The 56,197-nt window shown below is 64.8% G+C and carries 54 protein-coding genes and 6 pseudogenes (2 of these 60 only partly in view); 47 read left to right on the top strand and 13 right to left on the bottom strand.

The window, feature by feature from the left end:
* Positions 1-391, bottom strand: the 5' end (the start) of a protein-coding gene (locus ACIPRI_RS05355) for an autotransporter outer membrane beta-barrel domain-containing protein (protein ID WP_446620333.1). Its footprint begins 3,491 nt before the window's first position; 391 of the gene's 3,882 nt are visible here — the first part of the coding sequence; the start codon lies at positions 389-391; its stop codon lies off the left edge, out of view.
* A gap of 283 nt (positions 392-674) precedes the next feature.
* A complete protein-coding gene (locus ACIPRI_RS05350; protein WP_446620332.1) occupies positions 675-2,261 on the bottom strand; it encodes an arylsulfatase in 1,587 nt (528 codons plus the stop codon).
* Positions 2,262-2,407: 146 nt separating this feature from the next.
* Between ACIPRI_RS05350 and ACIPRI_RS05345 the strand changes: the two genes are divergently transcribed.
* Complete coding sequence (locus ACIPRI_RS05345; RefSeq protein ID WP_446620331.1) at positions 2,408-2,818, top strand: hypothetical protein; 411 nt, start codon at positions 2,408-2,410, stop codon at positions 2,816-2,818.
* A 32-nt stretch (positions 2,819-2,850) separates the two neighbouring features.
* Positions 2,851-3,831 (top strand): AraC family transcriptional regulator, encoded by a 981-nt coding sequence (locus ACIPRI_RS05340; RefSeq protein ID WP_446620330.1) that lies wholly within the window; start codon positions 2,851-2,853, stop codon positions 3,829-3,831.
* On the opposite strand, the gene ACIPRI_RS05335 is transcribed toward ACIPRI_RS05340, so the two are convergent.
* A complete protein-coding gene (locus ACIPRI_RS05335; protein WP_446620329.1) occupies positions 3,803-4,165 on the bottom strand; it encodes a LysR substrate-binding domain-containing protein in 363 nt (120 codons plus the stop codon). The two genes, ACIPRI_RS05340 and ACIPRI_RS05335, sit on opposite strands and share 29 nt — an antisense overlap.
* Before the next feature lie 221 nt (positions 4,166-4,386).
* On the opposite strand from ACIPRI_RS05335, the pseudogene ACIPRI_RS05330 reads away from it, so the two are divergent.
* From ACIPRI_RS05330 to ACIPRI_RS05320, 3 pseudogenes are all read left to right on the top strand, one after another.
* A pseudogene (locus tag ACIPRI_RS05330) lies at positions 4,387-4,623 on the top strand (CoA transferase); the annotation flags it as partial.
* Positions 4,583-4,993: pseudogene (locus tag ACIPRI_RS05325) on the top strand (CoA transferase); the annotation flags it as partial. The pseudogenes ACIPRI_RS05330 and ACIPRI_RS05325, both read left to right, overlap by 41 nt.
* Before the next feature lie 112 nt (positions 4,994-5,105).
* A pseudogene (locus ACIPRI_RS05320) lies at positions 5,106-5,345 on the top strand (IS6 family transposase); the annotation flags it as partial.
* Positions 5,346-5,412: 67 nt separating this feature from the next.
* Here the strand turns inward: ACIPRI_RS05320 and ACIPRI_RS05315 are convergent.
* A complete protein-coding gene (locus ACIPRI_RS05315) occupies positions 5,413-6,438 on the bottom strand; it encodes an AraC family transcriptional regulator ligand-binding domain-containing protein (protein ID WP_446620328.1) in 1,026 nt (341 codons plus the stop codon).
* Positions 6,439-6,553: 115 nt separating this feature from the next.
* Here ACIPRI_RS05315 and ACIPRI_RS05310 point away from each other — a divergent pair, with 115 nt between their 5' ends.
* The 14 genes and pseudogenes from ACIPRI_RS05310 to ACIPRI_RS05245 all read left to right on the top strand — a co-directional run.
* The gene (locus ACIPRI_RS05310) at positions 6,554-8,113 is read left to right on the top strand and encodes a long-chain-fatty-acid--CoA ligase (RefSeq protein WP_446620327.1); all 1,560 of its coding nucleotides are present in this window, start codon (positions 6,554-6,556) and stop codon (positions 8,111-8,113) included.
* A 50-nt stretch (positions 8,114-8,163) separates the two neighbouring features.
* A complete protein-coding gene (locus tag ACIPRI_RS05305; protein ID WP_446620326.1) occupies positions 8,164-9,348 on the top strand; it encodes a lipid-transfer protein in 1,185 nt (394 codons plus the stop codon).
* 15 nt (positions 9,349-9,363) lie between these two features.
* Positions 9,364-9,804 carry a MaoC family dehydratase N-terminal domain-containing protein gene (locus ACIPRI_RS05300; protein WP_446620325.1) on the top strand — a complete coding sequence of 147 codons (441 nt, stop codon included), beginning with the start codon at positions 9,364-9,366 and terminating at the stop codon, positions 9,802-9,804.
* Between the two features lie 13 nt (positions 9,805-9,817).
* Complete coding sequence (locus ACIPRI_RS05295; RefSeq protein ID WP_446620324.1) at positions 9,818-10,237, top strand: MaoC/PaaZ C-terminal domain-containing protein; 420 nt, start codon at positions 9,818-9,820, stop codon at positions 10,235-10,237.
* Between the two features lie 28 nt (positions 10,238-10,265).
* The gene (locus tag ACIPRI_RS05290) at positions 10,266-11,096 is read left to right on the top strand and encodes an SDR family NAD(P)-dependent oxidoreductase (RefSeq protein WP_446620323.1); all 831 of its coding nucleotides are present in this window, start codon (positions 10,266-10,268) and stop codon (positions 11,094-11,096) included.
* Between the two features lie 3 nt (positions 11,097-11,099).
* Entirely contained in the window at positions 11,100-12,251 is a 1,152-nt protein-coding gene (locus tag ACIPRI_RS05285; protein ID WP_446620322.1) for an acyl-CoA dehydrogenase family protein, read from the top strand.
* Positions 12,248-13,285 carry a CaiB/BaiF CoA transferase family protein gene (locus ACIPRI_RS05280; protein WP_446620321.1) on the top strand — a complete coding sequence of 346 codons (1,038 nt, stop codon included), beginning with the start codon at positions 12,248-12,250 and terminating at the stop codon, positions 13,283-13,285. The genes ACIPRI_RS05285 and ACIPRI_RS05280 overlap by 4 nt, the downstream gene beginning before the upstream one ends.
* Positions 13,286-13,301: 16 nt before the next feature.
* A complete protein-coding gene (locus ACIPRI_RS05275; RefSeq protein WP_446620320.1) occupies positions 13,302-14,222 on the top strand; it encodes an alpha/beta hydrolase in 921 nt (306 codons plus the stop codon).
* Positions 14,223-14,422: 200 nt separating this feature from the next.
* Positions 14,423-16,036, top strand: coding sequence for a GMC family oxidoreductase (locus ACIPRI_RS05270; RefSeq protein ID WP_446620319.1), 1,614 nt, complete (start codon positions 14,423-14,425; stop codon positions 16,034-16,036).
* Between the two features lie 71 nt (positions 16,037-16,107).
* Positions 16,108-18,084, top strand: coding sequence for an alkyl/aryl-sulfatase (locus tag ACIPRI_RS05265; protein WP_446620318.1), 1,977 nt, complete (start codon positions 16,108-16,110; stop codon positions 18,082-18,084).
* Between the two features lie 78 nt (positions 18,085-18,162).
* Positions 18,163-19,746, top strand: a complete 1,584-nt coding sequence (locus ACIPRI_RS05260; protein WP_446620317.1) for a wax ester/triacylglycerol synthase family O-acyltransferase — start codon at positions 18,163-18,165, stop codon at positions 19,744-19,746.
* 10 nt (positions 19,747-19,756) lie between these two features.
* Complete coding sequence (locus tag ACIPRI_RS05255; protein WP_446620316.1) at positions 19,757-21,202, top strand: coniferyl aldehyde dehydrogenase; 1,446 nt, start codon at positions 19,757-19,759, stop codon at positions 21,200-21,202.
* A gap of 45 nt (positions 21,203-21,247) precedes the next feature.
* Positions 21,248-22,708, top strand: coding sequence for a wax ester/triacylglycerol synthase domain-containing protein (locus ACIPRI_RS05250; RefSeq protein WP_446620315.1), 1,461 nt, complete (start codon positions 21,248-21,250; stop codon positions 22,706-22,708).
* A pseudogene (locus tag ACIPRI_RS05245) lies at positions 22,693-22,808 on the top strand (electron transfer flavoprotein subunit beta/FixA family protein); the annotation flags it as partial. The gene ACIPRI_RS05250 and the pseudogene ACIPRI_RS05245, both read left to right, overlap by 16 nt.
* Before the next feature lie 60 nt (positions 22,809-22,868).
* Here the strand turns inward: ACIPRI_RS05245 and ACIPRI_RS05240 are convergent.
* Positions 22,869-22,976 (bottom strand): annotated as a pseudogene (locus ACIPRI_RS05240) (IS630 family transposase); the annotation flags it as partial.
* 13 nt (positions 22,977-22,989) lie between these two features.
* Between ACIPRI_RS05240 and ACIPRI_RS05235 the strand changes: the two are divergent.
* Both ACIPRI_RS05235 and ACIPRI_RS05230 read left to right on the top strand, forming a co-directional pair.
* A pseudogene (locus ACIPRI_RS05235) lies at positions 22,990-23,173 on the top strand (polyhydroxyalkanoate depolymerase); the annotation flags it as partial.
* A gap of 39 nt (positions 23,174-23,212) precedes the next feature.
* Complete coding sequence (locus ACIPRI_RS05230) at positions 23,213-24,355, top strand: ABC transporter substrate-binding protein (protein WP_446620389.1); 1,143 nt, start codon at positions 23,213-23,215, stop codon at positions 24,353-24,355.
* A gap of 1,100 nt (positions 24,356-25,455) precedes the next feature.
* Here ACIPRI_RS05230 and ACIPRI_RS05225 read toward each other — a convergent pair.
* Genes ACIPRI_RS05225 through ACIPRI_RS05210 form a run of 4 tightly spaced genes read right to left on the bottom strand, consistent with a single transcriptional unit; the run spans position 25,456 to position 29,351 of the window.
* Entirely contained in the window at positions 25,456-25,905 is a 450-nt protein-coding gene (locus tag ACIPRI_RS05225; protein ID WP_446620314.1) for a RidA family protein, read from the bottom strand.
* Positions 25,902-27,098, bottom strand: coding sequence for an amino acid aminotransferase (locus tag ACIPRI_RS05220; protein WP_446620388.1), 1,197 nt, complete (start codon positions 27,096-27,098; stop codon positions 25,902-25,904). The genes ACIPRI_RS05225 and ACIPRI_RS05220 overlap by 4 nt, the downstream gene beginning before the upstream one ends.
* A gap of 58 nt (positions 27,099-27,156) precedes the next feature.
* Entirely contained in the window at positions 27,157-28,284 is a 1,128-nt protein-coding gene (locus ACIPRI_RS05215) for a M14 family metallopeptidase (protein ID WP_446620313.1), read from the bottom strand.
* A 17-nt stretch (positions 28,285-28,301) separates the two neighbouring features.
* The gene (locus ACIPRI_RS05210; protein WP_446620312.1) at positions 28,302-29,351 is read right to left on the bottom strand and encodes a tripartite tricarboxylate transporter substrate-binding protein; all 1,050 of its coding nucleotides are present in this window, start codon (positions 29,349-29,351) and stop codon (positions 28,302-28,304) included.
* A gap of 134 nt (positions 29,352-29,485) precedes the next feature.
* Between ACIPRI_RS05210 and ACIPRI_RS05205 the strand changes: the two genes are divergently transcribed.
* Entirely contained in the window at positions 29,486-30,394 is a 909-nt protein-coding gene (locus ACIPRI_RS05205) for a LysR family transcriptional regulator (RefSeq protein WP_446620311.1), read from the top strand.
* A 264-nt stretch (positions 30,395-30,658) separates the two neighbouring features.
* Positions 30,659-30,988: a response regulator transcription factor gene (locus ACIPRI_RS05200; RefSeq protein WP_446620310.1), complete on the top strand. Its 330-nt coding sequence runs from the start codon at positions 30,659-30,661 to the stop codon at positions 30,986-30,988.
* Positions 30,989-31,271: 283 nt separating this feature from the next.
* Here the strand turns inward: ACIPRI_RS05200 and ACIPRI_RS05195 are convergent, their stop codons facing one another.
* The 4 genes from ACIPRI_RS05195 to ACIPRI_RS05180 form a co-directional block, all read right to left on the bottom strand.
* Positions 31,272-31,892, bottom strand: a complete 621-nt coding sequence (locus ACIPRI_RS05195) for a LuxR C-terminal-related transcriptional regulator (RefSeq protein WP_446620309.1) — start codon at positions 31,890-31,892, stop codon at positions 31,272-31,274.
* A gap of 47 nt (positions 31,893-31,939) precedes the next feature.
* Entirely contained in the window at positions 31,940-33,400 is a 1,461-nt protein-coding gene (locus ACIPRI_RS05190) for a carotenoid oxygenase family protein (protein WP_446620308.1), read from the bottom strand.
* On the bottom strand, positions 33,397-34,851 hold the full coding sequence (locus tag ACIPRI_RS05185) for a sensor histidine kinase (protein ID WP_446620307.1): 1,455 nt from the start codon (positions 34,849-34,851) through the stop codon (positions 33,397-33,399). The genes ACIPRI_RS05190 and ACIPRI_RS05185 overlap by 4 nt, the downstream gene beginning before the upstream one ends.
* A 351-nt stretch (positions 34,852-35,202) precedes the next feature.
* Entirely contained in the window at positions 35,203-35,514 is a 312-nt protein-coding gene (locus ACIPRI_RS05180) for a hypothetical protein (protein ID WP_446620306.1), read from the bottom strand.
* A 319-nt stretch (positions 35,515-35,833) separates the two neighbouring features.
* Between ACIPRI_RS05180 and ACIPRI_RS05175 the strand changes: the two genes are divergently transcribed.
* The 24 genes from ACIPRI_RS05175 to ACIPRI_RS05060 all read left to right on the top strand — a co-directional run.
* A complete protein-coding gene (locus ACIPRI_RS05175) occupies positions 35,834-36,163 on the top strand; it encodes a hypothetical protein (protein WP_446620305.1) in 330 nt (109 codons plus the stop codon).
* A gap of 448 nt (positions 36,164-36,611) precedes the next feature.
* A complete protein-coding gene (locus ACIPRI_RS05170) occupies positions 36,612-37,358 on the top strand; it encodes a hypothetical protein (protein ID WP_446620304.1) in 747 nt (248 codons plus the stop codon).
* A 122-nt stretch (positions 37,359-37,480) separates the two neighbouring features.
* Entirely contained in the window at positions 37,481-37,699 is a 219-nt protein-coding gene (locus ACIPRI_RS05165; protein WP_446620303.1) for an AlpA family transcriptional regulator, read from the top strand.
* A gap of 31 nt (positions 37,700-37,730) precedes the next feature.
* Positions 37,731-38,609 (top strand): ParA family protein, encoded by an 879-nt coding sequence (locus ACIPRI_RS05160; RefSeq protein WP_446620302.1) that lies wholly within the window; start codon positions 37,731-37,733, stop codon positions 38,607-38,609.
* Entirely contained in the window at positions 38,593-38,841 is a 249-nt protein-coding gene (locus ACIPRI_RS05155) for a type II toxin-antitoxin system HicA family toxin (protein WP_446620301.1), read from the top strand. Before ACIPRI_RS05160 ends, ACIPRI_RS05155 begins: the two co-directional genes overlap by 17 nt.
* Positions 38,834-40,528 (top strand): ParB family protein, encoded by a 1,695-nt coding sequence (locus ACIPRI_RS05150; RefSeq protein ID WP_446620300.1) that lies wholly within the window; start codon positions 38,834-38,836, stop codon positions 40,526-40,528. Before ACIPRI_RS05155 ends, ACIPRI_RS05150 begins: the two co-directional genes overlap by 8 nt.
* 14 nt (positions 40,529-40,542) lie before the next feature.
* Positions 40,543-41,103 carry a DUF2857 domain-containing protein gene (locus tag ACIPRI_RS05145; RefSeq protein ID WP_446620299.1) on the top strand — a complete coding sequence of 187 codons (561 nt, stop codon included), beginning with the start codon at positions 40,543-40,545 and terminating at the stop codon, positions 41,101-41,103.
* A gap of 3 nt (positions 41,104-41,106) precedes the next feature.
* Positions 41,107-42,318: an STY4528 family pathogenicity island replication protein gene (locus ACIPRI_RS05140; protein WP_446620298.1), complete on the top strand. Its 1,212-nt coding sequence runs from the start codon at positions 41,107-41,109 to the stop codon at positions 42,316-42,318.
* A gap of 131 nt (positions 42,319-42,449) precedes the next feature.
* Complete coding sequence (locus tag ACIPRI_RS05135; protein WP_446620297.1) at positions 42,450-43,040, top strand: hypothetical protein; 591 nt, start codon at positions 42,450-42,452, stop codon at positions 43,038-43,040.
* A gap of 60 nt (positions 43,041-43,100) precedes the next feature.
* Positions 43,101-44,060 carry an IS5 family transposase gene (locus ACIPRI_RS05130; protein WP_446620296.1) on the top strand — a complete coding sequence of 320 codons (960 nt, stop codon included), beginning with the start codon at positions 43,101-43,103 and terminating at the stop codon, positions 44,058-44,060.
* Between the two features lie 129 nt (positions 44,061-44,189).
* Positions 44,190-44,435 (top strand): OST-HTH/LOTUS domain-containing protein, encoded by a 246-nt coding sequence (locus ACIPRI_RS05125; RefSeq protein ID WP_446620295.1) that lies wholly within the window; start codon positions 44,190-44,192, stop codon positions 44,433-44,435.
* Between the two features lie 218 nt (positions 44,436-44,653).
* Positions 44,654-45,442, top strand: coding sequence for a PFL_4669 family integrating conjugative element protein (locus ACIPRI_RS05120; protein WP_446620294.1), 789 nt, complete (start codon positions 44,654-44,656; stop codon positions 45,440-45,442).
* On the top strand, positions 45,439-46,014 hold the full coding sequence (locus ACIPRI_RS05115; RefSeq protein WP_446620293.1) for a DUF3158 family protein: 576 nt from the start codon (positions 45,439-45,441) through the stop codon (positions 46,012-46,014). Before ACIPRI_RS05120 ends, ACIPRI_RS05115 begins: the two co-directional genes overlap by 4 nt.
* Positions 46,011-46,394, top strand: coding sequence for a single-stranded DNA-binding protein (locus ACIPRI_RS05110; RefSeq protein ID WP_446620292.1), 384 nt, complete (start codon positions 46,011-46,013; stop codon positions 46,392-46,394). The genes ACIPRI_RS05115 and ACIPRI_RS05110 overlap by 4 nt, the downstream gene beginning before the upstream one ends.
* 307 nt (positions 46,395-46,701) lie before the next feature.
* Complete coding sequence (locus ACIPRI_RS05105) at positions 46,702-48,714, top strand: DNA topoisomerase III (protein ID WP_446620291.1); 2,013 nt, start codon at positions 46,702-46,704, stop codon at positions 48,712-48,714.
* A 779-nt stretch (positions 48,715-49,493) separates the two neighbouring features.
* The gene (locus tag ACIPRI_RS05100) at positions 49,494-49,745 is read left to right on the top strand and encodes a hypothetical protein (protein ID WP_446620290.1); all 252 of its coding nucleotides are present in this window, start codon (positions 49,494-49,496) and stop codon (positions 49,743-49,745) included.
* Between the two features lie 35 nt (positions 49,746-49,780).
* Positions 49,781-50,173 carry a hypothetical protein gene (locus tag ACIPRI_RS05095; RefSeq protein WP_446620289.1) on the top strand — a complete coding sequence of 131 codons (393 nt, stop codon included), beginning with the start codon at positions 49,781-49,783 and terminating at the stop codon, positions 50,171-50,173.
* 216 nt (positions 50,174-50,389) lie between these two features.
* Entirely contained in the window at positions 50,390-51,187 is a 798-nt protein-coding gene (locus ACIPRI_RS05090) for a GTPase (protein ID WP_446620288.1), read from the top strand.
* Positions 51,188-51,700: 513 nt separating this feature from the next.
* Complete coding sequence (locus tag ACIPRI_RS05085) at positions 51,701-52,270, top strand: STY4534 family ICE replication protein (RefSeq protein WP_446620287.1); 570 nt, start codon at positions 51,701-51,703, stop codon at positions 52,268-52,270.
* Positions 52,271-52,320: 50 nt separating this feature from the next.
* Complete coding sequence (locus tag ACIPRI_RS05080) at positions 52,321-52,926, top strand: DUF3275 family protein (RefSeq protein ID WP_446620286.1); 606 nt, start codon at positions 52,321-52,323, stop codon at positions 52,924-52,926.
* 175 nt (positions 52,927-53,101) lie between these two features.
* A complete protein-coding gene (locus ACIPRI_RS05075; RefSeq protein WP_446620285.1) occupies positions 53,102-53,929 on the top strand; it encodes a DUF932 domain-containing protein in 828 nt (275 codons plus the stop codon).
* Between the two features lie 291 nt (positions 53,930-54,220).
* On the top strand, positions 54,221-54,901 hold the full coding sequence (locus ACIPRI_RS05070; RefSeq protein ID WP_446620284.1) for a hypothetical protein: 681 nt from the start codon (positions 54,221-54,223) through the stop codon (positions 54,899-54,901).
* A 35-nt stretch (positions 54,902-54,936) separates the two neighbouring features.
* On the top strand, positions 54,937-56,052 hold the full coding sequence (locus ACIPRI_RS05065) for a DUF6094 domain-containing protein (protein ID WP_446620283.1): 1,116 nt from the start codon (positions 54,937-54,939) through the stop codon (positions 56,050-56,052).
* Between the two features lie 105 nt (positions 56,053-56,157).
* Positions 56,158-56,197, top strand: the 5' portion of a protein-coding gene (locus ACIPRI_RS05060) for a helicase-related protein (protein ID WP_446620387.1). Its footprint extends 2,240 nt past the window's final position; only the first 40 of its 2,280 coding nucleotides appear in the window; its start codon is at positions 56,158-56,160; the stop codon falls past the right edge of the window.

Below are 56,197 nucleotides of genomic sequence, written 5' to 3'. Positions count from 1 at the left end.
GGCTGCCCGTCGGCATGCTGAAGCCGACGCCGCCGGCAGCGCCGCTACTGCTTGTAGTCGGGGCCGCAGTGCCACCTCTGGCGGTTCCGTTGAGCGTCAGCGGGCCGCCCGCGAAGCTCAGGTTGCCGCCCCGACCACTGCCCACGCCAGGCGCGCCCGACAGGGTATGAGAGCCGGTGTCGATGACGAGTGGCTTGCTGGCCTGCGTGAGGGCCGCCGGATCCAGGATCGCAATGTCCGCAGCCAGATGGATGCTTGATATCGGTGCGCCATCCGCGTTGGCGGTCTGAACGGCTTGGCGAAGTTCGGCTTCATTGGCCACGGTGTACGTGTCCGCCCGTGCCAACGTCCCCAAAGCACCGGCAAGAAGCGCCACGACCGCCTGGGGCACGCCGCGAAGCCTGGGCACGAGTTGACGTGCCCCTGGACGCGAACTGGTGCTGCCACCGGCACGCGGCCTGGGAGGCTGCGTAACTTCCGATGACGTAGTGGGCAAGGCGGGTTCCTCCTCAACGCTTGTCTCTGGTCGCTCGTTGCGCTATCTGGCGGGAACAGAAGCGACACTCCAGGACATTGCCCAGGCCCGAGTCGACGAGCAACAGGTCGGGAACCGCTGCTCCACCGTCGACACCGTTCCGAGCCTGCCCTTTGTCTTGCATTGGTTCTACATCTCTCTAGCGCGCTCCAGAGCCCGCCCTGAGTTGTTCCTCGATCTTGCTCAGATTGAACGCCCCCGGCATCTGACTGGGCGGGTAGTCCTTCATCGTCTTCAGGAACTGGGCGGCCAGGCCCTGTATCGGCACGAGGACGAAGGGACGATCGAGGAACCACTCGTTGTACGAGTTGGCGTTGTGCTGGGACTTCTCGAAGGGGTCGCGCCGCAGGTTGAACAGCAGCGGAACCCGCAGCTCCGTGAAGGGCTCACGCCAGACGCCGAAGGCCTGGCCGCGGTTCTCCAGGAACACGACCTTCCAGTCCTGATAGCGGGCGGCGACGAGCTGCCCGTCGTCGTTGACGTACCAGAACTCCTTGCGTGGCGATTCCTTGGTCTTGCCCGCCAGGTAGTCGTTCATGTCGTAGCCGTCCGGATGCGCGCGGTACTTGCGGCCTGCGAAGGTGTCGCCCTTCATCAACCGCTGCTTTGCGTCCGGTATTCCGGCTGCGGCCAGGAAGGTCGGCATCCAGTCCTCGTGCGCAACGATACCGTTCAATGTCACACCTGCCTGCCAATGCCCAGGCCAGCGGACGAAGGCGGGCACCCGGTAGGCGCCTTCCCAGTTTGAATTCTTCTCGCTGCGAAAGGGTGTAGTGCCCGCGTCGGGCCATGAGTTGTAGTGCGGGCCGTTGTCCGTCGAGTACATCACGATGGTGTCGTTGGCCAGGCCCAGGCTCTCGAGCTTCTTGAGCAGCTCGCCAACGTGCCGGTCATGTTCGACCATGCCGTCGCTGTACTCGTCCTGCCCCGAGATGCCCCGGTTCGCGGCCTTCACGTGCGTCTTGAAATGCATGCGCGTGGCATTCCACCAGATGAAGAAAGGCTTGCCGGCCTTGGTTTGCCGCTCCATGAATTCGAGGGATGCCGCCAGCGTCTCCTCATCGATCGTTTCCATCCGCTTCTTGGTCAGCTGACCCGTGTCCTCCACCGTCTGGCCACCCTTGCCGTCGGCCTTGGCGCGTATCACGCCGCGCGGGCCGAACTTCTTGCGAAACTCCTCGCTCTTGGGATAGTCCGGGTTCTCCGGTTCTTCCGAGGCGTTCAGGTGATAGAGGCTGCCGAAGTACTCGTCGAAGCCGTGCATCGTCGGAAGATGCTCGTCGCGGTCGCCGAAGTGGTTCTTGCCAAACTGCCCCGTCGCATAGCCCTGGGCCTTGAGCAGCGCCGCAATGGTCGGATCGCTCTTTTGCCAGCCTTCCTTGGCACCCGGCAGGCCAACCTTGGTCATGCCGGTGCGCACAGGCACCGTTCCCCCGATGAAAGCGGCCCGGCCTGCCGTGCAACTTTGCTGGGCGTAGTAATCGGTGAACGCGACGCCCTGCTTGGCGAGGCCGTCGATGTTGGGCGTCGCGTAGCCCATCATTCCGCGGTTGTTGTGGCTGATGTTCCAGGTTCCGATGTCATCGCCCCAGATGACCAGGATATTGGGCTTCTTACCGGCAGCCTGTGCCAGCGCGGGCGGAGAGAGTGCGACCATCAACAACGTGGCTGCCAGGCCAAGGATCGCGTGTGCGATCCGAAAGAAGTTGTAACTCGAGCGAATCATGAGTGCCTCCTTGCAAGGGCAGCATCTTTTCGCCAGAACGACGCGCGATTCTATGCAGAAAGCGAAAGTGGGCGAGCTTCGCGATCTGCATGGCTGCCAGGGGAGCGCGCCGCCAGAATCCAGCCTGGCACGCTGGAGGTGATGGGGTGGTCCATCGAGATTTCCGGGCGCAGTTCGAGGTGGCCGATTGGGACGTTCTCCGGCTGTGCAGCGCCCTGGCCTGCCACGACGCGAGCTTGTGCGATGCGGACGACGAATCCCTGCGGTGGGCGCGGCTGGCCGGCTTGCTCCGGCAGATCGGCCAGCGGGCCGCGGGTGCAGAGGGGGAGCGTGACCTGGCTCTGCGCGTACTGGCGGATTTCGCCGACGAGGCCGCGTGCGACGAAGCCGTCGCGCGTGTCCGGGCGCTGGACGCCGAATGTTTCGCACCGGGGCTGCGGGCGATCACCGAGCGGGCGGTGGCCGTCGTCGACCGGGTGTGTCCGGAACAGGCCTTTCGCTTCCGCGCCACCCTGGTTCTATTGTCGATGCTGGTGGAGCCACCGAATTGGCACTAGCATGTACTGACGTCGATCATCCAGAATAAGCCGTGGAACTGCTGTCTTGCTTCCGCATCTTTTCCAGCACGGACGTCGATGAGGCCTCGCTGTTCGCCGGCCGGATCTGGGAGCGGAATCGAACCGCCGTCCTCCAGGGCAACTACGGCTTGCGCTGGAACCATCTGGACACGGGCAAGGTGACTTACTCGTATATCCAGCACGAGTGCACGGTCGACCTGAGGGCCCAGGGGCCGCTGTCCGACCATTTCCGGCTCTTTCTCCACCAGAGTGGCGCGATGGAGCACCGCACCGGCGAGCACCCCTTCGTCTCCGACCCGCACAACGTTGTCGTCCACAGCCCCGGCATGGAACTGAAGTCGGTCCTGGGCCCGTCCAAGTTCCTGCTCGTCAGCTTCGACGGAAAGTCCATCCGCGACGCGATGGAACAGCGCTTTCGCAAGCTCTCGGGCTACCAAGACTGGCTGAACGTGCTGCCCCCCACCGCCAACCTGACCTCGCTGCGTTCGTTCACGGCCTGGCTGGTGTCCGAGTTCGACAACCCCCATTCGCCCCTTGGCGTGGCCGGGCCGGCGCGCGCACATGCCGAGCGCCTGCTGCTCACCCTGTTCGCCGAATGCCTCGCCGAGAATGCCCCGCGGGCCAGCGAAGCCGTCGAGGACATCGGCCTCGCGCAGGTGCGAAGGGCGGAGGAGTGGATCGAAGCCAACCTGGCCGAACCCATCGGCGTGGAAGAGGTGGCTTGCGCGATCGAGGTCGGCATCCGGTCACTGCAAATGAGCTTCAAGCGGGTGCGCGGCTGCACGCCGCAGGCGTTCATCATGCGCCGGCGCCTGCAAGTCGCCAGGCAGATGCTGCTGGGCGCGGGCGAAGAGGCCACCGTCACCGCGGTCGCGATGTCGCTGGGCTTCTTCGAGCTGGGCCGCTTCTCGCAGCGCTACAGGCAGCTCTTCGGCGAGGCGCCTTCGGCGACGCTGGCGCGGACTAAGCCGTTCGTGCCAGCGCGGCGTTGACCACGCCGGGTATCAGCGCGGCGACCGCCTTGCTGGCCAGGGTGAAGGGCTGCTGCGTGCTCGTCGCCAGCAGCACATGCTGCCTGAAGACTCTTTCCGAGAGCGGCACCGCGGCCAGCGTACCCAAGCGAAGCTCATCCGCGATGGCATGCCGTGGCAGCACGCTGGCGCAGTCGTGCCGGGTCAGCATGCTCTTGATGATGACCGAGGAGCTGCCTTCCAGCACCAGGTTCAGCTCGAAGCCGGGCCGGTGGCGCAGCTTGTCGAGCAGGTTGCGGGTGGCATTGGGCGGCACGGGCAGCACCAGCGGCAGGCCGGCCCTGCAGGTTGGCATCCGGCGGCAGCTGCGCCTTGGCCGACGCCTTGCGCTTCGGCGCCAGCGCCCGCTGCAGCAACTGCCGGCGACCGCCGATGAAAAGCTGCGATTCGAACAGCCGCCGGTAGCTGTTGCTGCCTTTCGCACGGTAGTGGTTCAGCACGGCCAGATCGATCTTCCCCTGGCTGCAGGCCCTGCACGCGCGGCCCTGCTCTTGCGCATGCTGCCGAACGTTCGGTGTGCTGGTCGAGAACTTCCGGCCTGGCACGCTGGGCGGCTGGGGCCTCACCAAGGAGGCCCTCTGGGCGGTGCAGCCCGGCCTCGCGATCCTGCGCACGACAGGCTTCAGCCAGACCGGTCCTTACCGCAACGGGCCGGGCTTTGCACGCGTCTTCGGAGCCATGGGCGGACTCACCCACATCACCGACGAGGCCGATGGCGAGCCGATGCATGCCGGCTACCCGGTGGCGGACAACGTGGGCGGCCTGTTCGGCGCCGAGGGTGTGCTGGCTGCCTTGTGGCGCCGCGCACGGGAGCCCCGGCGCGCCGGGCGAGGAGATCGATCTGTCCCTCACAGAGGCCACCCTCAAGCTGCTGGAATTCCTGCCCATCGAGTACGACCAGCTCGGCGTGGTGCGGCAGCGCTCCGGCAACGCCAACCAGTACTCGGCGCCGGCGGCCGTCTACCCGACGCGCGACGGGCGCTGGGTCTCGCTGTCGGGCAGCACCAACGCGCTGTTCGCCAACAACTGCCGCGCCATCGGCCGGCCCGACCTCGTCGAGGATTCGCGCTTTGCGAGCAACCGCGAGCGGGTGTTGCACGCGGCCGAGCTCAACGGCGTGTTTGCGCAGTGGTGCCGCAGCCGTTCGCTGGACGAAGTGCTGGCGGCCTTCGAGGCTGCGCACGGCACCATCGCGCGGGCCCCTGGGGTGAGCAAGCGCAAGGTCGTTCTTTCTGAGGGTGAACAACCGTGCCGAAAACAGCCATCAGCCTACCCGCGAGGGCGAGCGGCGCATGCGAAGTCGCAGGCCCGAGCGCACACAGTTTTTTCTCTCGAGCTTAGGTCCGATCCGCCGGCACTCCGCACTCAAGCGCCATCTGCCGCGCACCTCGCTCTACCGCAAGCAGCTGGCCGCGCGCCTCGGTTCGTGGCGCCTTTTCACAGGTCTCGCCGAAAATCCGTCAGCCGCATTCTGAATCACGCTTGCCTGCCGGTTCTGCAACCTCTCGAACCTAACGTAACAATGCCTGAGGGAGCGCCAGATCACGCGCCACTGCGGCGATAGGCCCCCGGCGCGCTGCCGGTCCAGCTCTTGAACGCGCGTTGGAAGGCCGCGCTGTCCGCGAACCCCAACTCGTTGGCCAGCGTCACCAGCGGCACGGCGCTGGTGTTTAGGCGAACGATCGCCAGGTCTCGGCGCAGCGCGTCCTTCAACGCCTGGAACGAGGTGCCGTCGGCCGCCAGGCGCTTCTGCAGCGTGGAGGCAGCCATGTGCAGCGCCTCGGCCGTGGCGGCCAGGTCGGGCCATGTGGGTTGCGCGTACTGCAGATGGCTGCGCACGCGCGTACTGATCAGGTCGGCGCGTGGCGGCACGATGACGTTGGATCGCGCATCGGCGAGGAAGGCCTTTACCGCCGCCTTGTCCCGGCGCACGGGCCGCGCCAGCCTGTCCGCGTCGAACCAGAACCCCGACTGCTGCTGCTCGAAGTGCAGCGCAGTGGTAAAGATCCTGCCGTAGCTGCTCGCGTAGGATGGGCTCGGGAAGGCGAAGTCGAATCGCGCGACGGGCAGCTTGCCGCCGGCCAGCCAGGCGAACAAGCGCCAGAAGACGCGCAACAGCAGTTCATGCAGTGGCACCCGTTGCGCAATCGACGGGTTCGCGAAGCGCAGCGTCAAACCGGCCAGCGATCCGGCCTGCACCAACTGCAGTTCAACGTCGGTCTGCAACAGCCCGAAGGTGCGCGCGGCGCGGCGCATCGCGCGTTCGAGCGTGTCCTCGCCAGCGGCCGAGCGAACGACGAGCGCGAAGCTGCCGCGGCGCAGCGGCTGGGACAGGAAGCCCAGAAGATCATCGTCGAGCCGGTCGGTCAGCGACTGGAACAGGCCCACGTACTGGTCTGCGGTCACGCGCGCGCCAGCGCGCTCCAGCAGCGCCGGGTCGATGCCGGCGTCGGCTAGGAAGGCATCCACGGGCAGGCCGCGCGAACACACACCGGAGAGCAGGCCGTGCACGAAGACCACGGAAATCGTGACCGGGGAATCCAGGGTCGACGAAGAGGGGCGCGTCATGAATGGAGGTCCTTTGCCATTCGAAGTATGCAATGCGACATCGCGCAAGCCACCCTTCGTTTCTACCATTCAGATCGAGACGACAGACACGCAGACCGACCCCCAAGGAGACCCCATGTACCTCACCCAATCCCTGCATCGCGCCGTGCAGCAGCACCCAGACCGCATCGCAACCCGCTTCGGCGGCCGGCAACGCACCTTCCGCGAATTCGCCGACCGCGTGGCGCGCCTGGCCGGCGCGCTTCAGAAACTTGGCATGCAGGAAGGCGACCGCGTCGCGATGCTGTCGCTCAACTCCGACCGCTATCTCGAGTATCAGATGGCCGTGCCCTGGGGTGGCGGCGTGATGAACCCTTGCAACATCCGTTGGTCGGCGGCCGAGATCCTGTACTCGCTCGATGACTCGGGCTCGAGCATCCTGCTGGTCGACGAGACCTTCCGTCCGCTGGTCCAACAGTTCCTGCGCGACTCCCGGACGCTGCGCGAGGTGATCTATTGCGACGAGGGCGAGGTGCCGGTCGGCATGCACGGCTACGAGGCGCTGATCGCTGCCGCCGACGCCGTGCCCGACGCCGCACGCCGCGGCGAGGACCTGGCCGGCATCTTCTACACCGGCGGCACGACTGGCTTCCCGAAGGGCGTGATGCTGAGCCACACGAACATGTGCAGCGCGGGCCTGGCGGTGCACTCGGAGGGCCTTTCGTCGCCAGGCGGCACCTACCTGCATGCCGCGCCGATGTTCCACCTGGCCGACATGGGCCTCGCGACGCCGCACTGGATCGAGGGCAACACGCACAGCGTCGTTGCGGCATTCAATCCCGAAGTTGTGCTCGACACGCTCGAACGCGACCGTGTCACCCATGTGCTCCTGGTGCCGACCATGATCCAGATGTTGGTCGATCACCCCGCGATGAAGAAGCCGCGTGACCTGAGCGCGCTCAAGACCATCATCTACGGCGCCTCGCCAATCTCCGAGGCGGTGCTCGAGCGAGCCATGGCCGCACTGCCGGGCATCGGCTTCGTCCAGGCCTATGGCATGACCGAACTGTCGCCGCTGGCCACCGTCAACCCGGCCTGGACCCACACGCCCGAGGGGCGCAAGACCGGAAAGTTGCGCGCGGCGGGGCGGGCCGGCTACTGCATCGAGTTGCGCATCGTCGACCCCGAAGGCAATGAAGTGCCGCGCGGCACAGTCGGTGAAGTCGCGGTCCGGGGGCCGAACGTGATGCAGGGCTACTGGAACAAGCCCGAGCAGACGGCGGCGGCCGTGCGCAATGGCTGGATGCACACCGGCGACGGCGCCTGGATGGACGACGATGGCTTCATCTTCATCGCCGACCGGCTGAAGGACATGATCATCAGCGGCGGCGAGAACGTCTACTCGGGCGAAGTGGAGAACGCCGTGGCCCAGCACCCGGGCGTGGCCGCCTGCGCGGTGATCGGCATTCCCAGCGAGCAATGGGGTGAGACGGTGCACGCGGTGGTCGTGCGCAAGCCGGGGCAGGAGCTCACGGCCGAGGCGCTGATCACCCACTGCAAGGCCTTGATCGCCGGCTACAAGTGCCCCCGCAGCGTGGACTTCGTCGAAGCACTGCCGATCTCGGGCGCCGGCAAGGTACTCAAGACCAAGCTGCGCGAGCCGTTCTGGCAGGGGCGCGAGCGCGCCGTGGCGTGAGCGAGCGAACTTCGCCTGCCTCTTTCTTCGAACCATTCCAGGAGTTTTTCATGAGCCGTGACGTCTTCGTCGCCGGGGTCGGCATGATCCCCTTCACCAAGCCCGGGGCCAACGAGCCCTATCCGCAGATGGCCGCCAGGGCGACGCGCGCCGCGCTGGCCGATGCCGGCATCGGCTACGAGCGCATTCAGCAGGCCTACGTGGGCTACGTCTACGGCGACTCCACCGCCGGCCAGCGCGCGGTCTACGAAGTGGGCATGACCGGCATCCCGGTGGTCAACGTCAACAACAACTGCTCCACCGGCTCGACCGCGCTGTTTCTGGCCCGCCAGGCGGTGGCCAGCGGCGCTGCCGACTGCGTGCTGGCGCTGGGCTTCGAGCACATGAGCCCGGGCGCGCTGGGCTCGGTGTTCAAGGACCGGCCCAGCCCCTTCGAGCGCTTCGACGTGGCCACCGACGAACTGGTCGGCAACGCCCAGATCCCGCTGGCGCTGCGCTACTTCGGCGGCGCGGGCCTGGCGCACATGCAGCAGTACGGCACGCCGCTGTCCACCTTCGCCCAGATCCGCGCCAAGGCCAGCCGCCACGCGGCGAACAACCCGCTCGCGCTGTTTCGCAACGTGGTCACGGAAGAAGAGGTCATGAACTCGCCGGTGATGTGGCCCGGGGTGATGACGCGCCTGATGGCCTGCCCGCCGACCTGCGGCTCGGCCGCGGCCATCATCTGCTCCGAAGCCTTTGCCAAGTCCCACGGGCTGGACCGCCGCGTGCGCATCCGCGCGCAGGCGATGACCACTGACCGCCCGGTGACCTTCGAGGCGCGCGACATGCGCGAGGTCGTCGGCTTCAGCATGGCCCGGGATGCGGCGCAGCAAGTCTACGAGGCGGCCGGCATTGCCCCGCAGGATCTCGATGTGGTGGAGCTGCACGACTGCTTCGCGCAGAACGAGCTGGTCAGCTACGAGGCCCTGGGCCTGTGCCCGGTGGGCGGCGCCGAGAAGTTCGTCAACGACGGCGACAACACCTACGGCGGAAAGGTCGTGACCAATCCGTCGGGCGGCCTCTTGAGCAAGGGCCATCCGCTGGGCGCGACCGGCCTGGCGCAATGCACCGAACTGGTCCAGCAACTGCGCGGCGCGGCGGACAAGCGCCAGGTGGAAGGCGCACGACTGGCGCTGCAGCACAACCTGGGGCTCGGTGGCGCCTGCGTCGTGACCCTCTACGAACGCGTCTGAAACAGGAAAGACACGATGATCGACAAGAAATGGATCGGCCACGAGCTGCCCGCGTCGGTACTGCCGATCGAGCGCAGCCGGCTGCAGTTCTTCGCCAAGGCCATCGGCGAGACCGACCCGGTGTACACCGATACGGCCGCCGCGCGCGATGCCGGCTACCCGGACCTGCCCGCACCGCCGACATTCCTGTTCGCGGCCGAGCTCGACTCGGGTGCCACCTTCCGATTGATCGAGGATCTGCAGATCCCCCTCGCCAAGCTGCTGCACGGCGAGCAGGGCTTCACCTACCACCGGGCGGCCTGCGTCGGCGACACGGTGACCGTGCGCTCCACCATCAGCGACATCTACGACAAGAAGAACGGCGCGCTCGAGTTCGTCGTGAAGACCTCGCGCGCCGTGAACCAGCGCGACGAGCTGGTGGCCGAGCTGCGCTCGGTCCTCGTCTGCCGCCATTGATCGGGAGATCGCCATGACCACACCCACCTTCGACAACGTCGCCGTCGGCGACATCCTGCCGGCGCTGCAACTTCCCGCCGTCGACCGCACGACCCTGGCGCTGTTCGCCGGGGCCTCCGGCGACCACAACCCGATCCACATCGACCTCGACGTGGCACGCCGTGCCGGCATGCCCGACGTCTTTGCGCAAGGCATGCTGGGCATGGCCTGGGTCGGCCGCCTGCTCACGTCCTGGGCGCCCCAGGGCCGCCTGCGCCGCTTCGACGCACGCTTCCAGGGCATCACCCATCTGGGCAACGCGATGCGCTGCAGCGGCCGCGTCGTCGAAAAGCTCGAGCAGGGCGGCGAGCGCTGCGTGCGCATCGAGCTGCAGAGCGCCAACCAGTTCGCTCAGGCCAAGATCGTCGGCGAAGCCCTGGTCGCACTGCCCTGAATCCCCATCACCCCCGGAGAACACCCCCATGACAAGCAAACTCGACGGCAAGGTTGCCCTCATCACCGGCTCGGGCCGCGGCATCGGCCGCTCGATCGCGCTCAAGCTGGCCAGCGAAGGCGCGCGCATCGTCGTCAACGACCTCGACGCCGGGCCGGCGCAAGAGACCGTGGCCGCCATCCGCGAGGCCGGCGGCCATGCCGTGGCCTGCGTCGGCAGCGTCACCGCGCCGGACTTCGCCGAGCGCTTCGTCGGCACCGCCGTCAGCGAATTCAAGGGCCTGGACATCATCATCAACAACGCCGGCTACACCTGGGACAACGTGATCCAGAAGATGAGCGACGAGCAGTGGTACGCGATGCTCGATTGCCATCTGACGGCGCCGTTTCGCATCCTGCGCGCCGCGCAGCCGGCGATCCGCGCGCTCTCCAAGGCCGACGCCGAGGCCGGCCGGCGCAACGTGCGCAAGGTGGTCAACATCTCGTCGGTGGCCGGGCTGTTCGGCAACGCCGGGCAGGCGAACTACTCGTCCGCCAAGGCCGGAATCATCGGCATGACGCAGACGCTGGCCAAGGAATGGGGCCGCATGAACGTCACCGTCAACTGCGTCGCCTACGGCTTCATCACGACGCGGCTGACCACCAGCGCCGCCGGCGAGTCCACCGCCAACATCGACGGGCGCGAGATCAAGGTGGGCGTCAACCCGGACCTGCTGGCGATGATGGAGAAATCCATCCCGCTGGGCCGCGGCGGCACGCCCGACGAGGCGGCAGGAGCCGTGTACCTGTTGTGCATCCCCGAGTCCGACTACGTCAGCGGCCAGACGCTGATGTGCAGCGGTGGCCTGACAGGGATCTGAGGGATGTTGCCGCAGCTTCATCGCCTTCCGTGGATGGACGAGGACATCGAAGCCTTCCGCGACCAGGTGCGCCGTTACGTCGCCGGCGAACTGGCGCCGCAGCTCGACGGCTGGCGCCGCCAGGGCTACATCCCGCGCGAGGTCTGGCGCCCGTTCGGGCAGATGGGCTTCATGCTGCCGGAGCTGGCCGAGGAACACGGCGGCGCCGGCGCCACGCTGGCCTACCAGCTGGTGGTGCAGGACGAGCTGGCCAAGGCAGAGATGCCGGCCAACACGGCCGTGCACACGATCGCCGCGCACTACATCCTCGACTACGGCACCGAGGCGCAAAAGAAGCGCTGGCTGCCCGGGCTCGCCAGCGGCGAGCTGCTCGCCGGCATCGCGCTGACCGAGCCGGGCTGCGGCTCGGACCTGAAGTCGCTGCGCACCCGCGCCCGGCGCGAAGGCGACGACTACGTCATCGACGGCGCCAAGACCTTCATCACCAACGGCTTCACGGCGAACCTGCTGGTGGTGGCCGTGCGCACCGGCGACGCTGGCAGCCGTGGCGTGTCGCTGGTCGTGCTGGAGACCCAGGACCTGCCAGGCTTTCGCGTCGGGCGCCGGCTGGAGAAGCTGGGCCAGCATGCCTCGGACACGGCCGAGCTGTTCTTCGACAACGTCCGCGTGCCCGTGAAGAACCTGCTCGGCGAGCAAGAGGGCCAGGGCTTCGTCCAGCTGATGAGCCAGCTGCCCTACGAGCGGCTGTTGCTGTGCGTGCCGGCCGCGGCGGTGATCGAGCGGGCCGTCGAGCTGACCGTGGAGTACACCCGGCAGCGCAAGGCCTTTGGCCAGTCGCTGGCGGATTTCCAGAACACCCGCTTCAAGCTTGCCGAGTGCGCCACGATCGCGCACGTGGTGCGCACCTTCGTCAACGACTGCATCCAGCGCCTGCTCGACGGCACGCTCGACGACGAGGCCGCCTACATGGCCAAGTGGTGGTGCACCGAGCAGCAGGGCAAGGTCGTCGACGAGTGCCTGCAACTGTTCGGCGGCTACGGCTACATGGCCGAGTACCCGATCGCTCGGCTGTATGCCGATGCGCGCGTGCAGCGCATCTATGGCGGCACCACCGAGATCATGAAGGATCTGATCGCGCGGAAGCTCTTCGCATGAACGGGCCGCTGTCAGACGTACGCGTCGTCGAGTTCGAAGGGATCGGGCCGGGCCCCTTGGCCGGCCGCATGCTGGCCGACATGGGTGCCGCGGTGACCGTCATCGCCAGGCCGCAGAAGGGGGCCGTCAATGAACGGCTCGGCGGCCAGGGCGAGAGCCCGCTGCGCCGCGGCAAGACTGTCGTCCCGCTCGATCTGAAGCAGCCCGCCGCCGTGGGCGAGGCCCTGGCCATGGTGGCCGAGGCCGACGCACTGATCGAGGGCAATCGACCCGGTGTGATGGAGCGCCTGGGCCTCGGGCCAGCCGACTGCGCCGCACGCAATCCGAAACTCATCTATGGCCGCATGACCGGCTGGGGCCAGGATGGACCGCTCGCGCAGGCCGCCGGGCACGACCTGAACTACGTTGCGCTGACGGGCCTGCTGTCGCTGTCGGCGCACCGTGGCCAGCGGCCGATCGTGCCGCCGACCGTGGTCGGCGACGCCGCCGGCGCGCTGGGCTTGGCCTTCGGCATCGTCAGTGCCTTGCTCGACGCACGCACCAGCGGCCGCGGCCGGGTCGTCGACGCCGCCATCGTCGACGTCGTGGCAATGCTCGGCGGCATCGCGCAGATGGTGCGTGCCGGCGGCCAGCTCGATGGCCCCGAGCCGAGTCCGTTCCATGACTCGCCGTTCTACGACGTCTACGCTTGCGCCGACGGCGGCTTCATCACGCTCGGGGCGTTGGAGCCGCAGTTCTATGCCTTGCTGCTGACGAAGCTCGGCCTGCTCGACGTCGAGCCGGCCCGGCAGTACGACAAGGCGGCCTGGCCGGCCTTGAAGGCGCGCTTCGCCGCGCTGTTCGCAAGCCGCCCGCGCGGGCACTGGTGCGAACTGCTGGAGGGCAGCGATGTCTGCTTTGCGCCGGTGCTGAGCCTGACCGAGGCGGCCAGCCATCCGCACATCGCGGCGCGCGGCCTCTACCGCACCGATGCGGCGGGGAGCCTGCAGCCGGGGGCCTCGTTGCGCTTCCAGCCGCTGGGCGGCCGGGCATGACGCGGCGGGGAAGGCGATGATGCGCCGCGCGCTGATCAACCTGTTGCTGCGGTGGCTGGTGAAGCCGATATGGCGCCACAAGCCTTCGATTGAACAGCTGCGCCGGCGCACGGCGATCGCCGATTGGCTCATCGGCGGCTGGACGTCGAATGTGCCCTTCGTCGCCGAGCGCCTGTCGGACACGCTCAGCTCACAGTGGATCGGGGCGCGACCGGGCGCGGGCGGGGCCATCCTCTACCTGCACGGCGGCGGCTTTTGCGTCCACCTGCCGGCGACCTATCGCGCCTTTTGCGCCGACCTGTCGCGCCGCACGGGGCTGCCCGTGCTGCTGCCCGACTATCGCCTCGCGCCTGAACATCGCGCACCGGCAGCACTGGAAGATTGCGAAGTCGCCTACCGGCAGCTGCTGCGCAACCTGCCCGCCGAACGCATCGCCCTGGTGGGCGACTCGGCCGGCGGCAACCTCGCGCTCGCCTTGCTGCAGCGCTGCCGGCGCGTCGGCCTGCCGGTGCCCGCCTGCGCGGTGCTGCTGTCGCCCGCCTGCGACTTCAGCGGCGAGGGCTGGTCGATGCAGTTCAATGAGAAGCGCGACGTCATGTTCACGCACGAGGCGCTCGACATCCTGGTCGGGCACTACCTGTCGGGCGTGGCCCACGACGATCCCCTGGTCTCGCCGCTGCAAGGCGACTGGCGCGGCCTGCCTCCGCTGCGATTCCACGTCTCGAGCGCCGAGATGCTCCTGGACCACAGCCTGCGCTCGGTGGAGCGGGCCAGGCTCCAGGGTGTCGATGCACAGGCTTCGGTGTGGATCGACCTGCCGCACGTATTCCCGCTGTTCGGTGCCTTGCGCGAGGCCCAGTTGTGCCGCGCCGACATGGCCCGATTCATCGCGGCGCAGATGGCGGTGTCGGCACCCAAGGCCACTGCATCAGGCTGATGCGGCGACTCGGGTCCTGGCGCGAGGGCAAGACGGATGCCTTCTGCCATGCGATCTACGTAAAGCGCAATAGGCAACGAAGCCCGCGCCGGAGACCATAGCGGCAGCACCGGATGGATCGGCTTTCGATCCGAATTTCACAACAGCGGCGCCCGCCGAGGCGACACGCCGAGACAAGCCTACGGATGAGCAGTGAACCCATGACCACCCTCGAATTCGACTATGTGATCGTTGGCGGCGGATCGGCCGGCGCCACCCTGGCCGGGCGCCTGAGTGAGGACCCTGCCACCACGGTGTGCCTGCTCGAAGCCGGCGGGCCCGACAAGAGCGTGCTGATCCACGCGCCAGTCGGCGTCGTGGCCATGATGCCGACGAAGATCAACAACTGGGCCTTCCAGACCGTGCCGCAGAAGGGCTTGAACGGACGCACCGGTTACCAGCCGCGCGGCAAGACCTTGGGCGGGTCGAGCTCGATCAACGCCATGGTCTATGTGCGCGGCGACCGCTGGGACTACGACCACTGGGCCGCGCTCGGCAACGAGGGCTGGTCGTACGACGAAGTGCTGCCGCTGTTCAGGCGCTCGGAGCACAACGAGCAGTTCGACGATGCCTTTCACGGCCAGGGCGGTCCGCTCAACGTCACTTACCCGCGCCACACCAGCCCGCTGAACCAGATGTTCCTCGATGCGGCAGCGCTGAACGGGGTGGGGCTGAACGCCGACTACAACGGGGTCCGGCAGGAAGGTGCATTCATGTACCAGGTGACGCACAGGAACGGCGAACGCTGCAGTTCGGCCAAGGCCTTCCTGACGCCCCACCTCGGGCGCCCCAACCTGCACGTGGTGACCCACGCGCTGTCGACCAGGATCCTGCTGCGCGGGCGACGGGCGACGGGCGTCGAATACCTGCAGGGAAACGCGGGCAAGCGCGTGACGGCGCGGCGTGAAGTCATCGTCTCCTCGGGCGCCTTCGGTTCGCCGCAGTTGCTGCTGCTGTCGGGCATCGGCCCGGCGGCCGAGTTGCAGGCGATGGGCATCCCGGTCGCGCAGCACCTGCCCGGCGTCGGCAAGAACCTGCAGGATCACATCGACTACGTGCAAGCCTGGCGCGCCCCCAGCGACACCCAGACCTTCGGCGTCTCGCTGCGCGGCACGGCCAAGATGACGGCCGCGATCTTCGAGTGGCGCAAGCAGCGCAGCGGCATGCTCACGAGCAACTTCGCCGAATCTGGCGCCTTCATCTGCTCGCGCCGCGAGCACAGCCGGCCCGACTTGCAGCTGCACTTCATTCTTGCCATCGTCGACGATCATGGGCGCAAGATCCACGCGGGGCATGGCATCTCGTGCCACGTCAATGTCATGCGCCCGTACAGCCGAGGCCAGGTCTCGCTGCGCAGCCGCGAGGCGCGCGACGCGCCGGTGATCGACCCGAACTTCCTCGCTGACGAGCGCGACCTGCAACTGTTGCTCAGAGGCGGGCAGCTGCAGCAGCGCATCATCGAGTCGAGCCCCTTCGACGGCGCGCGCGGCGACATGATCTACCCGGTGCGCGCCGACGACGCGGCGGCGATGACCGAGGACATCCGCAACCGCGCCGACACCCAGTACCACCCGGCGGGCACCTGCAAGATGGGGCCGGCGAGCGACCCAATGGCCGTGCTCGACGCACGGCTGCGTGTGCGCGGCATCGACGGCCTTCGCGTGGCCGACGCCTCGGTCATGCCGACGCTGATCGGCGGCAACACCAACGCCCCTTCGATCATGGTCGGCGAGAAGGCCGCCCAGATGGTTCGCGAAGACGCGCGCCACGCCTGACCGGCAAAGCTGCAACGGTCGCTTCCAACTACCCGGCCATTCGATACATCAGACAAACAGGAGACAAACCCATGAAAGCGCATTCCTCGACCACATCGCTGCTGGCCCTCGCGGCGGCCCTCCTTGCCGGCAGCGCCGGAGTCCAGGCCGGCGCGCCCGACCTGAGCCCGAAGGGCGCCAGCGCGGCCACGATTGCCGCCAACAAGGCCTTTGCGGCAGGCCGCAATTTCAACGATGCGCAGCAGACCGAAGATGCCACCAGGGGCTTCGTCGCCGCGCTGGGCGAGAAGCAGATCAAGGACGCAAAGGGCGACGTGGTGTGGGACGTCGCGCCATTTGCCGCGATCAAGGGCGATGCCCCTGAAACCGTGAACCCGAGCCTCTGGCAATCCGCAAAGCTCACCGCGCAGCATGGACTGTTCAAGGTCGCCGACGGCATCTACCAGGTGCGCAACTACGACGTCGACAACATGACGCTGGTGGCCGGCAAGACCGGCTGGATCGTCATCGATCCGATGACCGCCGCCGAGAGCGCCAAGGCGACCATGGAACTTGTTGACCGACAACTGGGCAAGAGGCCGATCAGTGCCGTCATCTACACGCACACCCACGCGGACCACTTTGGCGGCGTGCGCGGTATCGTGGACGAGGCAGACGTCAAGGCCGGCAAGGTCCGTGTCATCGCGCCGGACGGGTTCATGGAAAACGCCATCGCCGAGAACGTGCTGGCCGGCAATGTGATGATCCGGCGCGTCCACTACCAGTTCGGCATGCCGGTGCCGGTAGGTCCCCAGGGGACGGTCGGTATGGGCCTCGGCACCGGCATCGCCACGGGCACCATCGGCCTGATTCCACCGTCCGAACTGGTCACGAAGACCGGCCAGGAGCTGACGGTCGACGGCGTGCGCATCGTGTTCCAGATGGCACCGGCCACCGAAGCGCCGTCCGAGATGCTGTTCTACTTTCCCGACCTGAAGGCCCTGTGCCTGGCCGAGGACGTGAACAAGACCATGCACAACGTCTACACCTTGCGCGGCGCGAAGGTGCGCGATGCCCTGGGCTGGAGCAAGTACATCAACGAACTGTTGGATCTGTTTCCGGATGCCGAGGTGGCATTCGGCAGCCATACCTGGCCCACCTGGGGCAAAGAGCGCATCCGCACTTTGATCACCGGTCAGCGCGACATGTACCGCTTCATTCATGACCGGGCCTTGTTCCTGGCCAACCAGGGCAAGAAGATGGATGACCTGGGCAACGCCACCTTCTACCCGAAGGCTCTGCAGGAAGACGTTTCCACACGTGGCTACTACGGCTCGCTCAGCCACAATTTGCGTGGCGTCTACAACTTCTACCTCGGCTACTTCGACGGCAATCCCGCGACCCTGCACCGCTACGCGCCAGCAGAGACCTCACGCCGCTACGTGGCCGATCTCGGCGGTGCGGGGGCGGTGCTGCAGAAGGGGCGCAAGACCTTTGCCGCGGGCGACTACCGCTGGACGGCCGAGATCGTGAATCATTTGGTGATGGCCGAGCCCCAGAACATGGAGGCCCGCGCTCTGCAGGCCGACGCGCTGGAGCAGATCGGCTATCAGGTCGAGAACGGCGTGTGGCGCAGCGAATACCTGACAGCGGCGCAGGAACTGCGCCAGGGCGTCAAGCCGGTTCGTCTTTCCACCCAGGGCCCTGACCTGCTGCGCGCAATGACGCCCGAGATGGTGTTCGACCTGCTGGCGGTCCGCCTGAATCACGAGAAGGTGGATGGCCAGAAGGTCGGCATCAATTTCAGCTTCACTGACAGCGGCGACAAGTACGCGCTGGAGTTGAGCAACTCGGTGCTCAACAACACCAAGGGCCGCGTGCTGAAAAACCCCCAGGTGAGCCTGTCGCTGTCGACGGCGGCATTCATGAAGATGACCGTGGGCAAGGTGCCGCTGCCGGACCTGATGAAGGCGGGTGAAGTCAAGCTCGAAGGCGATCCCAAGGCGCTGGGCGCCGTGTTCGCCAATCTCGATACCCCGAACCCGCTGTTCAATATCGTCACGCCCTGACACCCAGCTGTTCGACTCGCGCAAGGCTGGCCCCCCGGGGCCAGCAACGGCTGTGGGTCGATAGCCAAGGACTTCACCATGAAGAACCTCAGCGGACAGGATGCGCTGTTCCTGCATCTGGATCTTCCGCATGCGGCATCGCATGCCACGATGATCTACATCTACGACCAGAGCGATCTGGAACAGGCATTGCGCTTGCGCCAGATCATCGGCCATCTCGAGCAGCGCCTCGATGTCTCGCCGATGTTCCGCAGCAAGATCGTTCAGGCGCCGCTGGGCCTGGCCTACCCCTACTGGACCCCGGACCCGGGCTTCGACATCGACTTTCATGTGCGCCATTTCGCGCTGCCCCAGCCCGGCGATTGGCGCCAGTTCTGCATCATGGCTGCGCGCTTGCACGCCAGGTCGCTGGACCTCTCGCGCCCGCCGTGGGAGATGTACGTGATCGAAGGGCTCGATCGGATCGCCTGGTTGCCCAAGGGCAGTTTTGCCCTGATCACCAAGATTCACCACGCCGCGATTGATGGAACGGCCGCGACGGAGCTCACCTGGGCACTGCATGACGTGGTGGGGTCGAAGGGAAAGTCCACCGCCGTGCTGGACAAGCAAAAGCACGTCGCCCGCGAGCAGGTTGTGCCTGGCTTCGTCGACACCGTCAGCCAGATCATCATCGACAATGTCGGGGCGCCATTCAAGCTCGCCGCCCCGCTGTCGCGTGCGCTGCCCAAGCTGTCTGCCGCGGCCTGGAAGTTGTTGTCGCGCGCGTTGATGGCACCTGAGTCCGGCGCGCCGCGTACCCGCTTCAACCGCCCCGTGTCGAACCAGCGGGTGTTCGAGAGCGTCGTCTTCGAACTGGCAATGATCAAGCGCGCCCGGGCGATGGTGCCCGGCGCGACCGTCAACGATGCGGTGCTGGCGATCGTCGGCGGCGCGATGCGGCGCTACCTGGAGAGCAAGGAGGAGTTGCCCGGGAAGTCACTGATGGCGCTGGCACCCGTGAACACCCGTCAGGACGCTTCGGAGCGCAAGACCACGGGCAATGCCATTTCCTTCCTCACATTTCCGTTGGGCAGCGACATCGCCGATCCGTTGGCGCGACTGGTGGCGATCCAGCAGGCCACGACTCGGACAAAAGCATTGAGCAATGCCATCGGTGGCCACGATCTCACCGACATCAGCAAGCATGCACCTCCCGCCACGCTCGCCGTGGCCGGACGGATGGCGACGATGACAGGCATGGGTGGCATGGGGCGGATGGTGATGCACAACTGCACCGTCACCAATGTCCCGGGGCCCAATGCCGAGCTGACCATGCTGGGCGCCAAGCTGCGCTACTGGTCGGCGGTGGCGCCGATCACCGATGGTCTGGGAGCGCTCTTCACCGTGACGAGCTACAACGGCCAGATGGTCATCTCGCTGACAAGCTGCCCCGAGATGGTGCCCGACCCCGCATTCTTCGGAGACTGCATCCGTGCGTCGATCGCGGAGATGGCGGCCGCGGCTGCAGCGACAAGCGCATTGCCGGCGGGTGCGCCTGATGTGGCAGCTCGCGCGACCCGTCCGCGCCCAAGCGCGCGACCCGCAGGCACCAGGCCTGAGACTTCGCGGCCGAAGTCCGCGTCACCTCGCGTGCCCCGACCGCGGCACAAGGCACCCACCTGAAGGCCATGACATGAATCCGAACGACCTGCCCGCGCAACTCCTGACCCCCGCCGAGTTCGAGCAGTGCCTGGCACGCCAGCGCGCGGCCTACCTGGCTGACCCCAACCCGAGCCACGCGCAGCGCGTGGCCGACCTGAAGGCCCTGGCGCTCATGCTCAAGGAGAACCAGGCGGCGCTGGTCGAGGCCATTCATCGGGACTACACCAACCGCTCGAGCTTCGAGACTCTGTTTGCCGAGTTCTTCGTCGTGCTCGACGGCATCCGCGACACGATCGGGAAGCTCAAGCGCTGGATGAAGCCGCAGAGGCGCCATGTCGACCTGATGATGTACCCGCTGGCGAAGAATCGCCTGATCGCCCAGCCGCTCGGCGTGGTCGGCGTCATCGTGCCGTGGAACTTCCCGCTCTACCTGTCGATCGGCCCGCTGACCGCCATCTTCGCCGCCGGCAATCGCGCGATGCTCAAGATGTCGGAGAACTCGGCCCACCTGGCCAAGCTGCTGATCGAGCTGAGCCCGAAGTACTTCCCCGCCGAGAAGCTGAGCTTCTTCGAGGATGGAGGAGGCCGCGGCCCGGCCTTTAGCGCGCTGCCCTTCGACCACCTGATGTTTACCGGCTCCGGCCAGACCGGCCGCGCGGTGATGGCCAGCGCTGCGCGCAACCTGACGCCGGTGACGCTGGAACTCGGCGGCAAGGCGCCGGCCATCGTCGGCCCGGGCTTTCCGATCAAGACGGCGGCAGAGCGGGTGCTGTGGGTGAAGATGTTCAACGCCGGACAGGTGTGCCTGAATGTCGACTACCTGTTCCTGCCGGAAGGCAAGGTCGGCGAGTTCGTCGAGCATGCCAGGCGCCTTGTCGCCGAGCGCTACCCCGACCTCAACGGGCCGGACTTCACCTCGATCATCGACGAACGCTCTTTCCAGCGCCTCGTCGGCATGCTCGACGACGCGCGGGCCAAGGGCGCGCATGTGATCAACCTGCTGCCCCACCAGAAGCCGGACCGGGCGCTGCGCAAGTTCGCGCCGCACTTGGTGCTGAATCCAAGCGACGACATGCAGCTGTCGCAGCGCGAGATCTTCGGCCCGATCCTGCCGATCCGCACCTATCGCGACTCCGAGGAGGTGGCGCGCTACATCAATGCCCGCGACCGGCCACTGGCGATCTACCCCTTCACCCACGACAAGGCCTTGCAGCGGTTCTACATCGATCGAGTGATGTCCGGCGGAGTCTCGGTCAACGAGGCGATGATGCATGCCGCCCAGCACGACCTGCCGTTCGGCGGCGTCGGCGCCAGCGGGATGGGCCACTACCACGGCTACGAAGGCTTCACCACCTTCTCCAAGCTGCGCCCGGTGTTCCACCAGGCGCCGTTCTCGGCGATCCAGATGATGTTCCAGCCGCCCTACGGGGTGCGCGCCGAGAAGATCATGAACTGGCTGATCAGGCTCAGGGGCTAGGTCCCGAGGAACCGCCCCGTCACAAGAAATTCAAAGAGACAAGCCATGCCAGCCCTTTCCGTCCTCGATCTCGCGATGTTCGTGCTCGAATCGCCCGATCGGCATTTCAATGTCGGGCCGCTCATCGTGCTTGATCCGCCCGGGCGCCTTCGGGCCGGCTTTTCCGACAAGTTGTACGCGCGGTTGCTCAAGCGCCCGGCCGGGCCGCCCTTCACCTTCCGGCTGCAGAAGTCTGGCCTGGGATTGCCGTCACTCGAGGAAGACCCGCACTTCGATCTGGCCAGGCACGTGCACCGCGTGACCTTGGACTCGCCGGGCAGCGAGCAGCAGTTGTTCGACCAGGTCAGCAAGCTGCACCAGACGCGGCTCGATCGCGCCCAGCCGCTGTGGCAGTTCTACGTGATCGACGGGCTGCAGGGCGGCAGGGTGGCGCTATTCGGCAAGATGCATCACGGCGTGATCGACGGTCGCACCTTCATCCAGGTGATTTCAAACTGGCTGTCGGTGACGCCCGGTGAACGCCAGATCCGCGCCATGTGGGAGGGTGTTCCGCAGCAGGCGTATGGCCGTGCTGCGCAGGCCTCCATCGCGGACCGCGTTGGCCAGGCGATCGCCCAGGTGGCGGGAGGCGCTGGCACGACGGCGTCACTGGTCCGGATGCTTGCCGGCCAGGCGCTGAACAGCGTCCGCGCCGGCTCCACCGCGAAGATGATGCTGCCCTTCACCGGCATTCCGAAGGTTCTGACCGGACGCGCTTCGGTGGAACGCTCGTTCGCGTATTGCACGCTGCCGATCCTCGAGATGAAGGCGCTCGGGAAGGCGCATGGGGTGAGCTTGAACGACCTGATCCTACTGTCCCTGGACGTTGCGCTCGACCGCTACCTGGCTGAACTCGGCACCCGGCCCGACAAGCCGCTGGTCACCGCGATGCCGGTTGCGCTGGCTGGCGCCAAGGGCGGAAACCAGATTGCCGTGCTGCAGTTTCCGCTGGGCGGCCCGGGAAAGTCGGCCGTCGGCAGACTCCAGGACATTCGCCAACATACCGCGACCATCAAGGACGTGGTCAAGCGCGAGGCCAGCGAGACGGTGATGCTGTACACGGCACTCGTGCACGGGGTGCCGGGCATGCTCGAGAAGATTGGGCTGCCAGGCAAGGTGGCGGTCAGCAACATGGTCGTCTCCAACCCCTTCGGCTTTCCCGAGGCGCGCTACCTGATGGGTGCCAAGGTCGACCTCGTACTCCCGCTGGCCCTGGTCAATGCCGGGCAGATGCTCAACGTCACGGCGGTGACCCTCAGCGACCAGTTGCAACTGGCCTTCCTCGCGATCCCCGACGCAGTGCCCCGGGTCGAGCAGCTCGCGCGCTACACCCGAGAAGCCTTCGACGGGCTTGCGGAGCAACTGGCCGCGCCGACCGTTGCGCGCAAGGCGCCGCTTGCGCGCGCCGCGCGTGGGCGGGGTGCAACAGGCGTGAAGCGCGCGACGGCTGTCAGCCGCGCCACTTGATGCTGCCCAACATCATGAAGGCCAAGAAGAAGCAGCTGGACACCGTTACCCCGCCGACCTTGGCGCGGACGTGGTCCCTCGCCTAAAGGTGCTCAAGGTGGGCAGTGCCAGTGCTGTCGAAGGTTTCGTCGCCGTGTCAGCGCTGGTGTGCTCGCTTTACTCATAAGTCAGAAATATAGGAGACAGATGGGTGCTTGAAGAAGGAACGAACCAGGGCGCTGTCATCGATGGCCTGCAGTTGGTCGCCAACTCGGCACTGCAGCTTTTCGCAGCGGCGCTAACACGCGGGCTGTGTGGCGATGAACCCCGACCGCCACGCGGGCAGCCACCATGACTACTTCAAGGATCTGATCAAGGGTGAAGAACCCCAATGGGGAAGTCGAGCGCGTGCGCTCACAGGACATCCACTCTCTCGGCTTTGTGACTATCGAGGGTGAGCTGGACGACATTTCCGGTGCTAGTCGCGAATCTCAAAGCAGACGAAATCGCAGGAAGGCGAGAGGAATGAATACGAACGATCGAAGAGGGTTTCTGCTGGCAGCAGGCGCCGCGTGCATGATCACCAATGTTGCGGCGCAAGCGGCTGAGCCGGGGGTTTCCAGTAGCGAAGTCCTGCTCGGACAGAGCGCGATGCTGAGCGGTCCATTGGGCGAGGCGGCGTTGACGGTGCAAGCCGGTGCTCGGCTGGTGTTTGATGACATCAACGCACAAGGCGGCGTCGCGGAGCGCCAGTTGCGACTCATCGCGCTGGACGACGGACTGCAGGCGGACCGTGCACAAGCCAACTACCAGGCGCTGCTGCACCAGCACAAGGTCTTCGCCTGCGTATGCGGAACGGGGGCGGCCCCCACACTGGCGGCCGCACCGCTGTTGCGCGAGAGCGGCGCGCCGCTGATCGGCGCCAGCGCCGTGACCGACTCGGTGCGCGACAAGACCCAGGGAGTGGCCTACTACACCCGCGCCAGTTGGTTGCGCGAGGCCGAAGCCCTGGTTCAGCACCTGACCACGCTGGGCATGACCCGTCTTGCGGTCGCTCACCTGGCCACGCCCGGTGGCCAGGAAGTCAAGAATTTGATAGAGGCCCTGCTGGCTAAGCAGAACCTCCTCTTGCACGCCTCTGCTGCCGTAATGCCCGACGGTAGCGGCGCGACCGAGGCTGGCCAGGCGTTGGCGATCAAGCAACCGCAGGCGGTCATTCAGTTCATGGATGGCGGATCAGCGGCCGCGCTGATGAGGGCCGCATGGGCGAAGGGTGGATCGCCGAGCTTCTACGGCATGTCCGTACTGTCGGGGGAGGTCGCGGCTCGTTTGCTCGGCGCGCAAGCACGCGGGCTGGCGATCTCGCAGGTCACGCCCTACCCCTGGGACGGCGCCAATCCAGACGCCATCCACTACCGTCGCTTGGCCGAGTTGGCCAAGGTGCCGATCAGCTACCACAGCTATGAGGGCTATGTGGCAGGCCGCGTGGTGGTCGAATCGCTCAAGCGCATCGGACGCGAACTCACCCGTGCGCGATTGCACGCCGCGCTACGCAGCATGAGCATGCGCGTGGCTGGCATGGACATCGACTTCAGCGGTAACCAACACACGGGTTCGCGCTTCGTGGAGTTGGTGCAAGTGAGACCTGACGGAAGATTTGTGCGCTGAGTACCGGCGCCAACCGCCTTTGGACTTCGCTATCTCCAACACTTGCTCCATCTTTGCGACTCGGGTCCACGTCGAGCCCCGCGAAGCCTTCCGGTGCCAGCACTTTGACCTGGCCGGACTTGACGTCCTCGGTTCTGGTCAACGTCATGCGCGCCGCCGTAGTGGCCGATATGGCTGTGGCTCTAGACAATGCCGGTCACTGGCCGCTTGCCCACCTTCTCGTTGACCGAGGTACAGCAGCGTTGGCGGCCTTCGTGGCCTCGGCGCGGATTTGCTCGGCGCGGGCTGCGGCTGTTGAGCTACGGCGGGCAGTGAGAGGGATAGTGCCAGGCAACGCGGGGTCCGCGTACGCTGCAGTGTCTGGATGACGGAATTCGTCTTCATGATCGGCGCCCGATGTCCTGGCGCGGTTTGTGGGGCGGGGATCTTGCCGCGGGTCTGCCTCGCCAGCATGCCGTGCCCTTGCAGCAATTCGAGATGCGTATAGAGGACGTCAATAAATCGAATTGGACAAGAAGGAGGTGGACTTCGATACTGAACCCCGATGCTGTCACGCCTCAAGAACTGCTACATGTGCACGATCATTGCCGCTCGGCGCAATGACCTCATTGCACTGACAGGGGCCAACAGGGCTGCCTGCGAAAACTTGCACGCGCTGGCAAGTGTCAAGCGACATCAGGAACTGACCCAGCGGAGGTGCGGACAGCTGGTCGGTTTGTCGTGTCGCCTGACACCCCCTTACCGCTCTTCAATTCCGGGCTGTGGCGTCGGCGAGGAAGCTTCCTGAAATCCATAGATGTCCATTTAAACTGAGATGCACACCATCCTGGCGAGTCTGTCCCTCGACTTCAACGTGTGTTGACTGTCTGTTGACGAAAGCGTGGATGGGATCCACGCACTCCCTGACGAAGCCACTCACGAACGTGCGAACCGAGATGAGTCTGCAGGTTCTGGTCTACAAATCCGGCGAGCAATCAAGGTCCTCGGGACTGCAACACTGGTTGCCAATATCAAAGCGTAGGGGCGATGCCCCACTGAATCCGTCCGCGACTCCAACAACTGATGACCGCACTGCGCAGCGGTCGGGGGATTCCTCGCCATCACTGCGGGCCATGGCGCGCCCCTGTCGCATCAGTCGCAGCAGGGTTGTCGGCGGGCAGCGCAACGTAGGCGACGATTTCGATCTTCATGCCAGATACCACGAGGCCGGCGACCGCCATGCTCGAGCGATTCGGATAGGGCGCCTCAAAGAATTCGCGGTAGACGGTGTCGATCTCCCGCATGTCGCGCACATCCATTATGTAGATCAGCACTTGCGCGACATCATGCATGGTCGCACCGGCACGCTCCACCGCGCGGCGCAAGTTCGAAAACGTCAACCTAGCCTGGTCCCGGATGGGCCCCGTGTCGATGGTGCCGTCGTCGCGTACGGGGCCATGTGCGGTAAACAGCAGTCCGCTGGCACTGACGGCCCAGGAAAACGGCTGCGCCAATGCGGGAAGCCCCGTGTCGACGATTTGCCGCGCCGGCGAGTGCACCAGTGTGTTCACTTCAACACTTTCACCATGGCATCGGCGACGTAGTCCACGTTCGCAGCATTCAAGCCCGGCAGGCACATGCGGCCGGAACGCAAGAGGTATATCGCGTGCTCTTCGCGCAAGCGGTTCACCTGCGTCTCGCTCAATCCCGTATAGCTGAACATGCCGCGCTGGCTCAGGAAATAGTTGAAGTTGCGTGCGCCCAGAAAATGCTGATTCAACACATGATGCAGGCGTTCCCGCATGGACTTGATGCGCGCGCGCATGTCGGAAAGCTCGCGCTGCCACAGCGCATCCAGCTCGGGCGTGTTCAGTATCCGCGCGATGACCTCTTGGCCGTAGGTCGGTGGACTGGAGTAGTTGCGGCGTACTGTCGCTTTGAGCTGACCGAGCACAGCGTCAGCAGTGCTCTTGCTGGCGCAAACAACGCTCAGGCCGCCGCAGCGTTCCCCATACAACGAGAAGTTCTTGGAGAATGAGTTTGCGACAAGGAATTCCACGCCGGAGTCTGCCATCGCGCGAATGACATAGGAGTCCTCGTCCAGACCGTCCCCGAAGCCCTGGTAGGCCATGTCCACGAACGGAATGAGCCCGCGCTTGGCAATCACCTCGATCAAGGCTTGCCACTGCGCGACGCTGAGATCTATGCCGGTTGGGTTGTGACAGCTGGCGTGCAGCAGAACGACACTGCGACTGGGCATGGAGCCAAAGGCCGCCAGCATGGCATCAAAGCGCAGGCGACCGGTTTGCGCGTCGTAGTAAGGATAGCTGTTGACCTTCAGACCTGCGCCTTCGAACAGGGCGACATGGTTGTCCCAGGTCGGATCGCTCACCCACACTTCGGCATCGCCGAAGTAGTGCCTGAGAAAGTCTGCACCGACCTTGAGCGCGCCCGATCCGCCCAGGCTCTGGAGCGTGGCAATGCGCCCGCTCTTCACGGCTTCGCTGTCTGCGCCGAAGACCACGGCCTGCAATGCTTGCCGGTAGGCCGCTGCGCCTTCGATGGGCAAATAGGGTCGCGGGCCTACCTGCTGCGCCCCGATCGACTCGGCTTGCCGTACGCAATCGAGCACCGGCAGGCGGCCTTGTTCATCGAGATAGATGCCGATTCCAAGGCTGACCTTGTCGGCGCGCGGGTCCTTCTGGAAGTCCTCCATCAGCGACAGGATCGGATCGCCACCATAGGCGGGTACATGGGCAAACAGCGACGGGTTGGCAGTCATGAAGAGGCAGGGAAATGACGATGGGAGAGGGATGGGCAGATCAGACGGCGAGCAAAGTGCCGCCAAGCGCAAGACAGGCCTGAAGCAGCGCAGTTCGGCACTGGCCGACGATCATTCCGCGCCACTCATCGTGATCGACGTAAAAGGCGTCGAATAACTCACGCTTGATCGCCGCGCGTTGATCGGCGCTGGCCCGCTCAGGATAGCGGTTGAGCCATTGATCCGCACGCAGCGATTCAAGTGCCGAGCGTGTGCCGTATTCCAGCGCAATACCAATGTTCTCGGAGCGAGGGCATTCCTGGAACAGGGCGCTTACGGCGTGGCCAACCACCTGGCGCGATGCGGACTCGCCCTCCCACGCGGCGACCACATCCGCTCCCCAGACGGCCCGGGTCAGGCGCAGATTGTCAGGCGTACCGGGTAGACCCGCGTGGATCTTCTCGCCATGACCACGCGGCCCCAATCCGGTGTGCACGTCGATCCACGCGACGCGCCGGCGGTTGGCACCATGAGCCCTCATCACCCGACGCAGGGTGCGGTTGCTCCAGGTGGGCGATTCGCCTGAATAGAACATGCCGTCGGAAAACTCGGATTGTCCCGTGGTGACCGCCTCGCGATACGCGGGAAAGCCTTTCTCGGCAATGTAGTCCTCCAGGGCCTGGATCGTCTGCTGCGTCGGCGGCCACTCCTCGGGCAGCAATAGATCGTGCAGCAGGCGATATGCCGGGTTGCGGGTGGGCTGCTCGAAGTCGATGAAGTTGCGATTCAGATCGACGTTGCATTCGTTGGTACGGCGCAGATGCGAGAACCCATATGGGTTGACCGCATGGATCAACATCAGGGCAACGCCGTGCTCTTCGGCTTGCTCGAGCAGTCCGCTGTCGCGCAGCAACGCAAGCTGGCAACCCGAACCGCAGAATCCCTCGACGCCGTGTACGCCGGAGCTCAGCACCAGCAACGAGCTCGCGCCGGCCCGGCCAAGAAGCGCTACATCCATGGCCAGAACTTCGCCCTGGGCCCCTACCTGTCCCTCAAGAACATGGTGCTCCAGTTGCGCACCCGCGTGCCCGGCGGCCTCAATGAATTTGTCGCGTGCTTCGGAATAGGAGCTCGAGAAGCAATCGCGCAAGACGGCACCATTCGCCGCGGTTTCCAGAGTAGTTTGCATGATGGTGTGTTTGGTAACTACTGCGGCTGGAATCCGGATTGACGGATGACGGGACCCATGGCATCGCTGATGCGCTGCATGGTTTGCGTCAGTGCGGCAGCGTCGCCGTAACCCGGCGCAGTGCCCAGCACCCGAAAGCGCGCCTTTACCTGCTCGGCTGCCATTGCGGTGCGCACGGCTTCGGTGTAGCGGGTGATCACTGCCGCAGGGGTCTTGGCCGGGGCGTACACGCCAACCGCGTTATAGACATCCAGGCCCTTGATGGATAGTTCGGCAAAGGTCGGCACGTCCGGCAGTTCGGGGTGCCGCTCGGTGCCTGAAACGGCGAGGATCCTCACCTGGCTGTTGTGGTGGGGCAGGAGGTCGGAAGCCGAGGTCACGCCGAAAGGCACGTGCCCTGCCGTGAGGTCGGCCACCATCGGCGCCCCACCGCGATAGGGGGCCGCCGACGCGTCAATGTTGAGCGCCTTGCCAAGCAAGCCCACAGCAAACGCGGGGATACTACCCGGCGCGGGAACTCCGAAGTTGGCCTGGCCTGGGTTCTGGCGCACCCATGCAGGGATCTCTGACAACCGGGTGATCTTGGTACTGGCATGCGCGGCCAAGGCAATGGAGCCCTTCTGACTGACCAGGGCGACCGGCGCGAAGTCCTTTGCGACGTCGAACCCGGGATTCTTCAGCGTATGCGGCAAGATGGCCACGGTATGGTCGTTGGTCAACAGCAAGGTATTGCCGTCAGGCTCGGCGGATTTCAGCGCTTGCGCTGCAATCAGGCCGCCAGCGCCTGGGCGGTTGTCTACAACGAAGGCCTGCCCCAGGTTTTTCCCCATGACCTCTGCCAGGCTGCGGGCCAAGGCGTCGGCGCTGCCACCGGCGGGAAAGCCCACCAGGATGCGCACGGGCTTGCCCGTTTGGGCCGCAGCGCCCAGGGAAGCGGCGACGCCCACGGCCAGTAGCGCGATGCGAGCGCTTCGGACAGCGCGCATGCGCCAGGAAGTTGCGGGTGTCATGGGGTACTCCAATGCGGGGAAGTTGACGTCGATGCGGCGCTCAACGGCACTGCGCATCACATGACTGTACGAACATGAGGATATAAATCAAAGACAGAAAATACTTCCAACTGATAAACAAAACTAATCGCCCTCCCGAACCGCGCCAGACCGGACATGCCGACTTCGTCAATCCCATGAGCCACTCACCCATGCACCTGAATCTTCGCCAGCTGGAGATCTTTCGCGCAGTCGCCGAGTCAGGCGGGATTCGCGCGGCATCACGCCAGCTTCATCTGACACAGCCGGCGGTCACACACGCCATACGTGAATTGGAGAAGGCGGTAGACGCACAACTCCTGGTTCGCAGCGTTCACGGCGCTGAGCTGACGGACATTGGCGTGCGTCTTCTTCACAGGACGAGGCGACTGTTCAATGAGGTCCGGCGCACGCAAGATGAAATCGTCCAGATGCGCGATGGGACGGGCGGGAGTCTTCGCATCGCGTTCAGCTGGGGGGCGGCGATGCTGTTGCCAGATGCCTTGAAGATTTTTCGCGCTCGGCGGCCTGGCGTGACCCTTGAACTGCACGAGCAAGCCCAGCCGGATACCGATACGCGGTGGCGAAACGGCGATTACGATTTCGGCGTTTTCAGCGAGCCCACGGAGCTCAGCGATCCCCTTGAGGCAGCTGATGGTGGCCTGGTGCGCGAGACGCTGCTCGAAATGCCATTGTGGGTCATGGCCCGAACGGGCCATCCCCACGCCAAAGCGCGATCGCTCGCACAGTTGCAGCAAAGCACTTGGCTGGTGCCGGACTATGGGCGAATGCTGCTGCAACGCCTGTTTGCGGCGCGGCGCAAGCCGCCACCAACAGATGTGATCTACTGCCGATCGGCGTTGCTAGCGATCACTTTGCTGCACCAGACAGATGCCGTCGCGTTGATGTCCGGTAACCCCATGCGCAAGCAGGACATGTTGAGTGGCCTGACCAGACTGCCCGTTCCCGGACCACTTGCGCACATTAGTCTGTCGCTGCTGATACGGGATTCGCAGGCCCTGACGCCAGCCGCCAAGATCTTTACCGAGTGCGTGCGCGAGGCAAGCTCCAAGCTGCGCTGAGGGCAGGTCTAAAGGCGGCGTTAACAAGTTCCGCCTTGAAACCCAGTCGGGCCTGAACTAAATTGACGCCCTGTGTGCTGCAATTTTTCCAATCGCGGCATGTCGGCGGCAGTGATTGCCGCTCAAAACGGTCGGCTATGAAAGCCCCCGATTCACGCCCTCGCGGCGTGCGTCGGGGGGCTTTTTCTTTTGCGTGTTCACTTTGCGACGCTTGCCGTCGAACGCTGCGGATCGCCTCTCAACTTAACCTGCAAGGTGGCTTCCATGTGCAGCACGAACGGTAGCGATCCAGAGAACACGGTCAACACGGTCGAGATAGGTGAGATAGGTGCGCACGCTCCACGTCGGTCGGTGTCTAGCGAGGTGCGATCAACGTTGACGGCGCGGGAACAGGCCGTGGTGCAGCACGTGACCAAGGGTGAGACGTACAAGCAGATCGCCCGTGCCCTGGGGATCAGTCCTTACACGGTGCGCGAATACGTGCAGCACGCCGCACGAAAACTGGGTTGCCGCAACAGGGTGGAAGTCGCGACGTGGTGGGCGACACGGCGACACATCTTCCCTACATCCGTCGGGTGCACCAAGCGACCCTGACGGTTCAGTGTCCGACTGTCGCGAACTCGCCGCCAGCAAATCTGGCAACCTGCGTAACCTTACTGCGGAGGAAGCCAGGAGCGTTGACGGAGGATTTGCGGCTGACCTCCCGATCGACATTGCCTTTTTGCCGATTCCGGAACACCGAGCAACGCTCGTGTGTCGGCGCCGGCCGAAAATTGACCCCCCATGGCTCAGTTTTTGGTCGGCGCCAACAATCAGGACTTCCTTCGGTTGCAACAACAGCAAGAATGACATCGATTCAAGCCCAGTGCCGCAGGCTTCAGTCGAGCGTGATGAGCGCTAGTGCCAGCGCTTTCATTGCCGCTTCAGCGCGATTCTTCGCGCCCAGAGCAAAAATCGATGCTTGAATGTGGTTGTCGACCGTGCCTGGCGTAAGGTTCAACGCTTTGGCAATTTCCTTCGACGTGAGCCCCTTGCCGACCATCGCCATAACGGCCTGCTGTCGAGGTGTGAGCATCACCGTCTCGACGGCGTCGGACGTCGCCTCCTTGGGCGGAAACACCCGTTGTCCGGACAGAATCGCACGGAGGCCTTCGATCACTGCTTGCGTCGTCGCAGCCTTGAGGATGTAGCCTCGGAAGCCATCACGCCGCGCTGCGGCGACGTACTCCTCCTTGTATGTGCCAGTGAGAATGCACGTAATGGAGGCCAGGCCACAATCACGAATGTGCGCCGCCAGCGACATTCCCACGGCGCCGGGAACGATGAGATCAAGAAGGATAAGTCCCCACCTTGCCCTGTCCTGTGCGATGGCCTCCTTTGCTTCATCAGCCGTTGTGAACGTCTCGATCGTGCCTATGGAGGGATCTCCGCCAAGTAGCAACTTCGTCGCTTCGGCGACGTAGGGTTGATCCTCCACGATCATGATGTTCAGCGACATGATGCAGGTCATTCTGTCACTGGCCGCGATGGGACGAGAAATCCGCTCTATCGATTTGAAGTTCTCGCGGATGCTGGCACAAAAGTTCCGTGCAACCCGAATGGTAAGGCGCGAGGCAGATAGGCGACCGCGACCGGCCCCGCGCTCACCCTTGACGCCGAAAAGACGAGCAAGGCCGTCTGGCGCCGCGCCATGTCCAAGCCGGTACCGACGATCCAGGCGGCCGGGCCCGCGTCGGACGTTCTTGCGAACACGTGCTCCTCGATGAACCACCGGTCGCCAAAGTTGTACTCACTCGTGCGCCCTGACTCCACATCGAAGGCGACGAGTTGATCCCAGCCAGGCAGATTCGCGGGGCGGTTCGCACTGCGCCCGACGTAGAGCACGTGACGATAGCGACGGCCGATGCTCAGCGGGTCGACGACAGGAAACTCACCTTCTCCAAGCCCCTCGGGCGTGGTCATCAAGGCGTCTCCTGCCGGCGGCAGCGTGAGTAGCCGCAGTACCGACCCGCGGGCGTGCCTGTATTGACCCGTCATGACCGACCAGGCCGACATCATGGAGCGCGGGTCATCGGCGCCCATGAAGTCGAGGCGGATCGTGCCCCGCTCGTCTTCCCACGCATTGCCGATGTGAAACAAGGCCAACGGTGGCAGCCGATACCAGCGGTGCGCGAAATCTTCCTTGCTCAAGACGAGGGCGCGCGTGCCGTGCTCGGGCTCCCATGAACTCGACCTGGCGAATGGAACTCCATCGCGCAGACGATCTACCGAGAACACCAAGGGCGACAGGATGAAGACCAGGTGGCGCGCCGTCACCGCGAAATCGTGAATGGGTGGAAGCTGCTCGATCTTCAGCCGCCGGCACACGTCCACATCGCCAGCCTGATTGATGTGGAAAACGCTCAGCTCACCTGCGATGGGATCGGCGCCGAAATTCCAGAGGCCGCCATCGTTTTCGATCTTCGGGTGGGCCGAGAACGGGCGAATGGGCTCGCTGCTCTTCCAATCCTTGAGGCCGATTGTGCGAAGGTCATACGGATCGAGCTGATAGGCCGAGCCGGCTTCCCACAACGCCAGCAGTTCGCCGCCGTGGAGGCACACGCTGATGTTGGCCACGTTCATCTCATCGATGTCCGTATCCAGCGCGCCTTGGTCGCCCAATGCCGATCCAAACGCGCTGACCAGAGGGTGCCCGGCCTCCGACTCGCGGAGGTACTTGGCGGTTCGCACAAAGCGCCCCTCATGGCGCACACCCTCGTCGGTGAAGCGGAAGGCTTGCACCATGCCGTCGCCATCCCACTTGTGGCTGTAACGCGCCTGGCCGAGCTCATGCCGGCCCGGCCCATTGCGAAAGAACGTGCCTCGCAGTTCCTCGGGAAGCTCGCCCTCGACATGGAGAGGACCGCTGTCCAGGTTGTCGGGATGAACCGTGGCGAAGCCATCGGTCCAAGGTTTGTCGCGCGAGGCCTCGAAAGAGGCCTTCAACGTTCCGTCCGTCCAGTTCATTGTTCTCCTTCACGTTTGTTGAGGGAAGAGACCATTGCAGATGCCGGCACGATCAGGCGAAACACAGAGCCTCGCCCTGGCTGCGAATCGACGGTGACTCGATAGCCCATGCTGTCAGTGAAACGGCGAACGATGGCCAGTCCAAGTCCGACACCACGTTGGCGAGCCGGCCGGGGATCGTTCTGATAGAAGGCCTCGAAGATGCGATCGCGCTGTTCAACATCGAGGCCTGGCCCTTGGTCCCAGACCTCGATGACGAGGCCACCCGCGCGCCGACGCGCGGCCACGAGCACGCGCTTGCGCGTGAACTTCATGGCGTTGGAGACAAGATTCTCAAGGATACGCTGCAGCATCGCTCCATCCGTGCGCAGCACCGCGTCGGTTGCAATCAGTTTGAGGCTCACGCCTTGCACTTCGGCAACCGGAGAAAACTGTACATCGAGCCGCTGGAAGATGCGGTGCAACGGAAGTTCAGACAGCTGCGGAGCCGTGTCCACCGCCTCCATGCGCGCGAAGTCGAGGACATGCGTGACGTAGGTCTCCATGTCATTCAACTGCTGTATTAGCCGCTGCAGCGGAACCTGCGACGACGGATGCCCGCCAAGGTCCCTGGCCGCGGAGGCCGCGAGCAGCGTGAAGGCATGGATTCGCTGTCGGAAATCATGAGAGGCGCCGGCAAAGAAGGCTGAGCGTTTCGAGAGCTGATTCCACAACTCGTTCTTGAGCGTCTCCAACTGCGCATTCGCATCACGCAACTCGGCGACCAACAGGTCGATTCGGTCGGAGCGCTCCAAATGCGGCTTGACCTGACTGACCGAGACGTAGACAACAGCCCAGAGCGTGACGGCCATCATGCCGAGCGCGGCGAGCATCAGCGGCCATGGTGCCAAGCCTTCCGAGATAACCCTGAAGGTCACCGTCGCCCACACCAAAATGATCTGTGACGCTGCGGCCCCTGGCGTGGTCGGCCACATGCCGATCATGGCCACGCTCAGTGCGATCAGCCCCAACAGAAGAGCGGCGGCAGTACCAGTGAACACCGGACCGATCAAGATCGTGATGGACCACATCCAGAAGACCGTGGACATCGAGATCATCCCGAGAGGGATGAGACGAAGCGAAAGGGATGTGGCCACCTGAGATGGCGGTGCGTTGAACAAGCGGTAGTACACGGCAAGCCGCACCAGCCAGCTTCCGACCGCGATGGCCAGCCAGATCCAGAGCAAGTCGCGATCGATGGGCCGCTCCCAAAAGGCCACTCCGAATATCAGTGGGACCGCACAGACGTAGGCAAGCTGGTTCGCCAGGAACTGGCGCAGTGCGAGCGAGCGATACCCGGTCGTTACTCGGATGAGCAGTCCTCGGGCATTGGCTTCATTCGCAACTGCGTGCGCCGCATCCTCCACCTGCAGGCGTGAGAAAGGATGCTCATCGCTGAATTGGTCGGTCACAGGACGTCCCTGCGTAACAGCTCAGCTGGCCGTCCAGTAGCGACCGGACGTTGCAGACGCACTGCTGGGCGACCTGAAGTCGTGTGCTCTCTGGTTTATCGCGGTACCTCCTCAATACACCAAAGATCGTCTCCCACGACCTCGCCTCGAAAGCTGGACGTTTGGAAGGGTCGAGCTTTGCGCATTGTTCGACAATCTGTTCCTGGAGAGTGCCGTAGTAGGCAGGCGAGAGGAGCCTGGCAAAGGTCTGGATTCGAGCGGGGATATCGATCTCAATCTGAATATCCTCGGCAAGGCTGTGGTTCGTCGCGATCATAGAAGCTTTGGTCGTCGGTTGAAGGACACGACAGCTCACTTCGTCGTGCTGATTGGTTTCGGCCGGGCCCAACCCGCCAACGCATTGGGTATTTCAGCCCCTCCTTCAATCACCAGATCAACCTCCGAAGGAAAAAACGATGCGGTCTGGCTTCCGCTGTGCGCGTAGTGGGCTGGCAGTTGCCAGGCAAGTACGCCGCCGGCGTTGACCATGTCTTCCAGCCGGCTCAGGCACTCATCCATGGCTTGATCAAGTTCTCCCCGACGCTCTGGCGTGGCGTGCTGCAAATAGAACCGTTCGAACCGCATCCGTCCTGAATCCGTGAAGTCCAGGACGTTGAAGTACATCGCTGACATGACAGTTGACCGCCCCGATGACGCGAGAAGCCTGCTTGGTGGATGAACGTTACCGACGCAACGCCCAAAAAACATTCCCCAAAACTTGATAGGACTAAGGTGCTAATCGTGAAGGCGCGCACGCGCAAGCGAGAGACGCGGTTTGAGCGCGGACGCGCTGCTTCATCATTTCGATCATCTTGGTCCAGGGCACATGGAGGCCCATAATGAAGAGCTTCTACGGTTTAGTTGATGGCACCATGCCGATCAACGTCAATCAGCTGCACAGGATTTCTTTGCGCACGCGGGCAACCCTGGACGGCCAAAGCCAATGAAGATACTGCGCGCACTTCCTGCTTGCACTCCTGCCAACAGCCTCACGGAGAACGACCTGAAGATCGGCGATCAACAGGGTTTTCTGACAAGCTTCACGATCATGGAGACGCCCGAGGGTTACTACATCGTGGCGTCGATGCACGGCAAGAACTGGTACGTGGTCACTCGCCGTATGCGCAATCAGCCGCGGATGTACCAGAACCTGCATCGACTGAGCGAATCCCTGAGGGAACAGTTTCCCAAGTTGGGATTTACGCTGCTCCGAAATCGCGATCTGCCGGATCCCAACGCATCACCGACTGCATCCATCGTGCCTAACTACTAACTGATGCCGGTCATGGGCCACTTCAGAGCAAGGTGGCCATGCAAGAGCATCTGTCTATTGCGGTAGCGCGCGCTTGTGGACGCGTGGGCGATGATGGTGGTCATCGTGCGGGTCGAATGAGGCATGAATCCGTATGGCATCGACGGCACTTGACTGCCGCTCGGACCGAAGCGGAGCGCCCGCATGATGCCCTGGAGAGCGACGCACCGTGGCCCCCGTTTTTGGGCCCGAAGCATCCGTTGATCCACACCTGCGTTGGGTTACCAAATTTTGTTTTCTCTAGTTCCAAGATGGTATATCTTGGTGACTCGATCTGTATTTCTTGGTGGATCTCTCGTGAAGCCCAAAGGCCTCACCCCCGTGCATCCTCCTTACGTCGAGTTCGGTAGTGGCGCGTTCGAGCGCAGTGGGGATCATGAGATCGTGATACTGCCGAAGGAGGCCGTGCATGTACGACTCACGCTCGCCTGATTCTCGGGCCAGGGTTTTCTATCATGTGCTGGAGGCCGCCATCGCCTGGGCAGGCCTGTGGCGATTCGAGCAGGACATTCTGTCCCTCGCGAAGGGGCGCAACAAGCTGCCAGAGGATGTCGACCGCTGGCCCCAACTGGGGCTGTGCTCCGATCGGATCTTCGATGCGCTGGTGCACTTCGAACTGCCCTTCGGCAAGGACGGCATCACCAGCAATGATCCCGGGCTGCTGGAAGACCCGAGCCTTACCATCCGCCACGTTGATCTGAAGGCGTGGATGCTCCGCTTTTATCCCGACCAGCGGCCATCCTTCCTGTTCGATGCCTTCGAGCGGCACCTGCATCCAGCCATCAGCGTGGATGCCGTGCAGGTGCTCATCATGGACAGGGAGGCATTGAAGCTGCAACTGGCTGATCGTATCCAGGCCTGGGATGCGCTCTACGCGCAATTTGAGACACTCTCGCAAGAGAGCCAGGCCCGGCGCGCGCAGGAGAAACGCGATGGACCTGCGGGCCCCCGCAGCGAAACCACCTACCTCAACATCGTCGGCGGGCTACTGACATTGCTGCTGGGCCAGTCACCCAACGGTGTTTCGTACTCGTCATTCGAGAACCTCGAATCCGTCATCAGCGCTTTGGTCGCGCACTACGGCGAGAGGCCAGGTATCAGCGAGCGCACCCTGTGGACCAAACTGTCAGCCGCCAGGCGACACATTTCTTCGTGATGACCCCATCGCAGCTGCAATTGCAGCCGGACGCTCTGCCATTGCAGTGACATTGGAGATCGCAGGCGATTGAATCAACGGCACTTCCACACAGCGACCCTTTGGGTCAAGGAGTGCCCAGCATGTCTTCGCAGACCTTCATCCCGGCAGTGCCGGCCGAACATCGCATCCTGCGCCGCGCCGAGGTTGAAGCCAAGACCGGATTCAAGCGCGCGCACATCTACAACCTGATGAAGGACGGCAAGTTTCCCAGGGCCATGCGCCTGGGCGTGCGCGCAGTCGGCTGGGATTCCGTCGAGATCGAGCAGTGGATCACCGATCGCCGCAAGGAACGGGCCTGACGGGCTTCTTCCAACCCAACGGAGAAGCGCCATGCAGGTGGTATCCATCATCTCGACCAAGGGCGGCGTGGGCAAGACCACCACGGCCGCCAACCTGGGCGGCTTTGCCGCCGATGCCGGATTGCGCGTGTTGCTGCTGGACCTGGACGTGCAGCCCACGCTGTCGAGCTATTTCACGCTTGACCGACAAGCGCCCGCTGGCATCTATGAACTGCTGGCCTTCAACGAGCGCCGCATCGAACAGCTGGTGTCGCACACAGCGATTGCGGACTTGGACCTGGTGCTGTCGAATGACGATCGAGGCGAACTGAACATATTGCTGCTGCACGCCCCTGACGGGCGACTGCGGCTGCGGCATCTACTTCCGCTATTGGCACCGTTCTACGACCTGATGCTGATCGACACCCAGGGCGCGCGCAGCGTGCTGCTGGAGATGGCGGTACTGGCCTCAGACATGGCGCTTTCGCCGGTCACGCCGGAAATCCTGGCGGCCAGGGAATTGCATCGCGGGACGCTGCAACTGATTGAGGACATCGGCGCGTATAGGCACCTGGGCATCGAACCGCCGCCGCTGCACCTGCTGATCAATCGAGTGCATCCGGTGTCTGCCAACGCACGGCTGATCCAGCAGACCCTGCGGCAGATGTTCCAGGACCGGACCGACGTGCGCGTGCTGGATACCGGCATGCCGGCGATCGAGGCCTATCCGCGTGCCGCCACGCGGGGCCTGCCAGTACATCGTGTGGAGTATCGGCGACCTGCGGGGCGATCCACCCCCGCGGCGCTGGAGACGATGCGGGCGCTAGCCTGCGAATTGTTCCCGCAGTGGCGGGCGCAGTTTGCACGCGTCACCGGCCGGGCCGATGCAACGCGCACCATGGGGAGCGGAGGCCATGGCGAACGTGCATGACCTGGCGCGCGGGCACAAACGGTTGCACGAGTTGATCGAGTTCGCCCTGGCGGAAGGCTGGCGCGTGATGCGCACGCGCAATGGCTATCTGCGCTTCACCAAGCCCGGCTACGCCTCGATCTACACCGGCTCAACGGCAAGCGACCATCGCGCCAGCCTCAACGCCCTCGCCCAGCTTCGCCGTGCCGATCGTCAAATCCGCGTGGGACAGGGGGAGGGCGATCATGGCTGAACTGACCCCGCAGGACATGGCCGCCAAGCTGATGGCTTCCGGCTTCGAGCGCAACGGCCCTTCGGCCATCACCCTGAGCGACCCCATCGTCGACACCCCCATCTCGGTCACACTGGACCAGTTACGCCCTTATGACCACGATCCGCGCGTGGCGCGCAATCCGGCCTATGAGGACATCAAGGCCTCGATCCGCGAGCGCGGTCTGGATGCGCCGCCCGCGATCACGCGCCGGCCGGGGGAGGCCCACTACATCATCCGCAATGGCGGCAATACGCGCTTGGCGATTCTGCACGAGCTGTGGAGCGAGACGAAGGAGGAGCGATTCTTCCGCATCACCTGCCTGTTTCGCCCTTGGCCGCAGCGCGGCGAAATCGTGGCACTCACAGGCCACCTGGCCGAGAACGAATTGCGTGGCGGGCTCACGTTCATCGAGCGCGCCTTGGGCATCGAGAGAGCCCGTGACCTCTACGAGCAGGAAAACGGCGGCCAGCCGTTGTCGCAGTCCGAACTCGCGCGTCGCCTGACCACCGACGGCTATCCCGTACAGCAGTCGCACATCAGCCGCATGCAGGATGCCGTGCGTTACCTGCTGCCAGCGATACCCACCGTGTTGTACGGCGGCCTGGGCCGCCATCAGGTCGAGCGACTGGCGGTGTTGCGCAAGGCTTGCGAACGCACCTGGGATCGGCGTGCGTTGGGCCGAACCCTCGCCATCGACTTCGCCGCGTTGTTCCAGGACGTGCTGACGCAGTACGACGCACCGCTGGACGGGTTTTCCATCCAGCGGGTGCAGGATGAGCTGGTGGGCCAGATGGCCGCCTTGTTGGAGGTGGACTACGACACGCTGAGCCTGGAAATCGACGACAGCGAAACCCGCCAGCGGATACTGGCCAGCAATCCCGCGCCATCGCGCCCGGGCGACTCCGCGGCGGCATCGCGGCATCCATCCATTCCTGAATCGCCCGCGCAGGTTCTGTCGCCGATTGCGCCTGCGCCCACTTCTGCCTCAACACCCGCGACACCGGCCGCTGCTGTTCCACCACCGCAAAGCGGTGAAGACATGGAGGCAACTGCGGCGCCACCTACTGCGGATCGCGACGAGGATGATGGCGGCCGGCTGCAGGCTCACATCGTTTCTCCGGCCGCGACCACGGCGCGTCTGCAATCGATCCAGCGCATAGTGGCCGACCAGATGGGCGATGCATTGCCCGACTTCGAGGCCAACGTGCTGCACGCGATCCCTGTGCAGGTCGGTGGACTGTTCCCCATCTCCGATGTCTGGTTCATCGAGCCGGGCCTGGATGCGCCGGATCGGCTGCGCGTCCACATCGCGCAGTTCGCTCGCGAAATTGCCGAGGAAGGGGCTGTGGCCAAGTACGTTGAAGCCAGCGGTCGCGGTATCGGCTTCGTTTGCTCGGCGCCAGGAGCTGCACACAATCTTCTGCCCTTTGGAGGTGCGGTGCTTTGCCTTTTGCATGCGCTCAGCGATTCACCTGAAGCCCTCACCGGGACAGACCGCGCAGCCTTGGTAAGTGAACTGGCGTCCTTGCTTCGTGGCGGTGGACCGTCCGGGCAAAGGCTGAGCGATGCCGGCTTCGTGAAGTTATTCCGGCTGCTGCGGCTGGCGCGCCGGCTGCTGGATCTGGAGACGGGTATGTCCACCAGCAACAGCGGTGAGGGTTCTTGAGGACGGAAGCCGCCATGTCTACACCACACCCCCTCAACCAGGCCGTCATCGCCCAGGCCCTGCACGATCTGCGCAACGGGCAGTTGCGCCGCTGCAAGGCCATGGGATTCGGCGACAAGGAACTGGATGCTCTGAAGCAGCCGGCGCTGGTCAGCGTGCTGGTCAACGCCTCGGTGTCCTGGTGCACGGTATTGGTCAACCAGGATGTCCTGAAGCGCCTGCTCAGCCAGATGCAGGACGTAGAGCAGGAGATTGCGACCGTGGACCGCATGCTGCGCCTGGGCGCGAGCACGGAGATGGTCAGCCGCTTCCATGGCCTCACGCACCAGGAGGTTGCCCTGCGCCGCGACATCCTGGGCTTGCCCAAGCGCAAGGGTCGGCACCCGGTGCTGGACGAGGCCGAGGACGCGGCCTTGTGGAAACACTGGAAGGCCGCGATCGGCGAGCGCCGGATGGCGCTGGATGATGACACCGCCATGCTGTCCCTGGCCATGGATCTGGCCGAAGCCCTGACCCTGCCCATGTCCGTGGTCTGGGCCGCCATACGGAACTGGATCGACCAGGGATTGGTGTAGGCCATGGCAACGGGCAGCGCTCCAAAGCGCGGTGGTCTTGTTGCGTTGTCGGCGCTGTTCGATGGGGCGCTGCGTGAGCTGATACCGGCCCGGTCAGTGGAACCGGAACAGACACCGGTCGGCGATGGATTTCTCTACAGCGGCAATCGCCACGAAAGCGTGCCGCGCGCGCTGTTCCTCGACCGGCGCCTGACGCCGCTGGAGCGCAACGCCTGGCAGGTGTTTCGCCTGCAGCTAAATGCAGACGGCGTGACGGCCTTCCCGACCTACGACCAGTTGCGCCCCTACCTGGCCTCAATGCCCTGCGCTGGGCAAGCCTCCCACGAAACCGTGGCTCGCGCCCTGACGCTGCTGCGGCTGATCCGCTGGCTCAGCCTGGTGCGGCGCCGGCGCGACCCAAAGACCGGTCGCATCCTGGGCAACCTCTACGTGCTGCACGACGAGCCGCTGACTCCGTTCGAGGCCATGCAGCTCGACCCCGACTACCTGGGCTTGGTGAGCCAGGCACTGACCCATGCCGCCAAGGCCGTGCAGATCGTCGGCCTGCACACGCTCAAGGAAATCTCCGAAGACCCCATGCTGGGCGGCCGCACGCTGCCCACTCGACTGCAGGTGCTGACGCAGCGAATGGCCCGGAATGGTTGGGCGGAGAATTATCCACAGGAGGGGGCCGATCACGATGCCGAAGAAGGCCTGCAAACCCTTCTTCGGAATTCAAAACACCCGCCTTCGGAATCCGAAGCAGGGTTGAACCCCGCGCCGGACGGCACTCTTCGGAATCCGAAGAGGGACCGTACAGTACGTATGGAGCGTATTGATGAAGTACGTACAGTACCGCGCGCGAAGGCTTTGCAGAACCTGCGTTTGCCGGATCGGTTTCTGCGCCTCAAAGAGGAGCAGCAAGTCGGGGCGATGATCGCCTTGCAGCAGGTGGAGGAAGGCCAGCGGCAGCCGGTGCTTGACGAGTGGGCTGCCCGGTGCAGCGGCAGCACGGTGCGCAATCCGGCCGGCTACCTGTTCGGCATCATCCAGAAGGCGATCCGCGGAGAGTTCAACGCGTGGGCCAGCGAAGGCAAGGATCCACTGCCTCAATCTGGTGTCGCAGCCCGTCCGCCACCATCACCGCCTGCTGCATCGAGCAGCCACAGTCCTGCGCGCGAGGCGGCGCGAGTCCACCTGGCTCAAATCCGCGCCTCCATGCGCGGCGGCTCGTAGGTGGGCTATCCCCAGGGGATAGCTGGAACAGATGTCCTTCCGTCGCGATCGATCCCCCGTCGCCCCATAGGCGACACTGTCACCCGTGAACAAGAAGAAGCTGAGGGCACCAAGCCCGGCCGATGACCGAGATGACCACACCATCCACCGACGACACGCTGCAGCCATTGCAGCGGGAGGTCCAGCGCCTGTTGGGCCGTTGCCTGCTGCGCCTTCAACAGTACGAGCGCCTGATGAAGGCCATCGTGGCACACCACGACATCTCCGGGCCGGCGCATTCGCTGGAGGCCATCCGCGCGGCACGGATCGAGGGCGCGGCGACCAAGACCCTGGGCACGCTGGTGGGCCAGCTGTTCGGGTCGTATGTCGTGACCGATGGCGAGGAGGCCGTCGAGCAGGACGCCGACCTGTCCACTGACATGATTTCTTTTCGCACGCGCATGCAATTGCGCCTGTCCGCGGAGGACTATGCCAAGACGCAGGCTGACCTCAAGGAACTGGTGTCCATGCGCAACACCCTGGTGCATCACTTCATCGACCGCCACGAGCTCTGGACGGCGGCCGGATGCCTTGTCGCACAGGATGCGCTCACGACCGCCTACGCGCGCATCGACCAGCACTTCGAGCAACTGCGTGGCTGGGCCGAGCACATGGACCAGGCGCGACGCCTGGCAGCGGAGTTCGTCCAATCGGATGTGTTTCATGACCTAGGGAGACTCTGATCAAGTCCACCGTCTGCTGAGTTGCTGCGTTGTCGTCGCAGGCAACGCAGGAGGCGGCAGATGAAGCAGATCAGTTTGGCTCGCGGCGGTTTCGATCGGTACAGCAAGACCACCAAGCGTGCGGCCTTTCTGGCCGAGATGGATCGGGTGGTGCCTTGGGCGCAGTTGTGCGCCTTGATCGAGCCGCACTACCCCAAGGCCGGGCGCGGTCGCCACCCGGTGGGCCTGGAGCGCATGCTGCGCATCCACTTCCTGCAGCACTGGTTCAACCTGAGCGATCCGGCCGTGGAGGAGGCGCTGTACGAGTCCACTTCCATGCGCGAGTTCGTGGGCATCGACCTGGGCCACGAGCGTGTGCCCGATGAGACCACGGTGTGCAAGTTTCGCCATCTCCTGGAGCACCACGAGTTGGGCCGCCGGATCTTCGAGGAAGTGGGCGTCCATCTGCAGGCGCAGGGCTTTCGGCTGAGCACCGGCACCATCGTGGATGCCACGCTCATTGCCGCGCCCAGTTCCACCAGGAACGCCTCGGGCGCGCGCGACCCCGAGATGAAGCAGTCCAAGAAGGGCAACCAGTGGTACTTCGGCATGAAGGCCCACGTGGCCGTGGATGCGCGCCACAAGCTCATTCACCGGGTGGTGGCCACCTCGGGCAACGTGCACGACGGCAAGGTGCTGCCGCAGCTTTTGCATGGCAAGGAAACGGCCGTGTGGGGCGACGCGGCCTACGCGGGCCAGGGCCAGGTGATTGCGCAGCACGCGCCCTGGGCGCAGGACTTCACGCAGCACCGAGGCCGCGCCTACAAGTACCTCAGCCCGATGCAGCGCGAGATCAACCGCCGCCGCTCCAAGGTGCGTGCCCGGGTCGAACACGTCATCGGCGTGATCAAGCGCATCTTTGGCTTTGCGAAGGTGCGCTACCGAGGGCTGGCCAAGAACGGCAATCGCCTGTTCGTGGCCGCTGCCCTGGCCAACCTGTTCACCGTCAGGCGCCCACTACTGGATGGCCTGCGGGCATAGGTGCGCCCGCAGGGCGCCAAAGGGCGCCGCAAACCCTCAGCGGGGCCGCCTCAACGCCGAAATCAAGCCTCGATTGCAGCCCAACAACCGCGCCCATCTCAAAATCGCGGCCTGATCAGACCTTCCCTAGTGGTCAATGGCATTGCACCGGACGGCACGGTGGATTGGCCGGCGGCCGGTATCGTTCGGGCGTTGCGAGAGGCAGCTGCGCAGTTGGCCGTCGAAGGATGGACGCCAATCGCCGTCGCTGGCCGCTGGATCGCGGATCGGAATCCAGAGCAGCTTCCCGCCAAATACGGCTGCAGCAGTTGGCGGCAGGTGGTGCATGAGTGCCGCTTGTTCGATCTTCGCTACCGCGAGGTGGATGGGCAGTGAGCCGCCAGGTACCGACCTCGCGAGGCATAGCCTCGCAACGCAACCTTACCTCACCGCGAGCTGCGAACATTCCCGCCGAGCTATCCCCAGGGGATAGCCGGCACACACAGCCATCCGCGTCGAAAAAACCTGGCGAACGGCGATAGCGGTTTCTCGACTGACAGCCTTCCGGCTGGCACGGATGCTGGCGACTCGTTTCATCACCACGAGTCGTTTCCATGGCCACCGAACCATTGCAGCTCAACCTGGGATCGCTGCGCAGCGCCATGTCGCTGACGTTGCACACGCACCACGCCTCCCGCATCTGGCACGGCCGCGCCGTCGCCGAAGGCCGTCCCGGCATCATCGGCCTGAACGGTTACATCAGCGCGATGAACAAGATGAAGCGGGGCGCCGAGCAGGATGATCCTTACAGCGACTGGTGGATGCTGCGCATCGAGGACAAGCTGGCCCAGACCAAGGCCAGCCTGCAGGCGCTGCGCGAACAGGTGGATCAGGCATTGGCCGGCGTGCCCCCGGCGCTCAGCCTGGGCGAGAACCTGAACGTGCAGCCGGTCAAGCTGCCGCTCTTCGTCAATGCCCAGCTCGGCTTTGCCGCCGTCTACCTGCTGGCCGACTACGACGATCTGGCCCGCAAGCTGATTCTGGCCCACCACACGGCATTGATCGACCGCAGCACGTTGGAGCGCTGGCTCAACGACGGCGCGCATGCGCTGCGCAGCCTGTTCTCACTGGCCCAGCAATATCGCTACTCAGGCACGACGCGCGACGACTTCGCCTCGAAGAACGCAGCGGCGCGTGCGGCGCTGGAGAAATTCGGCGAGCTGCCGCAGGAGGTGCTCGACGGCACGCGCCGCTCGGGCTTTGCGCCACCGATCGCACGCCGGGGTGGACGCGTCGAACCAGCGCTTGCCGCATCCGCGGATCCCGTGGCTGTCGATCCGGCACCCACGTCCATCGATGGCGCAACCGATGCAGATGCTCCGGACGAGGACGCCGCGGCATGACGGCACCGACCACTTCCGGCCCGGCTCCACGCTTTGCGCCGCTGGAACACGCAGACTTCCAGCGCCTGGAACACGCAGGCTACCTAAAAGGCCTTTTACAGCCTTTTAAAGGTAAGGGGAGTTTGGAGACCTGGGCCAGCCAGTGTCTGGCGCTGCGCGACGGGTTGATCGTCCTGGCACAGCGGCGCGTGCTGCCCCAGGCGCGGGCCTATCCCTTCAGCCTGCTCGACGTGCAGCTGGCCCAGCAGACCACTGGCGCAGGGACGACCTTCTTGCGCTGGCGCAACCTCGACCGATCGTCCATGGGTGTGGCGCTGTGGGAGGAACTGCTGGTCCAGCCTTCCACGCCCGCATCGCTGATCAATGACCTGCATGCGATGGAGCTGCAGCGCATCGCGCTGAACATGCAAATCAGCCTGACCCACAGCATCGCCCGCCACGCCCAGGAATGTGCCAGCCGGATGGCTCACGCCGAGGCAGTTCACCTGCGGCGTGCCCATGAGCATGCCGCCTCCTCGCCCGTACCCACCCCCACCACCAACCACACCACCTCCAAGGAGTCATCACCATGAGCACGCATTTCGTTGGCGAGGGCAATATCGGCTCTGCGCCAGACTATCGCGAGTTTCCCAACGGCAACGAAGAGCCGCGCCGGTTGCTGCGCCTGAACGTATATTTCGACAACCCGATCCCGAAACGGGACGGCGAGTACGAGGACCGTGGCGGCTTCTGGGCGCCGGTGGAGCTGTGGCACCGCGAGGCTGAGCACTGGAAGACGCTGTACCAGAAGGGTATGCGGGTGTTGGTCGAAGGCCGCACGGTCAAGGACGAATGGGAGGATGCCGACGAGAACGAGCGCGTCACCTTCAAGGTCGAGGCGCGGCGCGTGGGCATCCTGCCGTACCGCATCGAGGCTGTGACGCTGGGTGCCAAGTCCACCAGCGGCCAGTAGCACGCAGGCCAAGCCACCGCGGCGCGCGGCTGTAGCAACCGTCAGACGCCCGCCATGCACCAGCCATGGTGCTGGCGAGCTATCCGCAGGGTATAGCTCCACTGAGTTCCACTGGCTTCCAGCCGCCCCCCGACACGAAGCTGCTGGCTCGGATACCGCGGTGAGCCGTGGAGTCTCCTGCGGCAGTGATTCTTCCGCAGACCTCCCAAACCGGTGTCGATCCCCGCCGGCTTTCTTGCTGCTGGTCAGTGCCGGCGTCGCCATGCTGGTGACCATCCGATGATCCGCACACTTTCAAGGAAGCTTCATGCGCGTGTTCCTGTGCGAGAAGCCCTCCCAGGGCAAGGACATCGCCCGTGTTCTGGGCGCCGGCCAGCGAGGCTCCGGTTGCTACAGCGGTTCCGGTGTCGTCGTGACCTGGTGCATCGGTCATCTGGTCGAAGCGGTTCCGCCCGAAGGCTACGGCGAGCAGTACAAGCGCTGGGCCATCGAGCATCTTCCGATTCTTCCCGAGTGCTGGCGTGTCGAGCCCAAGGCGGCGACCGCGGCGCAATTCAAGGTCGTCCAGCAGCTCATCGGCCAGGCCCGCGAGTTGGTGATCGCCACCGATGCCGACCGCGAGGGCGAGATGATCGCCCGCGAGATCCTCGACCTGTGTGGCTACCGAGGGCCGGTACTGCGCCTGTGGCTTTCCGCGCTCAACGACGCCTCGATCCGCAAGGCGCTGGGTGCGCTCAAACCGTCGAGCGAGACGCTGCCGCTGTACTACTCGGCCCTGGCACGCTCGCGCGCCGACTGGCTGATCGGCATGAATCTGAGCCGACTGTTCACGCTGCTGGGACGGCAGGCCGGCTACACGGGCGTGCTGTCGGTGGGGAGGGTGCAGACGCCGACGCTCAAATTGGTGGTGGACCGCGATCGCGAGAGTGCACGCTTTGTCTCCGTGCCGTTCTGGGCCATCGAGGTCACGCTATCCCATACCGGCCCATCCTTCCTCGCTACCTGGGTTCCGCCCGAAGGCTGCACCGGCGATGCCGGCCGCTGCCTGCAGCAGCCCGTGGCGCAGCAGGCCGCCGAGCGCATGCGCGCCGCCGGCACGGCTCAGGTGCTGTCGGTCGAGACGCAGCGCGTACGCGAAGGGGCACCGCTTCCGTTCGACCTGGGCACCTTGCAGGAAGTCTGCTCCAGGCAGTTGGGCCTGGACGTGCAGGAAGCGCTGGACATTGCCCAGGCCCTGTACGAAACGCACAAGGCAACGACCTATCCCCGTTCCGATTCCGGCTACCTGCCGGAGAGCATGCTGGCCGAGGTACCGACCGTGCTCGACAGCCTGGTCAAGACCGACCCGGGTCTTCGCCCGTTGATGGGGCAGATCGACCGCAGCCAGCGTTCTCGTGCCTGGAACGACGCCAAGGTCACGGCGCACCACGGCATCATCCCGACGCTGGAACCCGCGAACCTTTCGGCCATGAATGAGAAGGAACTGGCGGTCTACCGACTCATCCGCGCGCATTACCTCGCGCAGTTTCTGCCGCACCACGAGTTCGACCGGACGGTGGTGCAGTTCTCGTGCGGCGGGCAGGCGCTGGAGGCCATTGGCAAGCAGATCGTGGTGGCGGGTTGGCACGTGGCGCTCGCGCCGGAAGCCGGCAATATGGATGGCGAAGAGGGGCGGCGCAGCCAGGTGCTGCCCGTGCTGCAAGCCGGGCTGATCTGCCAGGTCCGCAACGTGGAGCCCAAGGCGCTGAACACCCTGCCGCCCAAGCCTTACACCCAGGGTGAACTGGTCAAAGCCATGAAGGGAGTCGCCAAGCTGGTTGCCGACCAACGCCTGAAGCAGAAGCTCAAGGACACCACGGGCATCGGCACCGAGGCCACGCGCGCCAACATCATCGGCGGCCTGCTGGCCCGAGGCTATCTGCTGAAGAAGGGCCGTTCCATTCGGGCATCGGAAGCGGCCTTCACGCTGATCGACACCGTGCCGGCGGCCATCGCCGATCCGGGCACGACGGCGATCTGGGAGCAGGCGCTGGACATGATCGAGGCGGGCCAGTTGACGCTCGACACCTTTGTCGCGAAGCAATCCACCTGGGTGACGCAGCTTGTGCAGCAGTACCGCGGCGCCACGCTGGCCATCCAACTGTCGCCGTCGCCACCATGCCCGCAGTGCGGCGCGCCCATGCGCCGGCGCACCGGCAAGAACGGCAGCTTCTGGTCATGCAGCCGTTACCCTGACTGCAAGGGCACGCTGCCCATCGAGTCCGAGCAGAGCCGGCGAGCCTCCCTTCGCAAGCGCAGCAGCCTGCCCAAGGCCTCCTGACGCCACGAACCCTCACGCCGCGCCACCCGCCCACGGACGGCGCGTCCATCTCCCGCATCCCGCGGGAATCCCCAGTGCACCTTACCTTCAGCGACGGTGTGCGCGTCTCGCAGATCGGCCATGGACACGCGAGGCGGGAAGGCCATTGCTCCTCACGCCGCGTTCGGTACGGCCCCTTGGTCAAGGTACTTTCGTCGATGGCGAGGGGTCTCCTGGCGACTGCCTGGCCTGTGCCGCAGCGAGCCGCCAGGAGACCCCTTGGGTCAACGGTATTCGTTGCCGGTGCCCGCCGGCGGAACAACGGGCTCCCTTTGTGCGCGGATGTGTGCCGAAGGATGTCGACCCCAGCCACGATATGGGTCGAGTGCGATTGCTGGTGCAGCGAACGGCTTTGACGACGGCCTGGACTGTGACAGCCCACGGGTGGTTTCTTCTTCTGCGGCCGGAGGCTTCGTGCCTTCGGCCAGTTGGTCCCGTCTGATCCGACAACGGCGCCGCTCCGTCTCAAAGCGGCACGAACACGATGCGGTTTTGCCCACGACCTGGACAAGGCTTCGCGCCCATGCTCAGGCCATGCGTTGCTGACCCTCGTCAGCGCCATGCCCTGGCAGCTTCGATCTTCAAGGCTGCAACGCGGCTCGCCGCGTGGATCGATCCAGTCCGCTTCGCATCGCCCAGCGGACGAGCGTCTTTTCGACGCCGATGCTTCTTCTTCAACCCCTCGGGACGTTCCGCTCCCGTCAGGGCGTGGGGTCCCGGTCTTTCTATCGGGAGAAACCATGTCCCTTGCTCTCGCATCGGTGCCCTTGAGCGCCGCACAGGCCAAGTCCCAAGCCATTGGCTACCTGTCTCTGGCCTACACGGGCAAACGCCTGTCCCTGAACGTGCTCTGCAGCGCCGCCGGCCACTACATCGGCACCGCCGACGTGGACGGCCCGGTGTCCCGCGAGTCCGCTCAGTACTTCCGCTCGTACCAGGCCGCCAGCCAAGCCCTGGCGAGGGGGCACTGGCAGCAGCGGCTCTATCCCTGAGCCCTCTACTGAACCCTTCTGCACGGAGATTTCTCATGAACCCGTCTCTCCCGCAAGACGTGCTCGACCAGATCGCACGGGAAGAAATCCACTTCGCGCAGGCGCCCGAGGTCTTCTTCCAGGCCTGGAAGCGCGGAGTCAAGATCGCCGGTCCCCAGTGGTTCGGCGATGGCACCAGCGAAGGCTTCGAGTGCGCTGCAAGCAAGTGGGATCTGCGGCCCGCGATGCGCAGGATCAGCGGTGCCCTGGGTGTCTTGAGCCCTGGCGAAGGCGTGTTCCTTGCCGCCATGGCGAGCTTCTACAACGCCCGCGAGGGCGGGGCGCTGCTCAAGCGCTGTGGATTCCAGGGCCTGGCCGACCTGAGCGGCCTCGATCTGGAGCGGCGCCGGGTCATCGCCGATCTGATGCTGCACTACAGCGGATGGTGAAACCCCGACGGGTTCGCCGCCGCAATTTCCTTCTCAACCCTGTGAGGGCGTTGCCAGCAGCATGCCCAGGCAGTCAAGACCTTCAAGACTGCGGCGCGGCTCGCCGTGCCGGTTCGCGTTCATCACCGGGCGCGTCCAGTGCCCATCCAACCAACCCACACGGGACATACCTCCCTTGTGGACGGGAGTCCCTTGTTTTTCGCCAGGAGATTTCCCATGGATACCCAAGCCATTCGTGCGCAGCTGCCGACACTGGTTGTTGGCCATGTGCCGTCCAACGTCCGTAGCTTCAAGTACAACGTCTTCGACGGTCAGCCCAAGGTGTCGGCGCTGGGCTTTCACATCGATCCCAAGCCCTTCGAGGGCAAGGTCATTGCAAAGACTGACCAGGCCATCGTCATCAAGACCGGGCGGGCCGAGTTCTCTGTGCTCGACCGCTCGCTCGTGACCGAGGAGCCGGAAGAGGGCGCCAAGGTTCAGGTCGAACCCTACGCCAGACGTCGTTTCGACGGCCTGCGAGCCGACACGCCCGAGGAAGTCACCGAGTTCACAGCCGACGGCAGGCCCTACACGGTGCAGCGCTACGTTCTGGGCGCCGCCCCAGCGAAGCTGCCCATCCCCGAGCCTCAGTGCCCCGAACTGCGGGACCTGATCCAGCAATTGGAACAGTTGCCCGCGCCCGATGGCTTTCGGCGCATCACCCACCTGCTGGTGGATGCCAACGCACGGGATTTCACCTGGGTGGATCCGCTGCCCGATGACATCATCGCCACGCCGCCGGCCATTGGCTTCACCGTGACCTCGGCGAAGTTCCAGGGCCATGTCACCGTGCTCTACGACCGCGGCGCCGACCTCTACGCGGTGGAACTGCGCCAGGGCGGCGAAGTGGTCGACCGGGTGGACGAGGTGTTCTTCGACACCCTGGGCGAGACGCTGGAGCGGCTGATCGACGACGGGAACTGGCGCTTGATCCACGTTCAGTGCCTGACTGGCCGCAAGTCGACCCCGCACTGACCTCTACCCCCTGTCCACGTGACGGGGGATTTCTTCCCTTTCCTGGAGAGCACATCCATGTCTGTTCGATTCAAAGGCACGACCTGTCCGCGACTGCGACGCACCTGTCGCTGGAGGCGATCACGCCCGCGCGCGGCAACTGAGCATCCCTTCCCAGGCCTTCCATCGCGAGGGCTTTTCTGCCTTCTGACCCGCAGCCGCCGCAGCCAATCCGGAATTCAGCAGGTGCCGATTCCAGGTGGCGTGGGCATCGAGATGGGACCACGCTTGCCGTCATGTTCCGCTGACTCCCGTCAGCAGCATGCCCAGGTAGCCACGATCTTCCAGGCTACGGCGCGGTTCCTACCGCGTTGATCGACAACCAGTTCGCACCGGCATCCACGCGCGAACGTCCACCGGCCCTGCCGATGGCGATGCCATCCAAGCTGTTCCCTTCAACCCACGCGGGGGTTCCACACCTTCCCCGCCTTGGGTCGGGTGTGTCTCCGCCTCTTTGTTCCCAGGAGATTCACCATGACCACTTCCACCGACAAGTCCTTTTTCGACCTGCACATCACCGGCCTCGGGTACCTCAATCGCATTCGCGAGGTGAAGCCCAAGAAAGGCGATTCTTTCCTAGCCTGCGACATCGCGGCCCTCAATGGTCCCAGCGATGACGTTTCGTATGTGCGCTTCGACACGCGCGTCTCGGGCTCTGAAGCGCAGCACCTGGTGCGCCGCTGCATCGAGGCCGTCGATGCCGAGAAGAAGGTAATGATCGGCTTCCGCCTGGGCGACCTGTGGACTGACATCTTCACCTACTCCAAGGGGAAGAACGCCGGCAACCCCGGTGTCAGCCTCAAGGCCCGCCTGCTGTTCGTCAGCTGGATCAAGGTCGACGGCAAGCTTGTCTACAAGGCCGAGCCCAAGTCGGCCGAAACTGATGAGCGCGATGCGCGCGAACCGGACGCCTCTGTGGCGACCGACGCGGCGGCTGCGCAGCAGGCCCCCGAACCGAAGCCCGAGCCTGATGCGCCTGCGGCCGAGGCTCCTGTCGACGAGGCAGCCGATGCGCCCGCATTGGCCGAAGCCGAGTCGTTCTGATCCGCGAGGCCCCGTCCCTGGGGCCTTGTTTGCATCAGCAGGAGATTGTCATGATCACCCTACCAGGCCAGTTGGCCATCAAGACCATCCACGGGCGCAACGGCGATTTCAACGTCGGACGCCTTGCCACCTCGATTGGCGAATTCGTCGTGAAGAACGCCGAACTCGATCAGTACGCCGAAGGCAAGTACGAGGGGGATTTCGTCATTGCCGAGATCCGTCCCTCCACCTACAACGCCAACGGCCGCATGGTCATCGAAATCCGTGCCCACCTGGGCGGGATGACGTTGTCCAACATCGATGCCCTGAGCGGTGACGAAGCCCGCCGGCTGAGTCCGCAGGAAGTCGATCCGATCGACGAGGAAGCGCAGGCAACCACGCCGGCCCCGACGAAGGCTCCGGCCAGGTCGAAGCGGCGGCCCGCACACGATCCCCTGGTCGATACCACGCCGTTCGGCAGCGAACCCGCTGCGGCGGCATCCGAGACTTCGGCTGACGATGCGGTGCTGTTCGGCGCGCTCTGGCCGCTGGACGAGCCCGTCAAGCTCGATGCCACCGTGGATCGGCGTGTGCTGCGTCAGCAGCGCGACCGCCTTGGGCAATTGGGCTACGAATTCGCTCCGCTGTCCCAGGACTGGCATCTCGCCCAGGCCTGACACCTGCCGCAGCGCAAGTTCGCGCCGGACTGAGCCGCTGTTCCCCTGTGGGCTGCGTTGCTCCTCAACTGTCCCATCCAGGCCCTGCATCGCGGGGCTTTTCTTTGTCCCACGCAGTCACACGATCGGCCTCGGCCGCTCGAAGTCGATTGCCTTATTCCTCAAGGAGATCGTCATGCAACTCGCATCCCGCTTCGCTCATCGTTCCCCAGTGCTACGCTCGGATCACCCACTCTCGGATGAGCAGATCCGCACCGTCGCTCCCTCCATCTTCGCGGACACGCCGCACGAAAGCCGATCCGAGCGGTACAGCTACATCCCCACGGCGGCAGTGCTGACCGAACTGCGCCAAGAAGGCTTCCAGCCGTTCATGGTGTGCCAGACCCGCGTGCGCCACGAGGACCGCCGCGACTACACCAAGCACATGCTGCGCCTTCGCCATGCGAGCCAGATCAACGGCGCCGAGGCTAACGAGATCATCCTGCTCAATTCGCACGATGGCACCAGCAGCTACCAGATGCTCGCGGGCATGACCCGCTTTGTCTGCCAGAACGGCCTGGTGTGCGGTGACACGTTGGCCGACGTGCGCGTGCCTCACAAGGGCAACGTCACCGATCACGTGATTGAAGGCGCTTACGAGGTGCTGCATGGCTTCGAGCAGGTACAGAACTCGCGCGATGCCATGCGTGCCATCACGCTCGACGACGGCGAGGCCGAGGTCTTCGCTCGTTCGGCACTGGTTCTGAGATACGACGAGGGCGGTAAGACCGTACCGATCACGGAGAGTCAGATCCTTCGCCCCCGTCGTTTCGACGACAACCACTCGGACCTGTGGTCGGTGTTCAATCGGGTCCAGGAGAACCTCGTCAAAGGCGGCCTGGCCGGCCGCAGTGCCAACGGGCGTCAGCAGCGTACCCGGCCTGTCCAAGGCATCGATCAGAACGTCCGGCTCAACCGGGCGCTTTGGCTGCTCGCGGACGGCCTGCGACAGTTGAAAGCCTGACGTCCCAAACGGATCGTGTCCATCGTGGCGCGGTCCGCTTTTTTTCATTGGTGCGAGGCCGGAGGCGCCGGAGCAAACGGGGACGGTGCCGGCAGCGCTTTGTTGCTCACGTTCTTCGGCCGTTGCAGCAGGCTCGACCTCATGTCTGTCGGCGAAGTCGACCACATGCCCAGGTAGCCAAGACCTTCGAGGCTACGGCGCGTTGCGATGCGCAGGTTTCTTTTTCCACCCCTTGGGGCAGTCATTGCCCCGGCGGGACGTGCTGCCTCCGATTCATTCGAGGACAACACCATGCCTGCCACCCATCCTTCCAAGACGCTGTGCCGCATCGACGAATGCCCCGACCTGATGGCCGACGGCTGCATCGGTGACGAGAACGGCAACCTGGTCTTTCTCTCGACCTGGGCGCGCGACACCGCCGTCCAGGAATTTCTGGCCCGCCTGACCCTGGGCCGGGATGAACAGGGACTGGACCAGTTCCATGTCATCACGGAGCAGGGCGCCAGCCTGCCGGTTCTTGTCGGAAACGTCGAGAACCTGGAAAAGCGCATCACTCGCGCCTACCGGCGCACGCTGTTCGGCGCGCTCTCCAACCTGTGGCTATTTGATCGCCGCTGCGTGCGCCCAGACAAGGCCAACGCCAGCGCGCTGGCACTGCTGCCACGGGATTCCGCCCATCGGATCGACCGGCTGTGGACGCTGGTGCGGGACACCTGCCCGCTGCCGCTGCTCGATCACTGGCGCGACCTCGTGCTGGAACTGCTGCAGGGCAAGTCCATGCTGACCCGCTTGCCTTTCGCCCTCGGCCCTCTCGAAGGCCACCGGCTCGCCATCGACGTGGCGGCGCTGACCCAGACCCTGGGCGGCCTGATCCGCAGCGGCGTGCTCACAGCCGAAGCCCCCCAGCTCCAAGCGGTCTCGATGCCGTTGCTCGAAGCGGTCTCGATGCCGTTGCTCGAAGCGGTGGCTTGAACCGTCTTCTTCATCCATGCCTTCAGGAGAATCCCATGGCACTCATGTTCCCGCGGCTCGCCCGCAATTTCGTGAAGAACGGGTATTACCCCACGGACGAACCCACGCTCGAACGAGCACTCGCCGCGCTGGCGCCTGCTGACTTCGGCGGGCCGATGTGCATCCTCGATCCCTGCGCTGGCGAAGGCGTGGCGATCACCGAAGCCGCCCATGCCCTCGGGCGCGAGCAGGTGAGAGCATTTGCCGTCGAGTACGACGCCGAGCGTGCGCAGCATGCCCGGCAACTGGTCGATCGCTGCATCCACGGCGACCTGATGGACACCTTGATCAGTCGCCAGAGCTTCGGCCTGCTGTGGCTCAACCCACCGTATGGCGACCTGTCCAAGGACGCCAACGGCAACATCGGCTACCAAGGCCAAGGCCGCGCCCGCTTGGAAAAGCTCTTCTACCAGCGCACGCTGGCGCTGCTGCAGTACGGCGGCATCCTGGTCTTCATCGTGCCCGGTTACGTGCTCGACGCGGAATTGGTCGGATGGTTGACCCACCACTATGCGGATTTGCGTATCTACCGCGCGGTGGAGACGCAGTTCAAGCAGGTGGTGATCTTCGGCCGCCGGGTTCGCCAGCGCGACCAGGCTGCGGAGTCGGTCAAGGCCACACGCAGCTTGCTGCTGCAGATCGGGCAAGGCGACGTCGAAGCCGAGGAACTGCCGGCCGAATGGCCGTTCCTGCCCTATGTGATCCCCGTGAGCCCAGCCGAGCCGGAGCATTTCTACCGAGTAACGATGGAGCCCGAGCAGTTCGCCGATGAAGTCGGCCGGCTGCAAGGGCTCTGGCCGATGCTCGATACGCACCTGGGCGCCGCGCAACAAGCGCTGCGGCCGCCGGCGCGGGCCTTGTCGCACTGGCATCTCGCCCTGGCCCTGGCCGCGGGCGCGATCTCGGGTGTGGTGAAGTCCAAGACCGGGCGCGTGCTCGTGGTCAAGGGCGACACCCACAAGGAGAAGACGTTGCAGACGGAGTACACCGAACGCGACGACGGTTCCGTGGCCGAGACGCGCATCCTCACCGACAAGTTCGTTCCGGTCATCCGTGCCTGGGACATGACACCGGGCTCCGCCACGCGGGGCGAGGTGTTGACCATCCGCTGACCTTCATTCCCCGGGCGGCCTCGCGCCGTTCATCTCTTCCCACTTCGGGGCATGCCATCGCCCCGGAAGGAGTGGTGCATGCCCCATTTCTCTTGGAGCATCACCATGTCACTCGATCTTGAAACTGTCCCCGCCGCTTGCGATG

The sequence above is a fragment of the Variovorax sp. LARHSF232 genome, assembly GCF_052871435.1.
Note: the sequence above shows the minus strand (reverse complement) of the source record. Positions and strands in the feature narration are given on the sequence as shown.

Excerpts from the sequence above, each read along its gene's own strand:
- ACIPRI_RS05335 (WP_446620329.1), bottom strand. The coding sequence starts at position 4,165 with ATGCCAACCTGCAGGGCCGGCCTGCCGCTGGTGCTGCCCGTGCCGCCC.
- ACIPRI_RS05155 (WP_446620301.1), top strand. The coding sequence starts at position 38,593 with ATGGCGAACGTGCATGACCTGGCGCGCGGGCACAAACGGTTGCACGAG.
- ACIPRI_RS05295 (WP_446620324.1), top strand. The coding sequence starts at position 9,818 with ATGACCACACCCACCTTCGACAACGTCGCCGTCGGCGACATCCTGCCG.
- ACIPRI_RS05195 (WP_446620309.1), bottom strand. The coding sequence starts at position 31,892 with ATGTCGCTGAACATCATGATCGTGGAGGATCAACCCTACGTCGCCGAA.
- ACIPRI_RS05105 (WP_446620291.1), top strand. The coding sequence starts at position 46,702 with ATGCGCGTGTTCCTGTGCGAGAAGCCCTCCCAGGGCAAGGACATCGCC.
- ACIPRI_RS05120 (WP_446620294.1), top strand. The coding sequence starts at position 44,654 with ATGGCCACCGAACCATTGCAGCTCAACCTGGGATCGCTGCGCAGCGCC.
- ACIPRI_RS05140 (WP_446620298.1), top strand. The coding sequence starts at position 41,107 with ATGGCAACGGGCAGCGCTCCAAAGCGCGGTGGTCTTGTTGCGTTGTCG.
- ACIPRI_RS05215 (WP_446620313.1), bottom strand. The coding sequence starts at position 28,284 with ATGCAAACTACTCTGGAAACCGCGGCGAATGGTGCCGTCTTGCGCGAT.
- ACIPRI_RS05165 (WP_446620303.1), top strand. The coding sequence starts at position 37,481 with ATGTCTTCGCAGACCTTCATCCCGGCAGTGCCGGCCGAACATCGCATC.
- ACIPRI_RS05315 (WP_446620328.1), bottom strand. The coding sequence starts at position 6,438 with ATGACGCGCCCCTCTTCGTCGACCCTGGATTCCCCGGTCACGATTTCC.
- ACIPRI_RS05255 (WP_446620316.1), top strand. The coding sequence starts at position 19,757 with ATGAATCCGAACGACCTGCCCGCGCAACTCCTGACCCCCGCCGAGTTC.
- ACIPRI_RS05305 (WP_446620326.1), top strand. The coding sequence starts at position 8,164 with ATGAGCCGTGACGTCTTCGTCGCCGGGGTCGGCATGATCCCCTTCACC.
- ACIPRI_RS05175 (WP_446620305.1), top strand. The coding sequence starts at position 35,834 with ATGAAGATACTGCGCGCACTTCCTGCTTGCACTCCTGCCAACAGCCTC.
- ACIPRI_RS05160 (WP_446620302.1), top strand. The coding sequence starts at position 37,731 with ATGCAGGTGGTATCCATCATCTCGACCAAGGGCGGCGTGGGCAAGACC.
- ACIPRI_RS05145 (WP_446620299.1), top strand. The coding sequence starts at position 40,543 with ATGTCTACACCACACCCCCTCAACCAGGCCGTCATCGCCCAGGCCCTG.
- ACIPRI_RS05350 (WP_446620332.1), bottom strand. The coding sequence starts at position 2,261 with ATGATTCGCTCGAGTTACAACTTCTTTCGGATCGCACACGCGATCCTT.
- ACIPRI_RS05285 (WP_446620322.1), top strand. The coding sequence starts at position 11,100 with ATGTTGCCGCAGCTTCATCGCCTTCCGTGGATGGACGAGGACATCGAA.
- ACIPRI_RS05210 (WP_446620312.1), bottom strand. The coding sequence starts at position 29,351 with ATGCGCAGTGCCGTTGAGCGCCGCATCGACGTCAACTTCCCCGCATTG.
- ACIPRI_RS05230 (WP_446620389.1), top strand. The coding sequence starts at position 23,213 with ATGAATACGAACGATCGAAGAGGGTTTCTGCTGGCAGCAGGCGCCGCG.
- ACIPRI_RS05070 (WP_446620284.1), top strand. The coding sequence starts at position 54,221 with ATGCCTGCCACCCATCCTTCCAAGACGCTGTGCCGCATCGACGAATGC.
- ACIPRI_RS05300 (WP_446620325.1), top strand. The coding sequence starts at position 9,364 with ATGATCGACAAGAAATGGATCGGCCACGAGCTGCCCGCGTCGGTACTG.
- ACIPRI_RS05150 (WP_446620300.1), top strand. The coding sequence starts at position 38,834 with ATGGCTGAACTGACCCCGCAGGACATGGCCGCCAAGCTGATGGCTTCC.
- ACIPRI_RS05180 (WP_446620306.1), bottom strand. The coding sequence starts at position 35,514 with ATGTACTTCAACGTCCTGGACTTCACGGATTCAGGACGGATGCGGTTC.
- ACIPRI_RS05110 (WP_446620292.1), top strand. The coding sequence starts at position 46,011 with ATGAGCACGCATTTCGTTGGCGAGGGCAATATCGGCTCTGCGCCAGAC.
- ACIPRI_RS05265 (WP_446620318.1), top strand. The coding sequence starts at position 16,108 with ATGAAAGCGCATTCCTCGACCACATCGCTGCTGGCCCTCGCGGCGGCC.
- ACIPRI_RS05280 (WP_446620321.1), top strand. The coding sequence starts at position 12,248 with ATGAACGGGCCGCTGTCAGACGTACGCGTCGTCGAGTTCGAAGGGATC.
- ACIPRI_RS05075 (WP_446620285.1), top strand. The coding sequence starts at position 53,102 with ATGCAACTCGCATCCCGCTTCGCTCATCGTTCCCCAGTGCTACGCTCG.
- ACIPRI_RS05190 (WP_446620308.1), bottom strand. The coding sequence starts at position 33,400 with ATGAACTGGACGGACGGAACGTTGAAGGCCTCTTTCGAGGCCTCGCGC.
- ACIPRI_RS05270 (WP_446620319.1), top strand. The coding sequence starts at position 14,423 with ATGACCACCCTCGAATTCGACTATGTGATCGTTGGCGGCGGATCGGCC.
- ACIPRI_RS05170 (WP_446620304.1), top strand. The coding sequence starts at position 36,612 with ATGTACGACTCACGCTCGCCTGATTCTCGGGCCAGGGTTTTCTATCAT.
- ACIPRI_RS05095 (WP_446620289.1), top strand. The coding sequence starts at position 49,781 with ATGAACCCGTCTCTCCCGCAAGACGTGCTCGACCAGATCGCACGGGAA.
- ACIPRI_RS05100 (WP_446620290.1), top strand. The coding sequence starts at position 49,494 with ATGTCCCTTGCTCTCGCATCGGTGCCCTTGAGCGCCGCACAGGCCAAG.
- ACIPRI_RS05080 (WP_446620286.1), top strand. The coding sequence starts at position 52,321 with ATGATCACCCTACCAGGCCAGTTGGCCATCAAGACCATCCACGGGCGC.
- ACIPRI_RS05275 (WP_446620320.1), top strand. The coding sequence starts at position 13,302 with ATGATGCGCCGCGCGCTGATCAACCTGTTGCTGCGGTGGCTGGTGAAG.
- ACIPRI_RS05115 (WP_446620293.1), top strand. The coding sequence starts at position 45,439 with ATGACGGCACCGACCACTTCCGGCCCGGCTCCACGCTTTGCGCCGCTG.
- ACIPRI_RS05135 (WP_446620297.1), top strand. The coding sequence starts at position 42,450 with ATGACCACACCATCCACCGACGACACGCTGCAGCCATTGCAGCGGGAG.
- ACIPRI_RS05090 (WP_446620288.1), top strand. The coding sequence starts at position 50,390 with ATGGATACCCAAGCCATTCGTGCGCAGCTGCCGACACTGGTTGTTGGC.
- ACIPRI_RS05310 (WP_446620327.1), top strand. The coding sequence starts at position 6,554 with ATGTACCTCACCCAATCCCTGCATCGCGCCGTGCAGCAGCACCCAGAC.
- ACIPRI_RS05250 (WP_446620315.1), top strand. The coding sequence starts at position 21,248 with ATGCCAGCCCTTTCCGTCCTCGATCTCGCGATGTTCGTGCTCGAATCG.
- ACIPRI_RS05260 (WP_446620317.1), top strand. The coding sequence starts at position 18,163 with ATGAAGAACCTCAGCGGACAGGATGCGCTGTTCCTGCATCTGGATCTT.
- ACIPRI_RS05200 (WP_446620310.1), top strand. The coding sequence starts at position 30,659 with ATGTGCAGCACGAACGGTAGCGATCCAGAGAACACGGTCAACACGGTC.
- ACIPRI_RS05085 (WP_446620287.1), top strand. The coding sequence starts at position 51,701 with ATGACCACTTCCACCGACAAGTCCTTTTTCGACCTGCACATCACCGGC.
- ACIPRI_RS05065 (WP_446620283.1), top strand. The coding sequence starts at position 54,937 with ATGGCACTCATGTTCCCGCGGCTCGCCCGCAATTTCGTGAAGAACGGG.
- ACIPRI_RS05130 (WP_446620296.1), top strand. The coding sequence starts at position 43,101 with ATGAAGCAGATCAGTTTGGCTCGCGGCGGTTTCGATCGGTACAGCAAG.
- ACIPRI_RS05290 (WP_446620323.1), top strand. The coding sequence starts at position 10,266 with ATGACAAGCAAACTCGACGGCAAGGTTGCCCTCATCACCGGCTCGGGC.
- ACIPRI_RS05205 (WP_446620311.1), top strand. The coding sequence starts at position 29,486 with ATGCACCTGAATCTTCGCCAGCTGGAGATCTTTCGCGCAGTCGCCGAG.